The organism is Actinoplanes sp. NPDC051405 (assembly GCF_055586185.1).
The window spans coordinates 585,757-642,461 of record NZ_JBVJIR010000002.1 but is presented as its reverse complement, the minus strand read 5'-3'; the positions used below and the strand labels follow the sequence as shown (position 1 = coordinate 642,461).

Here is a 56,705-nt window from a genome sequence, read left to right as displayed (position 1 = left end):
ACGGCGATCCGGTGTCCCGCGATCAGTGGGTGCGGCATCGGCAGGTCCTCGGCCATCCGCTCGGCGCAGACCTCGATGCCCGGCGACGGCGGGCCGCTGACCACCGCGATCCGCGGCGAGCGGGCGCCGAGCAGGCCGTGCCGCAGCGGCGGGCGTTCGCGCAGCGAGCCGACCAGCGAGTCCGGCAGCCCCGGCTCGTCGAGCAGCAGGTCCACGGAGAGGCCGACGAAACCCGGGAGCCCGGGGGTGAAGGCGTGCTCGGCCACCAGGAGCTCGGCGGCCGGTTCGGTCAGCGATATCACGCGGCGCTCCCGGGTCGATGCGGAATCCCATCCTACTCACCCGACAGGAATTGTGGGCCTTAGGGCCGGCGGTGATCGAGGGCCACGAAGCGGTAACCGCGGGCTTTCAACGCCGGGATCACCGTGCGCAGGGCGGTGTAGGTCTGCGAGCGGTCGCCCCCGCCGTCGTGGCAGAGCAGGATCTGGCCCGGCCGGGCGGCCAGCAGGCGCCGGGTGATCGCCGCGACGCCCGGGCGGGACCAGTCGCGCGGGTCATCGCTCCAGTCGAGCGGGACCATCCGGGCCTTGGCCGCCGCCCGCAGCAGCGTCGGTGACCAGTCGCCGCCGGGGGAGCGGAACAGCGCCGGGGCGTACCCGGTGGTGTCGTAGATCTTCTCCTGGGCGCGGCTGAGCTCCCGGCGCAGGTGGCGCTCCGGCCGGCGGCCCATCTTGGTGGGATGGCTCCAGGTGTGGTTGGCCACCTGGTGGCCGTCGCGGACCACGCTGCGGGCCACCGCCTCGTGCCCGAGCACCTGGTTGCCGATCATGCAGAACAGTGCGGGCACGTGGTGCTTGTCGAGCAGCCGCAGGATCTTGGGCGTCCACACCGGGTGCGGCCCGTCGTCGATGGTCAGCGCGACCGCGTCGGACGGGAACGCCGGGCCGGGCAGCACGCGCCGGTAGTCCTTGAGGGTGAACACCGGCTCCTTCAGCGGCCGCAGGCCGGCTGCCGGCGGTTTCCCGGACGGTCGCGGTGCCGCCGGTCGCGGCGAGGTGGTGGCCCGCGGCGACGGTACGCGCGCAGCCGACGCCGACGCCGAGCCGGCCAGCACCAGTGCCCCGGCCAGTCCGGGCCCGGCCCGCAGCAGGCGCCGCCGCGAGATCGCCGGCTCCCGCGCACTCGCACCGTCACTGTCCGTTACGGGCGGAGGGGACGGTTCGCGCTTGAGGAAGGAGGGACGATGGATGATCATGTGACAGAAAGCTACCAAGGACGGACAAGGTCGCCCGTACGCTCGCTGAGGTGCTGATGCACCGACCTGATCACCGATGAGCCCTCGCCGACCGCCGCCGCCACCCGCTTCATCGAGCCCAGGCGCACGTCACCGGCGGCGAAGACCCCGTCCAGGGAGGTCTCGTACGGCAGCCGCGAACCGCCCAGCGCCACGTCGGTACGGATGAAGCCGTCGTCGTCGCGTTCCACCTCGGCCGGCAGCCACCCGGTCGCCGGCCGCGCGCCGATGAAACAGAACAGGCCCCGGGCCGGCGCCTGACTGACCTCACCGGTCGCCGCGTGCCGCAGCGTCACCGTCTCCAGGTGCTCGCCGCCGTCCACCCCCGCGATGACGGTGGACGAGGCCACCGTGATCACCGGATGTGCGTCGATCCGGTCGACCAGGTACTGCGACATCGACTCGGCCAGCGATTCGCGGCGGATCACGACGGTCACGCGCGTGCACCGCCGGGCCAGGAACAGGGCCGCCTGCCCGGCCGAGTTGCCGCCGCCGAGGACGAACACCGGGCCGCTCGCGCTGAGCCCGGCCTCCAGCTCGGTGGCGGCGAAGTAGATGCCCGCGCCCTCGAGCCGGGTCCAGTTGTCCAGCGGCAACCGCCGGTACTGCGCCCCGGTCGCGACCACGACCGTACGGGCCGCCAGCCGCGGGCCGGCCCCGAGCAGCAGGGTGAAGCCGTCCGGCTGCCGCTCGATCCCGGTGATCCGGCACGGGCTGTTGAGCCGGGCCCCGAAGCGCTGGGCCTGGATCGTCGCCCGGGTGGTCAGCTCGGCGCCGGAGATGCCGTCCGGGAAGCCGAGGTAGTTCTCGATCCGCGAGCTGGTGCCGGCCTGCCCGCCCGGCCCGGTCGCGTCGAAGACGGCCACCCGCAGCCCCTCGGACGCGCCGTAGACGGCCGCGGCCAGCCCGGCCGGACCGGCCCCGATCACCGCCACGTCGTAGAGCAGGTCGTCGCCGGGCAGCTGGGCCAGCCCGAGCACCTCGGCGAGCCGCCCGGGCGTGCAGCGCAGCAGCACCCCGCCAGGATGCACGACCACCGGAAGATCCGCGCGGCCCGCCCCGGCCGAGGCGAGCTCGTCCGGCCCGCCGTCGGCGTCCGCGTCGACCCACCGGTACGGGATGGTGTTGCGGTTCAGGAAGGTCCGCAGGGCCAGCGACGCCTCGGACCGCTCGGTGCCGATGATCTCGAAAGGCGCGTCCCGGGCCCCGGCCAGCCGCAACCGGCGCCGGGCGATCATGGCGGTGACCAGGAGATCGGCCAGATCGGTCTCGCGGTCCAGCAGCTCCCGCAGCCGGTCCAGCGGCACGGCGACCAGCTCGCTGTCGACGGCGGCCCGGGCCGTCACGTACGGCCGCTGCCCGGTGAGCAGGTTGAGCTCGCCGACGAAGCCCCGGGCCCCGAACCGCGCGAACTCCACCTCGTTGCCCGGCGACTCGTCGCCGACCACGATCTCGCCGGCGAGCACGACCAGCAGGTCGTTGCGCGCGTCGGCCGGGCTGTAGACGACGGCACCGGCCGGCACCCGGCGCGGCCCGCCGTAGGCCCGCAGCGCGGCGAGCTGCTCGTCGGAGAACCGGGGATCGGCGGGATCCGGGCCCGCTGCGGTGCTGGTCACCGGCCAAGCATGCCCGGCCGCCCCGGCCGCCACCAGAGCGCGTCCTGGAGTTCTCCCAGGGTGACGGCGAGGCGACGCAGCCGGGTGAGAGTCACTGCCGCCTCTTCGCTGCCGCCGTGGGCCGCCTGGTGATCCAGCCAGCCGCCCTGGGCAGCGACCCACCCGCCGAAAACCCACGGTTCGCGGGGCACGACCACGGCACGGCTCTTCTCGTACGCCCGCAGCGCTGCCCGGAAGGCATCCGGATCTCCGCCGCCGAAGTCGAGCGCGACCGCGACCGCCTCCCGCACCGCGCAGACCGGCCCGGCCGCGTCCCAGTCGATCGCGAGCAGCACACCGTCCCGGCGCCGCAGGGTGTTCTTCGGGTCGAGGTCACGGTGGCTGTCCACCACCGGCACCCGCTCCGGCGCCCGGGCCACGGACTCCGCGAGTGCGGCGATCTCGGCTCCCCACGCGCCCGCCTCCCAGGCCGGCTCCGGTGGCCGGTCCCAGCGCTCCTGCCCCGCGGCATGGATGCCGGCCAGCAGCGTGGCCGCCTCGACGGGAGAGCCCGCCTCGGCCGAGCTCTCCACCCAATGGTGCACGCGCACCAGCGAGCCCCCGATCGGCGCCAGAGCCCGGCCGGTGGCGGGATCCGGGACCGGCTCGGCATGGGCACTCCCTCCGCCCAGGCGCGCCGCTCGACGGCGTACGACGCCTCCACGTTGGCGGTGAAGTCCGGGTGGCCGGCGTTGGTGACCATCCGCTTGACCGCGTACGGCCCGCGCCCGGTGACCACGCGCCACAGCTCGTTCGACAGCCCGCCGGGCACCGGCACGGGAGGGATCGTGGGGGTACCCCGCCACGGGGTTTCAGCGGGTGCGGTGGCGCAGCTGCACCTGCATGGCCTCCATCAGCTCGGCGCTGGTGAACGGCTTCTCCAGCAGGTGCACGTCGGCGCTGAGCGTGCCGTGCGTGGTCAGCACCGGCTGGGCGTACCCGGACATGAACAGCACCCGGGTGTCCGGGCGTTCGGCCACCACCGCCGCGGCCACGTCCTTGCCCAGCATGCCCGGCATGATCACGTCGGTGAGCAGCAGGTCGATCCGGTGCGGGTACGCCTTGGCGCGCCGCAGCGCCTGCACGCCGTCGGCCGCGGTCAGCACGGTGTAGCCGGCCCTGCGCAGGATGCGTTCGGTCACCTCGCGCAGCGCGTCCTCGTCCTCGACGACCAGGACGGTGATCCCGTGACCGTCGACGACCACGGGTGGCGGCTGGCTGGACCCGGCCGCCACCGCCGCGTCGGTGACCGGCATCAGCACCGTGATCGTGGTGCCCAGGCCGGTCTCGGAGTAGATCTGCACCGTGCCGCCGGCCTGGGTGATGATGCCGTAGACGGTGGCCAGGCCCAGCCCGGTGCCCTGGCCGCTGGGCTTGGTGGTGAAGAACGGGTCGAAGGCCTTGTCGATGACGTCCTTTCCCATCCCCGTACCGGTGTCCGACACCCGCAGGCGCACGTAGCGGCCCGGGCTCAGGCCCGCGCGGCCGGCGGCGTGGTCGGCGTCGACCGACACAGCCGCCGTGTCGATGGTGAGGTGGCCACCGCCCGGCATCGCGTCGCGGGCGTTGACCGCGAGGTTGACCAGCACCTGTTCCAGCTGTCCCGGGTCGGCCATCACGGCGGGCAGGCCGTCCGCGGTCTGCACGGCCAGCGTGATGTGCTCGCCGATCGAGCGCTGCAGCATCTGGTGCACCTCGGTGACCACGGTGTTGACGTCCAGCGCCCGCGGGCGGATCACCTCGCGGCGGGCGAAGGACAGCAGCTGGTGGGTCAGGTCGCTGCCGCGCCGGGCGGCCCGGGCGATCTGCTCGGCGTCCTGGGCGAACGGCGTGCCGGCGCCGTCCTCGACGATGAACGCGGCGTAGTTGAGGATGACGGCGAGCAGGTTGTTGAAGTCGTGCGCGACCCCGCCGGCGAGCTGTCCCAGGCTCTCCAGCCGCTGGGTGCGCTGGAAGCGGGCCTCCATCTTCTGCTGCTCGGCCTCCGCGCGCAGGGCCTGCTGTTCGGCCTCGACGGCGAGCCGGTCGGTGATGTCGCGGACGGCGGCCACCACGATCAGCCCGTCGCCGGTGTCCAGGGCGCTGCAGGAGATGTCAACCGGCAGGTCGCCACCGTCGCGGCGACGGGCGATCCGGGTGGCCCAGCCCTGTGTGGTCGAGCCCTGGATGGCGCCGGTGAGCCGCTCGGTGTCCAGCGGGGTGGAGTCGCCCCCGGTACGCAGGAGGGTCGAGGCCGCGGGCAGGCCGTCGGGCAGCAGCCGCCGTACGGCCATGTGGGTGAGGTCGTGCCGGGGATAGCCGAACATCCGTTCCGCCTCGGCGTTGACCAGCACCACGTGACCGTCGGCGTCCACGCCCAGCAGCGCGTCCGGGGCCGCGTCGAGCACGGCCTGCACCCGCGCCTCGGCCTGTTCCCGGTCGCTGATGTCGCGGGCCGTGGTGGTCACGCCGACGATCGTGCCGGTGGCGTCGCGCAGCGGGGAGACCAGCAGCGACACCGCGATCGCCGATCCGTCGGCGTGCAGCCGGTAGGTGCGGTACCGGTCCAGCCGGCCGCCGAGGCGCACCAGCGCCAGCACCTCGTCCTCGTCGACGCGCCGGTCCGCGGGGATGATCCGGTGCACCGGGGAGCCGACCATCTCGGCGGCGGGATGGCCGTAGAGCAGTTCCGCCCCCGGGTTCCAGGTCAGCACCACGCCGTCCAGGTCGGTGGTGACGATGGCGTCGTGCGACGACTGGACGATCGAGGCCAGCAGCGCCCGGGCCTGCTCGGCCTCCCGGTGCGCGGTGTCGTCGCGGAGCACCGCGGTCACGTACATCTCGCCGCCGGGCGCGGCCACCGCCGCCAGCGACACCTCGACGGGGAAGACGCTGCCGTCGCACCGCCGGCCGCGCAGCGGCAGGCGGCGCAGCGGGGGATGGGCGCTGGCCAGGTAGCCGGTCCGGTGCTGCGGGTGCACGGCCCGGATCTCGTCCGGTACGAGCTCGTCCACCGACCGGCCCGGCAGGGTCCGCTCGGGATAGCCGAACATGCCGTGCGCCCGCCGGTTGGCCAGGGCGATCGTGCCGTCGGAGCGGACGATGATGACGGCGTCGGGCGCCTCCTGCACCAGCAGGCCGGTCAGGGACTCCAGCGGCTCCACAGTCCCCCCGTCCACCCGGCGCCCGGTTCACCACCCGCACGCGCGACACCCAACGTAAAATCATTTCCGGCAAAAGGGGCGATGTTTGTCGAATCGCTCGAACTTCGGGAGGCGACATGGTTGAGCCGGCGCCGCTTCCCGCCGGGATCGATCCGAACCGGCCCAGCCCGGCCCGGATGTACGACTACTTCCTCGGCGGCACCCACAACTTCGCCGCCGACCGGGTGGTCGCCGACCGCGCTGTCGAGCTGGTGCCCGAGGTCCCACTGATCGCCCGGGCGAACCGGGCCTTCCTCGGCCGGGCCGTCCGGTTCGCCGCGGGCCGTGGCATCCGGCAGTTCCTCGATCTCGGCGCGGGCATCCCGACGGCGGACCCCGTGCACGAGATCGCGCGGACGGTCCACCCGGACGCCCGGGTCGCCTACGTCGACCGGGAGCCGACCGCGGTGCTGCACGCCCGGGCGATCCTCGGCGACCATCCGGGTACGGCCGTGCTCCAGGCCGACCTGCGGCGCAGCCGGGAACTGCTCGGCGATCCGGCGCTGCGGGCCGTGCTCGACCTCACCGAGCCGGTGTGCGTGCTGATGGTGGCGGTGCTGCACTTCCTGCCGGACGGGCCGGAGCTGACCGGGGCGCTGCGGCACTACCACGACGCCGTGGCACCGGGCAGCGTCCTCGCGGTCACGCACGCCACCGCCGGCTCCCGCCACGAACAGCTCGAACGCTTCACGGATCTCTACCACCGCACCGGTACGCCGCTGGTCATGCGCGACCGGCCGGGTCTGGCCGCCCTGCTGGAGGGCTGGACCCCGGTCGCGCCGGGCATCGTGCACGGCCCCGAGTGGCACCCGGACCCCGGCACAGCGCCGGTGCCGGACCCGGCCTCGTACGCGACCCTGGCCGGCGTGTTCCTCCGGACCTGAGTGCCCGGGCGGGGTGTTCGTCCGGACCTGAGTGCCCGGGCGGGGTGTTCGTCCGGACCTGAGTGCCCGGGCGGGGTGTTCGTCCGGACCTGAGTGCCCGGCCGGCGGCCTCTCCGGGCCAGGGTAGTCTGCATCGGCGCCGTCACAGCCGGTTGATCAAGCCGCGCCGGCGCGCCTGTGCGGAGGGATCAGCCCGTGGCCGAGGATGTCGAGCCGCAGCGTCGAACCGGCAGCTTCTCCGGGCGGCGCCGGCTCGCTGCCGTGCTGGGCGCGGCCGCGGCGGTCCTGGCCGTCGGCGTACCGGTGGCCCTGGCCGGCCGGCACAGCTCCGGCCCACCGGCCGCCGGGAGCATCCCGCCGGCCGCCGGGAGCATCCCGCCGGCCGCCGAGGGCATTCTGCCGGCCGCCGAGGGCATCCTGCCGTCCTCGCCCGCCGGCTCGGCCGATGGCGTCCCGCCGCCTCCGCCGGCCGTCGAGCCGACCGGTGTGCCGGTCGGTACGCCAGTCCCCGGGCAGGTGAAGGGCCGCCCCGTCGACGACGGCTGCCCGGTGACCGCGCCGCTCCTGCTCGACGCCCTGCGCGCCAGCGACCGCCACCAGCATCTCGCCACCAGCATCGGCGCGCTGGCCGACGTCGACTGCTACGACAACTACGCCCTGGCCCGCACCCGGCCCCACGACGCCGACCCGGCGACGGTGGTCTTCCGCTACTCGCAGCTGACCGAGACCTGGCACACGATCGCCGGCGCCTGCGCCGAGGTGCCCGCAGACATCCGCGCCCACCTGCGTCGCTGCGCCTGAGCCGAGCTCAGGTCAGCACCACGTGCGGCTTGGCGAAGCCGTTGAAACGGGACGCGTACACGGTCGTGTAGGCACCGGCGGATCCGATGAACAGCTCGTCACCCTCACGCAGGTCCGCCGACAGGGGTACGTCGCGGGCGTACGTGTCCTGGCCGTCGCAGGTCGGGCCGGTGATGTGCCAGCTTCGCCGGGCCGCCGAGCCGCGCGCGTCCCAGATCGGGTAGCGCAGCTCCCCACTGGACTCGAGCACCTCCATCATCCCGTTGAAGACGCCCAGGTCGGTGTGCACCCACCAGCCCGACGGCCGGCGTGCGACCCCGATGACCCGGCAGCGGAAGGTCCCGGCCTCGGCGACCAGGCACCGGCCCGGTTCGGCGAAGACCTCCACCGGGTACGGCAGCTGCGCGATGCCGGCCGCGGCGGCGCGACCGAACGCCGCCAGTGCGGGCACCGGCTCGTCGTAGACAGCCGGGAACCCGCCGCCGATGTCGACCATCTGCAGCCGGATGCCGTGGCTGACGAGTCTGGCCAGGACGGTGTGCACGTCCTCCAGCGGCCCGGTGAGCGCGGCCGGGGTCAGCGACTGCGACCCGATGTGGAAGGTGATCCCGTACGGCACCAGCCCGAGCGTGCGCGCGCGGACCAGCAGCTCGATCGCCCCGGGCACGTCCACACCGAACTTGCCCTCGCTGGGCACCAGGCTGGCCCGGTCGCCGGTGGACAGCCGAGCGTAGACGCAGCTCCCGGGGGCTTCCTCGGCCACCCGCTCCAGTTCGTCGAGCGAGTCCACCGAGAACCGGTAGACGCCGGCGCGGGCGGCCCCGCGGGTCTGTTCGCGGGCTCGTACCGGATTGCTGAAGAGCAGATCCTGTCCGCGGACGCCCAGCGACCGCAGAATGCCCACTTCGTCCACCGAGGCGACCTCGAAACGGGCGCCCGCGGCGTGCAGCACGCGCAGCACCCCGGGGTCGGTATTGCATTTGGTCGCGAAGAATGGACGGACGTTCGGGAATGCGTTCTTGAATTCTTCGACGGCAGCGGCTATACGCGCGGATTTCATCTCGAGGACAGGCACGCCGGAAACGGAGGGAGGGCCTTGCAGACCGGCCGGCGGATCGGCTACCGCGGGGCCGGGAGGAAAAGTGCGCAACGGGGAACCCCTTCACGCTGGGTGACAGCTCCGCTGCTCAGCGTACACCTCGGGGGTGCTCCCGGTGAATACCGCGCTCGCCGCCGGATCTGTCCACAGCGGAGTTTGCGCAGGTCAAGGCCCATTACACAGATTCGGGGCGCCCCGTCTGGGGCGCCCCGATCCGGCGTTACCTCAAGGTCCCGATCGTGCGCAACGATTCAGCCGGCGCAGACGTTTCACTATCTTGAAACGGATCTTGCCGTTCGGGAAGTTGACATTGATTGACCACTTCCCATCGTCACGCACCTATCGGTAACCTCTCATCTGTTGTTATCGAACTCGCCGTCCTTTGCCGAGTGAACAAACTCGGTCCAGTCCGACGGGTTGAAGATGAGAGCTGGACCCGTAGGGTTCTTGCTGTCGCGTACGGCGACAACTGTGTCGAGGAATGCGACCTCGACACAGTTGTTGCCACCGTTTCCGTTGCTGCGACTGGACTTCTTCCACACAGCAGCGTCGAGATGGTGCGCAGGCATGCCAAGCACCTCCCTTCAATATGCGGTTGTAGTTCTCCCCTGCACGGGTTCGTGCAGGCATTCGGTCGTACCGGCCTATCCGCGAAGCAGGCCCTCGATCATCTTGATGGACAAGCGGGGATCGAGGGCTTTGGCGCTCAGTCGCTCGAACTCGTCACGGTAGCGGGCGACCTCTGAATGTTGCTCTTCGTAGTAGTCGCCCGCAAGACCCTCTAGGTAAACTACATCCAAATGAGTGGTCTCCCGGAACGCCAAAAGTGCTGCTGAGCCGCCCAGGAAGGGATGTTCGCCGGCATCGAACGGGAGAATCTTCAACGTCACCGTGGGTAATTGCGCGGTTTCAATCAGGTGCTGCAACTGCTCGTCCATGACATCCGGGCCGCCGATGACCCGTCGCACCACGGATTCGTCGACGAGGGCGAGGAGTTCCAGTGGATTCGTAGCCCGCAGCCGGCCCTGCCGCTTGAGCCGCAGCGCGACCCGCCGGTCCACCAGCTGCGGCGGGTCCTGTGCGCGGCCCGTACGCATCAGCGCGCGCATGTAGGCCTCCGTCTGCAGTAGACCCGGCAGAACGATGGGTTCCCAGGCCAGCAGGGTCGAGGCCTCCGCCTCCAGGCCCACGAAGTTGCCCGGCCGCATGATGTCGCGGTAGTCCGTCCACCACGTGCGCTCGCGCGACATCCGGGCCAGCGCCATGAGCGCCTCGCGGTAGTTCTCGTCCTGCACGCCGTAGAGGGTCAGCAGGTCCTTGACGTCGCGGGCGGTCACCGCCACGCGCGCGGTCTCGATCCTGGTCACCTTGGCCGCGTGCCACTCGAAATGGCGGCCGACGGTCTCCTGGGTCAGGCCGGCTTCCTCGCGGCAGCGCTTCAATTCCGCGCCCAATCGGCGCCGTCGCAGTGTCGGGCCCTCGTCAGTGGACACTGCCGCCCCCTCGGTCCTCGGGAATGGGATTACTTTGACATCCACGCCTCGCGCCGGATCCATCCTCCGGCAAAAACATCACGACGTGATTCCGAGTCTAGTACTTCTTGTGTTGACCTTAGCGCCGGGTACATGATGCACCGGACAGGGAGTTAGTGCGGTCTATACAGGCAGTTGTCCCTGACGAATCTCAGGTCGATGTTCTAGGGAGTGGCGGCGTGCTGGCTGACCAGTTCTATTTGATCGCTCACGAGGACCGGACCGGCCGTTCGCGGCTGCATCCACGGGCCACCGGCATCGGATTGGCCGCGTCGCTGCTGGGCGAGCTCATCCTCGACAACAAACTCCGGATCTTCGCGGGCGATCTGGAGATCGTGAGCAACCAACCTCCGCGCGACGGGCTCGACCACGCCGTCCTCGACCTCCTCATCGCCCAGCCGCAGCATCGCGACGTGCGGACGTGGCTTGCCTACCTGTCGCAGGACGCGGCGGTACGGGTCGGGGAGCGCCTCGAACGCTCCGGTGCGGTGGAGTCGGTGACCCGGCGGCGGATGCTGAGCACCCAGACCTTCTACATGCCCAACAACGAGCTGCAGCGCAACGCCGCGGCCTGGGCTCCCATGCGGCTGGCCAACATCCTGGTCCGTGGCCTGGACATGTCCATCACCGACCGGGTGCTGGCCGGCCTCATCGCCGCCACCGGTCTGACCCGCCACGTGCTCTGGGACTTCGAGGCGCACCGGTCCGCGTTCTCCGTCCTGCCGAACACAGTGGCTTCCCTGCCCGAGGACCTGCGCCAGCTCATCGAGCACACCGAGGCCAGCGTCGGGTCGGTTCTCGCCGTCGGCCGTCGGTGAGCTCTCGCGGGCGGCACCACCGCCGCCAGGACAACTTCGATCAATGGGCCGGGAGGCTGTTGATGGCGCGTAAGGACCCCGCTGAGCCGGACATCATCTCCAGCGCACTGGCGCGCAACCGGCTCGGTGTCCCGTCGGTGGTCTTCTTCGGGGTGGCCGGGGCTGCCCCGCTGACCGTCATCATCGGCGCGATCTCCGCCATCTACGCGATCATCGGCAACACCGCGGTGCCCGTGGTCTACCTGGTCACCGCCGGCATCCTGTCCATCTTCACGGTGGGCTTCGTGGCCATGAGCCGGCACATCGTGAACTCCGGCGCCTTCTACGCGTACATCAGCCATGGGCTGGGGCGGCTGGCCGGGGTCGGGGCGGCGTTCGTGGCGCTGCCGGCGTACTCGCTCATGCAGATCGGGCTGTTCGGGCTGTTCGGCTCGGCGGCTTCCGACATCCTGGCGGCGTTCGGGCTCAAGGTCGGCTGGTTCGCCTGCGCGCTGGCGGCCTGGGCGGTCGTGTCGGTGCTGGGCCTGCTCTGGGTCGACCTCAGCGGCAAGGTGCTGGCCGTCCTGCTGATCGCCGAGATCAGCGTCGTGCTGATCTACGACGTGGTGATGATCGCCAACCCGGCCGGCGGCAGCGTCAGCTTCGCCACCCTGAACCCGGGGCCGTTGTTCACCGCGGACGTCGGGCCGATGCTGGTGCTCGCCATCGCCGGCTTCGTCGGCTTCGAGGCCACCGTCGTGCTGTCCGAGGAGGCCAAGGACCCGAAGCGGACGATCGCCCGGGCCACCCACCTGGCCGTCATCCTCGCCGGCCTGCTCTGCGGCCTGTCGGCGTGGGCGATGTCGGTGACCACCGGGCCCAGCGGGGTGGTGGCGGCGGCCCAGGCCAACCGTACGGACATGGTCTTCGAGCTGGTGGCGCCGCATGTGCCGGGCATCCTGGTCGACATCGGCTACATCCTGTTCATGACCAGCGTCTTCGCCGCCCTGCTGGCGTTCCACGCCGCCGTGGCCCGCTACCAGTTCGCCCTCGGGCGTGAGGGTGTGCTGCCCGCGGCGTGGGGACGGACGCACCCGCGTACGGGTGCGCCTTTGCTCGGCTCGATCACCCAGAGCGTGCTGGCGGTCGCGGTGCTCTCGGCCTACGCCGTCGCCGGTCTGGAACCACTGTTCTATGTGTTCGCCTGGCTGACCACGATCGGCGGCCTCGGGGTGCTGTTCCTGATGTGGAGCGCGTCGTTCGCGGTGCTCGCGTTCTTCGTGCGCAACCGTGGCAAGGAGAACGTCTGGCGCTCGCAGATCGCCCCGCTGATCGCCTTCCTGCTGCTCAGCGCCGTGCTCGGGATCACCATCATCGGGTTCGGCGAGCTCCTGCAGGTCTCCGGCGACTCGCCGTTCCAGTGGCTGGTCCCGGTGCTCTACTGCGGGGTCGCGGCGATCGGCGTCGGCTGGGCGCTGGTCATGCGGGCCGCGCGGCCCGAGGCGTACGCGGCCATCGGCCGGGGCGTGGACGGCCGCACCATCGCGTTACCGGAAGGGCCTCCGTCGACCAAAGGGTCACATGAACCGGTGGGGGCCCGCGGATACCACTACTGAACCCAGGCACACGAAAGGAGACCAGGCGACGGAAGGAGATCGCTCAGATGACCGACGACGGCCGGGAGCCACGGACCGGTGACTCCGTGGCGCCCGGCCGGACGGTGGTAGCGGGCCGGCGGACGTTCCCTGCGGCGCACCTCGAAGTTGACAGCTCCGGGGTATCGGCAGCGCCGCGGCGGAGCGTCGGCCCGCCCGGCTCGTGCGAAGGAGATGCCTATGGCGTGATGTCGGGGGACCCTCAGGCCGCCGCGGCTTCCGCGCTGAAATCGTAGAGCCAGTAGGACTGCTGGTCGATCCGCTGGAAGCGCATGTTGTCGGTGAGCCGCTCCACCATGGACCGGAAGATGTGCGAGAAGTTCAGCACCTCGTCGTTGTAGGAGCAGATGTCGATGCCGACGAGCCCGTTCTGGGTGGCCGCGGTGACGTACAACTGCTCGACGAGCTGCCGGAACATGTGCCGGCCCTGGGACTTGGGGTGAACCGCGACGAACCCGATGTACCAGATCCGCTTGCCCGCATAGTGCTCGGGCCAATGGCGCTCGAAGTACTGCGGCGCGATCAGCGGTACCGCCTCGAGGTCTCTGGTGTACGTCGCCAGACCGCACAGGGTCCCGTCATCGGTCAGGCAGAGGTACTTCTGGACCCGCGTGTCGTTCATGACCTCGTCGAATTCGTGGCGGTACATCAGGTGCCGCTGCACCGCCATCGCGTTCAGCTCATTGAATGCGGCGTAGTACAACTGCCAGGCCGCTTCGGCGAGCTCGTCGTCGTTGATCTGATCGACAATTTTGATGACCATGCTGTGCTCCCCGCAATGCTGCCGGTCGGGTGACCATCGACGCCCTCACACCACTGAAGTTGATCGATGGCTATTTGACCAACAGAGTACGGAGGGTGACGCGGAAGCAACAGGCGGTGAGCATAGATTTCGGCCCTCCCGTGCCCGGATCGACGATTTTGGCACGTCAAGGTCATGTACTCGGTGCACGTTGCACAAAGGACACGCCCCGGGCGACCGGCCGGGCCGTCGTTGCCCCGCGCGCGGGTGACGGCGGCCCGCTCGCCGCTGTCCACCATGTCACGGGCGCGCCACAAGCGTTAGATTGTGGTGCCAACCATTGACGAGCCTGGATGGCTGCCATGTCGGACCAGTTCACGATCGTGACCGATCCCGCCGGCAATTCCCTGGCGCTCTCGGCCCTGTTCGCGGCCCTGCCGCTGCTCACCCTGTTCATTCTGCTCGGCGCTCTGCGCATGCGGGCCTGGCTCGCCGGGATCATCGCGCTCGTCGTCGCCCTCGTGGTCGCCGTCGCGGTCTATGCGATGCCGGTCGGGCAGGCGCTGCTGTCCGCCTCCGAGGGAGCCGCCTTCGGCTTCTTCCCCATCCTGTGGATCGTGCTGAACGCGATCTGGGTCTACAACCTCACCGTGGCCAGCGGACACTTCGACGTGCTGCGCCGCTCGATGGCCCGGCTCAGCCCGGACATGCGGATCCAGGCGGTCATCGTCGCCTTCTGCTTCGGCGCCCTGCTGGAGGCGCTGGCCGGATTCGGTACGCCGGTGGCGGTCACCGTGGTCATGCTGATGGCCCTGGGCTTCCCGCCGCTGCGCGCGGCCTCGGTAGCCCTGATCGCGAACACGGCCCCGGTGGCCTTCGGCGCGCTCGCCACCCCGATCGTCACCCTGGGCACGGTCACCTCGGGCGCCGTGGACGACCCCCGGCTCAACGCCGACACCCTGGGGGCCATGGTGGGCCGGCAGACCCCGCTGCTGGCTGTGGTCGTACCGCTGGTCCTGGTCGCGGTGATCGACGGCCGTCGCGGGGTCCGGCAGACCTGGCCGGCGGCCATGGTCGCCGGGGTGGTCTTCGCCGTCGGGCAGTTCGTGGCCTCGAACTACATCTCGGTGCCGCTGACCGACATCATCGCGTCGCTGCTGGCCGCGGCCGCGGTGGTGCTGCTGCTGCGGTTCTGGCGCCCGGCCGAGTCCCCGGACCTGCGCGCCCCGCAGCCCGCGGCCGAGCCGGCCGCCACCGAGCAGGCCGCCCGCGCCGGTGACGGGCCCGCCATGGCGGGCAACGAGCCGGCCCCCAATTCCGCGCATCCGGGGGCCGAGCCGGCCCGGGCCGCGGCGCCGCCAGGCACCGACCCGGGCCGCGGCGCGGCATCGCGGAGTGGTGTGCCCGTGCCGGCGACGGCCCGTGGCGGTGACGAGCCGGCATCAGCGGGTGCGGCGCCGGGAAGCAGGCCCGGCGGGGCGGACAGGGAGCCGGCCCGGGCCGGCGCCGACGCCGGTCTGGCCCGGCGCGACAGCGGGACCGAGATCGCCCGCGCGTACGCCCCGTACCTGATCATCATCGTGACCTTCTCGATCGCGAACATCGGGGCGGTCAAGTCGGCCCTGGCCGGGCGGCCGTGGACGGTCACCTTCGGCTGGCCGGGATTGCACATCATCGGCACCAACGGCAAACCGCTGGCCTCGACCACCTTCACCCTGGGCTGGCTCGGCGCCGCGGGCACCCTGATGATCCTGGCCGGCATCCTGACCGCGGTGGTGCTGCGGATCCGGCCCGGCCGGGCCCTGCGGGCCTACGCCGACACCTATGTGGAGCTCCGGCACGCCATCGTCACCGTGATGGCGGTGCTGGCACTGGCCTACGTGCTCAACCAGTCCGGCCAGACCAACACGCTCGGGGAGTTCCTGGCGCAGGCCGGTGGGCTGTTCATCTTCCTGTCCTCGATCCTGGGCTGGATCGGGGTGGCGGTGACCGGTTCCGACACCTCGGCGAACGCCCTCTTCGGCGCCCTGCAGGTGGAGACCGCGGCCCGCGCCGGGCTCGATCCGGTGCTGCTCGCCGCCGCGAACTCCTCCGGTGGTGTGCTGGGCAAGATGATCAGTCCGCAGAACCTGGCGATCGCCGCGTCCGCCGTCGGCATGGCCGGGCGGGAGGGTGACATCTTCCGCAAGGTGGTCGGCTGGAGCCTGGCGTTGCTGCTGGTCATGTGTGTCCTGGTCACGCTGCAGGGCACGCCCGTGCTCAGCTGGATGGTGCCGGGCGGCTGAGCAGCAGCTCCACCGCGGCCGTCAGCGTCGCCACGACCGGTACACCGGCGTCGGCGAAGTGGTCGCGGGCGTGCAGGGCGTCCTCGCCCGGGTGGTAGAGCACGCACCGGACGCCGCACTCGCGGGCCGCGCGGGCGTCGTCGAGGCTGTCCCCGACGACGACCGCCCGGTGTGCCGCGATGCCCTGCTCCTGCAGGTGCCGGCGCAGATGCGGGGCCTTGTGGGCCAGGTCCCGGCCGGCGCTGCCGTCGACGCGGGTGAAATGGTGGCCGATGCCCGCGGCGGCGATCAGCGGGACGAGCTGCTCATGCGGATACATCGAGAGCAGCGACTGCCGGCCGCCGGCGGCCGTCCACCGGGAGAACGCGTCGATCGCGTCGGCGGTGAGGGTCACGGCCGTGCGGTGCCGGGCGTACGCGGCGCGGAAGCACTCGTCGAGCCGTCGTTGCTCGTCGTCCGTCAGTGGCCGGCCGGCGAGCCGCTCGTAGAACGTGGTGATCGGCTGGGTGTGGTGTCGCTGGTAGGCCGCGCGGGTGACGGCGGGCAGGCCGCACGCGGCGAAGGCGTCGATGGTCGCGTCGATCAGCGCCCGGCTGTCACCGAAGACCGTGCCGTTCCAGTCCCACACGATGTGGCCGGTCACGCGCCGGCCGCCCGGGCCGGGGCCGAGCCGGCCCGGTACACGACGGTCAGCACCGCGACGCAGACCAGCGCGGCCAGGGGCGCGAGGGTGAAGCCGTACCGGATGCCGGTAGCGACCAGGGGACCGGCCGCCGCCGAACCGATCGCGCTGCCGACCGCGAAGGCCGTCGCCACCCAGGCGAACGCCTCGGCGACCGTGCCCGGCGGGGCGAGCCGGTCGGCCGCGAGGAACACCGCCGTGAGCAACGGGGGCAGGGCCAGGCCGCTGACGGCCAGCAGCACCGCCATCACCGCCGGTCGCGGCGTGACCAGCAACGGCAGGAAGCCGGCCGTCAGCGCGGCGGCGAGCAATGGCAGCCGGACCGGTCCACCGGGCCGGGCCCGGGTGTAGAGCAGGCCGCCGATCAGCGCCCCGGCCGCCTGGGCGGCGAGCAGCCAGCCGCTCAGCGACCGGGCCCCCGCGGCCTCGGCGTAGCCGGTCAGCGCCACCGGGATGCTGCCGAAGGCCAGGCCCACGCAGAGCACTCCGACCAGCATCAACGCCAGCCGGTGCGAGCGCAGCGGTCCGGCCCAGTGCCGTACGGCCGGGACCCCGCGCCACGAGCGCACTGCCGGCGTCAGCGCGAACACGGCGGTGCCCGCGAGTTGCAGCGCGGCCGCGGTGAGCAGGCCGGCGGTCGGGCCACCCAGCGCCACGGCCGCGACCGTGGTCAGCGGGCCGACCACGAAGATCACTTCCTGGACGGCGATGTCCAGGGCGTACGCCGCGGGGACCACGTCCGGGGCCAGCAGGTCCGGCCACAGCGCGCGCAGGCACGCCTCCAGCGGCGGGGTGCCGAGCCCGGCCAGCGCCGCCCCGACGGCGGCCACCGGAACGCGGTCCCCGCCCACCGCGACGAGGATGAAACCGGCGCCGGACACCAGCGCCGAGGCCCACAGCACCGGCGGCTGACGCCAGCGGTCGACCGTGCGGGCCAGCAGGGGGGCGCTCACCGCCATCGCCGCCGTGTACGCCGCCACCAGCAGCCCGGCGGCGGTCAGGCTCAGTGACTGGCGGGCGAACAGCAGCAGGGCGAGGGGGCCGGAGGCCAGAGGCAGGCGGCCGATCTGGCTGGCGAGCAGCACCCGGGAGACCTGCGGCGCGCGCAGCACCGCGCGGACCCGGGGCGGGGAGGAACTGACAGCGGACATGACACATCGCTCCCTGTGCGATGAGGAATGGTGCTGGACGCGCCGGTGCCGGGGCTGCGTCAGGGAGCGAAGTCGGCCCGCTCGTGGTCGTTGCCGTAGAGCGGCAGGGCGGGGGTGATCCAGTGGGCGTACGCCGCCGCGACTGCCTCCACCGGGATCACTGCCCGACCATAACCCAGTCGGCCGGGTCGGTGGGGGCCACCTCGGCGTGCCGGGGCACGACCGGCAGAGTGAACCAGAACCGGCTGCCGCCGCCCGGATTGTCGTCGATGCCGACCCGGCCGCCGTGGCGTTCGACGATCCGGGCCACGATGGCCAGGCCCAGGCCGGTGCCCGGATAACCCTCGCTGCCGGCCGCGCGGGCGAAGGCGGTGAAGACGCTGTCGCGCTGGTCCTCCGGGATGCCGATGCCGCGGTCGGCGACGTCGATCCGGACGGCGTCGCCCTCGGGCCGGCTGCTGATCCGCACGTACGGCTGATGGCCCTCGGCGGTGTACTTCACCGCGTTGCCGATCAGGTTGTCCAGCACCTGCCGCAGCAGCGTGGCATCCCCCGGTACGGCCGGCAGCGGGTCCACGACGATCAGGGTGTCCGACTGCTGTGCCCCGCTGAGCCGTTCGTGGGCGATGTCGTCGGCGAGCGCCTTCAGGTCGACCGTCGTGGTGTTCAGCGTCCGGTTCTCGGCGGTGGCGTAGTCGAGCAGGTCGTCGATGAGGGTCTGCATGCGCTGGGCGCCGCCGTACAGCCGTTCCAGGAAGTCGCGGTGCTGCGGGTCGAGCCGCGCCGCGGCCTCCTCGCGCAGGAAGTCCGCGTAGCCGGTGATCCGGGCCAGCGGGCTGCGCAGGTCGTGGGCCACGATGCCGGCGAAGCCGACCAGCTCCGTCTCGCGCTGCCGCAGCTGCTGTTCGACGGCCTCGCGCCGCTGGATGTCGTGCAGCAGCGCGGTGGTGGCCTGGTCGACCCGGCGCAGCGCGCGGTTGCGGGAGGTGAGCACCGTGCCGGTCAGCCCGGCGATCAGCGCGGTCAGCAGGGCGCCGATGATCCATGCGGCGACGTCCAGGTGCATGTCGGCGCCGGGCAGCAGCTGGTGGGTGGGCTGGACGACGAGCCGCCAGGTGCGTTGCGGCACGGACACCGGGACGTCGCTGGGGTCCGGGTGGTCGTGCAGCCGGGCCGGCGGCATCCAGCTGGCGACCGGGACCGGGGTGCCGGGGGCGGGGTCGAACAGAGTGACGGCCACGGCGTCGCCGGCCACCACGCTGATCGCCTGCCGCAGGAAGTCACCGCCGCGCAGCCCCATGGTCAGCCAGCCGCGGAACTGCCCGGTGTCGGGGGCGGCCGGCGAGGTCGCGTAGACCGGCGCGGCCAGCACGAACGACAACTGCTGCAGCGTGGCCGGCAGGGACTGGTCCTTCATCAGCCGGTAGGTGCTGCTCGTCGCGACCCGGTGACTCTGCCGGGCCTGCCGCATCGCCGCGACCGCCGCCGGCGACCCGGCCAGGTCGCGGCCCAGCAGCGACTCGCCCCGGTCGAGCGAGCGGTGCAGCACGATGAACAGGTGATCGCCCACGGCGGTCGGCGCCGGTCGCAGCCTCAGCCCGGCGTCACCGCGGTCCCGCCAGAAACGCTGCACCTGCGGGATCCGCGACGTGCTCGCCGGCACCACGAAGGCCACCCCGCTGGCCCCGGGCAGCCGCTGCTGATCGATCGCGGCGACGATGGCGGTGAACTCGGCGGACTCCAGCCGGGCCTGGGCGCCGACGGCGGCGGCCAGGTCGGTCAGGGAGGTGCTGTAGCGACGGACCTCGGCGGCCACCGTCTGCGCGACGATCATGGATCGCTGCTCCAGGGCCCGGTGCGCCCGATCGTCGTCGGCCCGCCGCAACGCCAGCGCGGCCAGCGTGGTGCCGAGCAGGCCGAGGGCGATGACCAGGGCGAGCACGCGTACCGAGCGACGCCCCGGCGACCGCGAGCCGGCGCCGGGGGAGGTGCTCGTACCCGAACCCCCGCCCACGGCCCGACGCTACGCCCGCGGCCGGGACCGGGGTGGCGATTCCGGCGAGTGCGGGGCTGTCCGGTGGCCTGGGTATGGTGATCTCATGTCAGGACCCGCCGTGCGGGCCGTCGAGGCGGCCGGGATCTCGCACCGCGTGCTGCGGCACGGGCCGGTCGGCAGCGTCGCCGAGGCGGCTGCCGCCCACGGCATGGAGGTCCGGGACCTGGTCAAGACCCTCGTGGTACGCCGCGCCGACGACCAGTACGTCTTCGTGCTGGTGCCCGGCGACCGGGTGATCTCGTGGCCGAAGCTGCGCGCCCTGCTCGGCGTCAACCGGCTGTCGATGCCGGACGCCGCGACGGCCAAGCAGGCCACCGGCTACGAGCGCGGCACCATCACCCCGTTCGGGTCCTCGACGGCCTGGCCGGTGATCGCCGACGAACGGCTGCGCGGCCGCACGATCGGCCTCGGCGCCGGCGAGCGCGGGGTGGGTCTGCAGGTGGCCGCGGACGAGGCTGTCGAAGCGCTCGACGCCACCTTCGCCGACGTCACGGATCCCGAGCCGGCCCGGTCCTAGCGCCCGATGAAACGGGCGGGTCAGACGGGCTGGGCGACGTGCCCGGGGATCTCCTCGATCCGGTGGTAGACCGGCAGGCCGCGCTCACGGGCGATGGCCACGTCCTGGTCCGCGCCGGTGGACTCGCCGGGCAGCCGCAGGACCGCGTCGCAGTGCTGCAGCAGCCGCTGGGCCGTCGGATAGAGCACGTCCTCGGCGGTGGCCGCGCCGTGCGCGTGGTCGAGCACCGGCAGGGCCACCCATTCGCCGATCATCGGCACGTGCCCGGCCTGGAAGATCGGCCACGCCGCCTCCTCGAGACGGGCCAGGTTGGCCGCGATCAGGTCGGGGTCGCCGCCGGTGCCGGAGCGGTAGGGGCCGGCAATGAGGATCATCATGGGCTTCATGGCGCCAGATTAGCGCTAGAATCGACAAAAACAAAGAAGAACGTGGAGAAACGTGCATGCTGGCTGCGCAACGTAAGGACTTCCTGCTCGCCCGGCTCGACCGCGACCGCCGGGTGGTGGCCAAGGATGTGGCCGCCGAGCTCGGTGTCTCCGAGGACAGCGTCCGGCGGGACCTGAGGGAGCTGGCCGCCGCCGGGCTCTGCCAGCGGGTCTACGGCGGTGCGCTGCCCGCCTCGCCGGCGGTGGCCGATTACGGCACCCGGCGCGCGGTCGAGGTGGACAGCAAACAGCGGGTCGCCACGGCCGCCGCGGCCCTGATCCGGCCGGGGAGCACCGTGATCCTCGACGGCGGCACGACCGCCCTGGCCGTGACCCGGGCGCTGCCGGCCGGCCTGGAGGCCACCGTGGTCACCCACAGCCCGACCGTCGTCGCCGCGCTCGCCGAGCATCCCTCGGTCGAGGTCTACATCCTCGGTGGCCGGCTCTTCCGGCACTCGATGGTCGCGTGCGGAGCGGCGGCGGTCGAGGCCGCCCAGGTGGTGCACGCGGACCTGTTCCTGCTCGGGGTCACCGGCGTGCATCCGGACGCCGGGCTGACCACCGGCGACGCCGACGAGGCGGCGATGAAACGGGCCCTGGCCAAGCGGGCCGCGGACACCTACGTGCTGGCCAGCACGGAGAAAATCGGGGCCGCGTCGCGTTTCGCGGTGCTGCCGCTGAGCGCCGTCGCGGGAGTTGTCACCGACGCGTCGTCACAGGACGAAACCGTACGGCGACTGAGTGCTGAAGGCGTACCGGTGCTTCCCGCTTAGCCCGCGGAGTATGACCGTTCGGCGCACGCCTGCGATCGATGGGCGGTTTATGCTTGCGCCGTTCCATCCGGCGTGGTTCCGCTCGAGCAAGGGATGTGCACGTGGCTGACGGCCAGCAGGAGATGCCCAAACTGGACACCAGCGTCCCGCAGACGGCCCGGATCTGGAACCACCTGCTGGGTGGTAAGGACAACTTCGCCGTCGACCGCGAGGTCGGCGACCAGATCATCGCGTCCCTGCCGCAGCTCGCCGAGAACGCCCGGCTCTCCCGGGCCTACCTGGCCCGCGCGGTGCGCTACCTGGCCGGCGAGGCGGGCGTGCGGCAGTTCCTGGACATCGGCACGGGCCTGCCCACTGCCGACAACACCCACGAGGTCGCGCAGCAGGTCGCCCCGGACGCCCGGATCGTCTACGTGGACAACGACCCGCTGGTGCTCGCGCACGCCCGGGCCCTGCTGACCACCAGCCCCGAGGGCGCCACCGACTACATCGACGCCGACCTGCGCGACTCCGACACCATCCTGAGCGAGGCCGCCCGTACGATCGACCTGGACCGGCCGGTGGCACTGTTTCTCATGGGCATTCTCGGTCACATCGAGGACGACGCCGAAGCCAAGTCGATCATCGACAAGATCATGGGACGGCTCGCCCCGGGCAGTTACCTGGCGATGTACGACGGCAGCGACACCAGCGAGGCCAACAACGAGGCCGTGCGGATCTGGAACATCTCCGCCAACCCGAAGTACCACCTGCGCAGCGCCGCCCGCATCGCCGGGCTGTTCGAGGGGTTGGAACTGGTCGAGCCCGGTGTCGTGTCGGTGACCCGCTGGAGGCCGGAGCCGGGTGCCGAGAACGCGCCGGAGATCGACCAGTACTGTGCCGTGGGCCGCAAACCGTAAACGACGACGGGAACACCAGTGACGACGGCGCAGAACGACGGGCCCACGGTCCGCCGCTTGCAGCTCGGCGCCCGCCTGCGCACTTTGCGGCTGGCCAAGGGGGTCACCCGCGACAAGGCCGGCTACGAGATCCGCGCCTCCGAGTCGAAGATCAGCCGGATGGAGCTCGGCCGCGTCAGCTTCAAGGAGCGCGACGTCGTCGACCTGCTCAAGTTGTACGGCGTCGAGGACCCGGCCGAGCAGGACCGCCTGCTCACCCTGGCCCGCGAGGCCAACACGCCGGGCTGGTGGCACTCGTACGGCGACGTGCTCAGCACCTGGTTCCAGAACTACCTGGACCTTGAGCAGGCCGCTGAGCTGATCCGCACGTACGAGATCCAGTTCGTGCCCGGTCTGCTGCAGACCGACGCGTACGCCCGGGCGGTCATCATGCTGGGGCACGGCGGCGCGACGCCCGAGGAGATCGACCGCCGCGCCGATCTGCGGATGGCGCGCAAGCAGATGCTGCAACGCCACGAGTCCCCGCGGCTCTGGGCAGTGCTCGACGAGGCGGTGCTGCGCCGCCCGATCGGCGGCAAGGAAGTGCTGCGTGAGCAGATCGAGTCGCTGCTGGCGATGTGCGAGCAGCCCAGCGTCCGGCTCCAGGTGATCCCGTTCGAGTCCGGCGGGCACGCGGCGGCCGGTGGGGCGTTCACCATCCTGCGCTTCCCGTACCCCGACATGCCCGACGTCGTCTACCTCGAGCACCTGACCAGCGGCCTGTACCTGGACAAGCGCGAGGACGTCGACCACTACGCCGCCGCGATGGGCCGGCTGACGATCGAGGCGGAGCCCCCGGCGCGCACCCCGGAGCTGCTGCACAAGGCGCTGCGCGACCTGGACGCCGCCGAGTAGGGAAAGGGAGCCACCGCGATGGCCGAGCTGACCGCCGCGCTCTCCGTGCCGCTGCCGGAGACGGACCGACCGCTGCTGACCTACTACGACGACGCGACCGGGGAACGCACCGAGCTCAGCGCCGCCGAGGTGGGCAGCTGGTCGGCCCGGACCGCGGCCCTGCTGCACGACGGTTGCGCCTGGAAGCGGGCGGCAGCGCGGCAGTGCTGCTGCCGCCGCACTGGCAGACCGCCGTGGTGCTGCTCGGGGCGTGGTCGGCGGGGGTGTCCGTGTCGTTCCGCTCGTGGGCCACCGCGGGGCTGTCCGCGCCGCCGCCCGAACGGCTCGACGCCGTCTTCGTCTCGCGCAAGCGGCTGGACAGCTGGCTGGAGGACGTGCCGGCCGCCCGGCACCGCTTCGTGCTGAGCCTCGCGCCCGGCCTGCAGCCGCTGGCCGAGGTCCCGGCGGACTATCGGGACTTCGCGGCCGAGGTGGTCCGGCATCCGGACGACGCGCCGGCCTATGCGGCCCTGCGGCCCGGCGACGCGGCAAGCCCGGACGGTACGACGTACGCGCAGTGGAACGGCATCGCGCACAGCATCGCGGCCTCGTTGCAGCTGCGCCCCGGTGACCGGGTGCTGGTCGATGCGACGAACCACGAGCAGCCCGTGCAATGGTTGCTGGCGCCCCTGGCAGCCGGGGCGTCCATTGTGCTCTGCGCCAACCTGGACCGCGACGCCCTGGACGCCCGGATCGCCGCCGAGGGCGTCACCCGGGTCCTGTGAGGAGCGCGACCCCCTTATTGATCGGCCTCCCGATCCGCCAGCTCGAGGGGCGATTTCTTGGACGGCTTCGCCTCAATGACAAGTGAGCCGCCACCCGGCTGCAGATCTATTATCGCCGGCAGGCCCGGGTCATACTCTTGATAGTGTCGAGGACAGACCCACAGGAATTCGCCGGACGTGGCCTGGACCCGGCGCAGACCGCCGAAATGCTGGCCAGGGTCGTATCGGAAGAGCAGCGCGCGGAAGGCTCGCAATGCAGCCCCTTCCGCCACGGTCAGCGCACCGCCGTTCGGCTCCGCTTCCCGTTCTGATCGGTCCACCTGCACAGGCAGTCTGTCCGCCACCGCCTTCATCAAGTCAAGCTGGGAGCTGATGTCTTCGATGTCAGGCTTGGGGAGCACCACGCCCGCTACGGCAGCAGCGACCGGCATCACCAGCCGAAGCGTCTTGAGGAGGAAGGTGATGTAAGGGGCCGCTTGCGCCAGCCACTCCTTCTCCTGCCTCAACTCGTACGACGCCTCGTGCCAGGGATGCCACTCTCCAGGATGTTCGCACCAAAGCGTCAGGTTGACCACGTCGGTAGTGAGACGCAGGCGGTCGAGCAACGATGCGTGTGGCGGAGGGCTGAGTGTGAAGATGCGTGGGCAATCGGTGACTTCGGCCGAGACTATCTTCGTCACCCGCCGGAGCGAATGGGTGCTCTCCGTGGCAAGAATCTCGATACGATCGACGCCCGTCTCCACTCGTTCAACAGCTTGCGACAGGTCGTCGATCCGGTAGACGAGACGGTTGATGGCACTGTGGATCTCCGGCTCGATGGCGGGAAATCCGGTCAGCAGTTCGAGGATGTCGAAGTCCTCGTCGCACTCCATGCAGTCTCGCCGGGCCCGCTGCTGACTCCTGCGTCGCAACAGACTGTCCATCGGGAATTCCCCGGCACATCCGGACGTCGGGCACGGGATGATCAATCGGTATTGCAGTCCCGGCCAGCGGAGCCGCAGGAGAAGCTCGACGCTGTCCACGATGACGTTGAAGAACATGCCCGGCGACGGCGCGCGGACCTCGATCACCAGTCGCCGGTCCGACTCCAGCTCGATCAGCGCCTCCGAGGCATAGGCGGAAATCGGATTACGCAGGAACACACCGCGTCGCCAGTGCATCCCGACCGAGGACGGATGATGTCTGACCGTGAGCCAGGAGACGAGTCCCAGCGCGGGCTCGTTCAATTTGCAGACCACACGAATACGCCGGAGCCCGGGGAACGTCGGTGTATCGAAGGACCAAGGTATTCTCGGGCGGGCATGCGGCACCAATTGAGCGACGAGGCTGAGCGGATCGCGGCCCTCGCCCAGCCGGTAGGAGATGTCGAACTGTTCCATGAGTCTCAAGAAGTAGGGGTAGTGCCGAACCTCGTACCCCTCGGGCATGTGTTCGTTCCAGATGTCGTAGAGACGCCGATGAGCCAGTACCCCTGCCGCGGCTCGCGTGGGTACGTCCTCCAGGACGAAACCAATGGCTTTGGTCAGCCACTCGGGATTCAGGACGACGATGTCGCGGAGGCCCTCGTACTCGCCGTAGTAGATGATGTGACCCAGATCGTGCATCAACTCCGCGAGCGTTGATGTCTCATCGGGGTCCAAGCCGTGGGCATCGCAGGTCTCGACGAACTGGTCATAGCGAATCTGCGGCCGTTCACGATACTGAGAGAGAATCTCGTCCCGCGCTGAGATCCAGCGGGAGCTGAGCATCTTACCCATCTGTGGGAGGCCGGCTGCCTCTCTGGCTATGGCGGCCTTGAGCTCCTTGATGCCGTGCCTGGTCCGGTTGTCCACCAGATAATGGCCGGCCAACATGCCTGGAAAGAGCCGCTTGAGGTGCTCGTAGTCGATCTCAGGACTGCGTTCGTCGCTGTGCGTGGATACCAGCATGGCCCGGGCATCCTGCCCCACCCGCAGTCGGATCCTGCGCAACCACGCCTCCACCTCGTTCTGCTCCTGACCGTCGCGTGGATTCCATACGGCGATGTACAGCGCGCGACGGCTGAAGAAGAACGGGTGCGTAATTCGATAGACCTCCTGGCCGCCGAAGTCCCAGGTGCGGACGGTGATGTCGACGTCGAGGTCTGGATGCTTCAAGGTGAGAGGCTGGATCTCCAAACCGTGCGTGGTGTTGCGGTTCGCTACGAAGGACTGCGATCGCAGAGACGCGATCAGTGAGGTCTTGCCGACGTTGCCCTCGCCCACCACCAGGACTTTGGCCTCATACTGCGGGATTGCATCCTCAAGGCTCTTGAGGTACGCGGAGACTGCCGTCCATCCCCGGGCGATCAGGTCCGGGAACGGTTCCTCGAGCGGGTTGCCGTCGATGGTGAAAGTGATCGGACGAGCAAGAATCTGTATCATCTCGCGCGGCAACGCGGAGATCTGATTGTTGTCGAACTCGAGCTTCTCCAGCCTGGTCAGCTGTCCGATCTCGGGCGGAATGCTCCTCAACTGGTTGTGACTGACGTAGAGGCGACGCAGGTTCGTCAATCTACCGATCTCAGCCGGCAACTCCGTCAGGTTGTTGTTGCGAAGATCCAGCTGCTCGAGCTTGCGCAAGCGGAACAGTGCGGATGGAAGTTCCCGCAGCTGATTACCCTCCAGGTCGAGGTTGCGCAATTCCCCCAACAGCCCGATTTCCGGAGGCAGGCTCGTGATGGCGTTGTCGTCGAGATAAAGCTCCTCGAGCGCCCCCAGTCTACCGATCTCGGCGGGCAGCGTGGTCAGGCGGTTGCTTCGCACGTCGAGTTCGGTGAGGTTGACGAGATGCCCGATCCCGGATGGCAACTCCGTCAGCTCATTGTGCACGAGATAGAGTCTTCCAAGATCGCCGAGCTGACTGATCTCGGGCGGCAACGACTTCAGTCCGGAGCCTGAGAAACGCACATACCCATCGCGTCGCGCGCGCTCCAGGTCTTCGGGCTTGAACACGCTCGGAGACAATGCGGTGGCACCGGGAAGTACGGTGGACCCATCAGGAATTCGTTGCCGCACGCCGTCCGGGCGGCTGATCTCAGACGCTGCGGTTTTGCGTGGCGCGACGAATCTTCTGAGTCTCGATCCTTTGCTGCGGCCGCCCATGGCAAAACCGTAGGCGTGGCAAAATGATCGAATCTACAGCACTTTTGATTGTGTCGGATCAATGACACTTGGTGGGTGGCCGGGCGCAAGAGGGGGACGCGGGGGAGCAGCCGGGCAGGCGGAGTCCGGGTTCGCGGCGACCACGAACAAGCGGTCCGCGGTACGGCGGCCGACCCCGTCCGCGATGTCCACGGTCCGCATGCCGTGCCGCCGCAGCGCCGCGGTCAGCTCACCTCTCGACCAGGGCCGCATGGTGAAGTCGTAGCTGGACTCTTCCTCGGTCCGGCCGTCCACGAGGAGCTCGTACCGCTCCTCAACGTGCAGCAGCCCGTGCCCCCACCGGCTGCGACTGGAGAATCTCAGCTCCCGGTGGCCGCCCAGCTCGGCGACGACCGATCGGCTCGTGCCGTCGGCCCGGAGCCGGGAGGCCTCCTCCTCGCGGACGTCGAGGAAGAGCAGGCCGCCCGGCCGCAGGCTTGCGGTCAGCGACGCGATCGCCGCTTCCCGGTCCGCGTCGGTGACCATGTCGTTGAGCACGCCCCGGCACGTCACGGCGTCGTACTCGGACACCAGGCCCAGTGCGCACAGGTCGGCCAGCAAGGTGCGGGAGCCGGGGCAGCGTTCGGCGGCGAGCGCGAGCAGCTCGGCGGAGGCGTCCGCGACGTCGACCCGGTGCCCCTTGGCGATGAGGGCTTCGGCGTGCCGGCCCGTGCCGCATCCGGCGTCCAGCACGGCGGCCGGCGAGCGGTGGGCCCGGACGAGGCGGTCGTGGACCGCGTCGACCCAGGGGGCGACCGGATCGGTGATCAGGAGGTCGTAGGCCTCGGCGTGCCGGCTGTAGAAGGGACGCTCGGCACTGACCCGCGCGGACGCTGACGTCACCCCGTCAGCTTAGGCGGGTCGCCTCACCCTGGCGGCCCCGCCTGCTCCGCGGTGCTCCACCAGTCCTCCGGCCCCGTGGTGTTGTCCGAGTGCCGCAGCAGGGCCTCGATCTGCGCCGAGCCGGCCGGCCGCGCGAACAGGTAGCCCTGGCCGTACGTGCAGCCCAGTGCGCTGAGCAGGGAGTGCTGGTCGACGTTCTCGATGCCCTCGGCCACCGTCTGCAACCGCAGCGCCCGGCCCAGCTGCACCACGGCCTCGGCCAGGGTGGCGTCGTCCGGATCGGTGGCGATGCCGTCGATGAACGCCTTGTCGATCTTCAGGATGTCGATCGGGAACCGTCGCAGGTACGACAGCGACGAGTAACCGGTGCCGAAGTCGTCGATGGCGATGTGCACGCCCAGGTCCCGCAGCTCGCGCAGGGTGCTGATGGTGGCGTCGGTGTCCCGCATCAGCAGCGACTCGGTGATCTCCAGAACCACCCGGCCCGGATCGATCCCGGAGTCGCGCAGCACGCCCGCCACGTCCGCGACCAGATCCATGTGCTGGAACTGCCGGGCGGAGAGGTTCACGCTGATCCGCAGCTGCTCGGCACCCGGGACGTCGCGGTGCCAGGCGGCCACCTGCCGGCACGACTCGGCCAGCACCCAGTGCCCGAGCGGCACGATCAGCCCGGTCTGCTCGGCCAGGCCGATGAAGGTGTCCGGGCCCAGCAGCCCGCGCTCCGGGTGCTGCCAGCGCACCAGCGCCTCGACACCGATCAGCCGGCCGGAGGGCAGGTCGACGATGGGCTGGTAGTGCACCACGAACTCGTCGTCGGTCAGGGCCTGCTCCAGCCGCAGGCGGGCCTCGGCCTCCTGCAGGGCGTCGGCGTACATCGACTCGTCGAAGACCACGTAACGGTCGCGGCCGGCGGTCTTGGCGGCGTACATGGCCAGGTCCGCGTCGCGCAGCAGCTCGTGGGTGTCGGCCTCGGTCATGGTGTGCGTGATCTTGGCCGAGGCGATGCCGATGCTGGCCGTGGTGACCAGGTCGCGGTGGCCGACCCGGACGGGCAGCCGGACGATCTCCAGCAGGCGTTCCGCCAGCGCGGCCAGCTCCAGATCATCGAGCCCTTCGACCAGCACGGCGAACTCGTCGCCGCCCAGCCGCGCCAGCGTGTCGGCGGGCCGGATGCAGCCGCTCATCCGCGAGGCCACTGCCTTGATCAACTCGTCCCCGGCGGAGTGCCCGAGCGTGTCGTTGACCTTCTTGAAATCGTCCAGGTCGACCAGCAGCAGCTCCACCCGGCCGCCGCTGCGCAGGTTCCGGGCCACCGCCTGGTTCATCCGGTCACCGAGCAGCGCCCGGTTGGGCAGCCCGGTGAGCGAGTCCTGGAACGCCTGCCGGGTGAGCTCACCCTCCAGCGCCTTCTGCTCACTCACGTCTCTTATGGTCAGCACGACCGCGTCGATGTGCGGGTCCGAGAGCCGGTTGGTCCCGGTCACCTGCACGTTGATCCACCGGCCGTCGGCGTGCTGGCACCGCGAGTCGATCCGCTCGGTGTGACCCGGGGCGGCCGCGCGCAGGTCGACCATCCACGCGGTGATCCGGGCCAGATCGTCCGGATGGGTCATCGCGACCATGGTCTCGTTGGTGAACTGCGCCGCGTCGCGGCCCAGCACCCGGCCCGACGACGAACTGGCGAAGACCACGCCGTTGTCGGAGATGGCGAGCACGGCGTCGGAGCCGTTCTCCAGCATGGCCTCGGTGCGCCGCTCGGCGACCGCGCGCTGGGTGTCCTGCTGCCGGCGGCTGTGCGCGGTCAGGGCACACAGCCCGGCCACCACGATCAGCACCATCGACAGCGACATCACCAGCACCGGGTTGGGCTGCGGCGTGGTCATGGCCAGCGTGAGATAGCCGGCCTGGGCGAACAGGCCCAGCCCGAGCAGGGTCCGCGGCAGGAACACGGCCGAGGCGGCCACCACGATCACGATGGCGCCGGCCGGGTAGATCGCCAGGCCGTCGTCGTCGAACTGGTTGAAGGCGTACAGGGCGATCAGGGCGGCCGCGTACCAGGCGGTGAGCCAGCCGCGTACGCCCGCATGGCGCAGGATCCGCGTCCACGGCAGCGCGCTGGCGGCGAGCACCACGGCCACGGCGAGCCCCAGCGGGACCAGCCACCACCGGTACTGCGGCGCCCAGGCCACTTCGACGCGTACCGCGCCCATGAGAGTCAGCGCGGCGATGATCCACAAGTCGAGCCGGATCTGCCGTGCACGATATTCCGCCAAGGTGGCGTCTGATCCGGCCCAAAGCTGCACGCCCCACTTGTCGGACGCCACGGGCCGGTCCGGAGACAAACCGCCGATTTTGTTTCCCGCCGGACCCGGTTCGAGCGGCCCGACACGCTGGCAGCGCTGCGGTCCTCCACGGCGGCGCGCGGACGGTGGAGCGGGCCTGACAAGATCGCGTTCGTCGATGCCGCTGATGCGAGGGACGCCCACCATGCCCCGCGACCGCCCGTACGTCCCGCGTGACCAGGCCACGCCCCGGGGCGCGGCCGGTGATCCGCTGCGCGACGCGCTCGACCTGCTGGGCACCCGGCGCGCGGCCCGCCACCCCGCCCCGCCGGCCCCTTCCGCCCCTTCCGCCGCGTCGGATCCGCCGGTCCCGCCCACGGCCGCTTCGCCGGACGTGGTTGACCGGCCTGCGGCCTGGCCGGTTCGGCGGGCCGGCGCTTCGCCGGACGTGGTTGACCGGCCTGCGGCCTGGCCGGTCCGCCGGTCCGGCGCTTCGCCGGGCCAGGGTGACCGGCGGAAGGCCCCGCCGGCAGCACTGACCCGGCGGACCGCTTCGCCGGCCGCCGTACCGGCATCGTCGGCGCGGCCGGCCGCCTCGCCGGACGATCGGCCGCTCGCTGTGCCTCCGCGGAAACAAGAGACCCGACGCCCCAGGACCCCCATCCTGTCCCGGCCGCCACGGTCACAGCTGCGGCTGGCCGGGAGCCGGCGCCGGATCCGGCTGGCCACCGTGTTCGCCCTCGCGCTGTTCACCGCCATCGGTGTGCGGCTGGTCGTGCTGCAGGTCGGCCAGTCGCCCGAGGCGCTGGGGCTGCTCCTCGCGCAGCAGCGCAGCCGGCTCGTGGAGATCGAGCTGCCCGCCGCCCGCGGCAGCATCGTCGACCGGTCCGGGAACGTGCTGGCCCGCAGCGTCGAGTCCCGCTTCGTGTACGCCGACCCCGAGCTGATCAACAATCCCCGGGCGGCCGCCGACCGGCTGTCCCCGCTGCTCGGCGTCGCCCCCTCCCGGCTCGCGCGGCTGATGGCCAAGGAGAAGCGGCCGGACGGCACCGAGTCCCGTTTCGCGTACCTGGCTCGCGGCGTCGGGATCCCGGCCGCGCACGCCGTCGCCGGGCTGGGGCTCGCCGGCATCGGCATCGGGCGCGACGAGCGCCGGGACGTGCCGGGCGCCGACCTGGCCGCCAACCTCATCGGTTTCACCGGCGAGGACCGCACCGGGCTCGAAGGCCTGGAGGCCCGCTACGACGAGGTGCTGCGGGGGCAGGACGGCCGGCTGATCTACGAGCGCGGCAATCCGGGGGTCGACGAGGGGCGGCTGGCCAAGGAGATCCCCAGCGGCTACCACCGGCTGACCCGGGCCCGCCCGGGCGCCACGCTGCACCTGACCATCGACCGGGACCTGCAGTTCCAGACCCAGCGGGAGCTGTGCCCGGCCCTGGCCGAGGCGGGTGCGACCTTCGGCGCCGCGGTGGTCCTGGACGTGCGGACCAGCGAGGTGCTGGCCCAGGCCAGCTGTCCGGGGTTCAACGCGGCGAAGCCGCTGCTGTCCGAGCCGGCCGAGCGGGCCGACGTCGCGAGCAGCGTCGCGGCCGAGCCGGGCTCCACCCACAAGGCCTTCGTCGTGGCCGCCGCACTGCAGGAGGGCCTGATCACCGCGGAGACGACCGTGCCGGCGGGCGGGCCGCTGGTCCGCGGCGGTACGCCGTTCGTCGACGATCACCCGCAGCCGGCCGGCACCCGGCTCACCATTCCGCAGGTGCTGGCGTTCTCGTCGAACGTCGGCACCATCGCGGTCGCCGACCGGCTCGGCCCGCAACGGATCTTCGAGTACCAGCAGCGGTTCGGGCTGGGCAGCGTCACCCGCGAGGGCATGCCGGGCGAGAGCGCCGGCCGGTTGCTGCCGCCGCGGCAGTGGAGTCCGTCGGCCTCGGGTTCGGTGCCGATCGGTACCAGCGTGGACGCGACGCTGCTCCAGATGGCCGCCGGGTACGCGGCCATCGCCAACGACGGCACGTACATCGCGCCGCGGCTGGTGCGCTCGACCGTCGACGCGGGCGGCACAGTGACGCTCGCCTCCCCGCCGGAGACCCGGCAGGTGCTCCGCCCCGAAGTTGCCGCCGAGGTGCGGCGCATGCTGGAGGCCGTGGTCGTGCTGCCCGACGCGACCGGGCGTCGTGCGGCTGTCCCCGGCTACCGGGTCGCGGGCAAGACCGGCACCGTGGACCGCCTGATCGACGGGCAGTACACCAGCGCGAACGCGGTCTCTTTCATCGGCATGGCGCCGGCCGAGGCACCCCGCTACGTCGTCGCCGTCTCCGCCGCGGTGCCCGAGGGCGCCGGGGGCGACGTGGCGGCACCGATCTTCAGCGACGTCATGGGACTGACCCTGAGCCGCTACCGGGTGCCGCCGTCCACGACCCGCCCTCCGGCGTTCGAGTGACCCCGCAAGGTAGGTTGTGGCTGGCGGGACAGGACGGGCCCGGCGCGACGGTGAAGGGCAGGGGAGGACCGATGACGACGGAGCGGTCCCGATCCACCGGACGCCCGACCCTCGACCAGGTCGCGGAACGGGCCGGCGTCGGGCGCGGCACCGTGTCCCGGGTGGTCAACGGCTCGGCGCAGGTCAGCCCGGGTGCCAAGGCCGCGGTCGAGGACGCGATCGCCGAGCTGGGGTACGTGCCCAACCGCGCCGCCCGTACCCTGGTGACCCAGCGCACCGACTCGATCGCCCTGGTCATCTTCGAGTCCGGGGAACGCTTCTTCGCCGAGCCGTTCTTCGGCCGCATCGTGCAGGCCATCGCGTCGGTGCTGGTGGAGCGCAACCTTCAGATGGTTCTGATGATCTCCCAGTCCCCGCAGGAGCGGGAACGGCTGGAGGGCTACCTGACCCGTCAGCACGTCGACGGCGCCCTGCTGCTGTCGCTGCACGGCACCGACAACCTGATGGACAAGCTGGAGCAGCGCGGCGTGGCCACGGTTCGGGCCGGGCGGCCGGGCGAGGGGGAGTCGGGCTGTTACGTGGACGCCGACAACCGCGGCGGTGCCCGCGAAGCGGTGGACTATCTGCGCCGTTCGGGCCGCCGGCGGATCGCCACGATCACCGGCACGATGGACATGGCCCCCGGCCAGGCCCGCCTCGACGGCTACCGCGACGTGGTCGGCGAGGGGATCGTCGCGCACGGCGACTTCAGTGAGGAAGGCGGTGCCGCCGCGATGCGGCAGCTGCTGGCCCGGCACCCGGACATCGACGCCGTCTTCGCCGCCTCGGACATGATGGCCGCGGGCGCCCTGCGCACGATGCGCGAGCAAGGGCTGTCGGCCCCGGGCGACATCGCGGTGATCGGCTTCGACGACTCGGTGATCGCCCGGCACACCGATCCGCCGCTGACCAGCGTGCACCAGCCGATCGAGGAGATGGGCCGGCAGATGGTCCGGCTGCTGCTCGCCAAGATCGACGGCGAGGACCCCGGCCCGGGCGGCCCGGTCCTCAGCACCCGCCTGGTCCTTCGCGGCTCAGCCTGACCCTTCCGCTCGTCCGCTTCAGCCTGCCCGCGCTTCCGCTGAGCTGGAGGCCAGCCGCTCAGCTGGAGCGCAGCGCCTCGTCGAGATCGGCCAGGCGGGCCCGCAGGATCTTGGCGCTCGCGGCGTCCACGCTGCCCTCGGCGATCCGGTCGTTGAGCTTGCGCCGCAGCTCGGCCACCTGGTCGTCGGCCCGGCGGCCGTCCCCGCGGTCCAGTGGCTGGAGCAGGTTGAGCAGGTCGACCGCGATGTCCGGCCGGATCTGCCCGTCGGCCCGCGCGTCCTCGACCGCGGTGCGGAACCGGGCCTGCGCGACGTCGGCGTCCAGTGGCGCGGCCGCGGTGGTGATCGCTGTTCGCGGCGTTGTCTTCGTCGACGGCGGGGCCGAGGGCTGCGGGGCCGCCGGCGGCGGAGCCGGGGGCCGCGGGCTCGCCGGTGGCGGGCTCGCCGCGGGTGAGCGTCCGGCCTCCACGGTCGACCGCGACGTGCCGAGCGCGGCGAAGAGCGCCAGCGCCGAAACGACGAGCGCGACCAGAGAGGACCAGAGCACCAGCCTGCGACGCCCAGACCCCGGGCGTCCACGGCCACCCGGCTCGGCGCGGTGCCCGGTCACGGTGGCCGCGGGCACGAGCTGTTCCGGCTCCTCGGGCTCGGCCAGCTCCGCGAGTCCTTTGCCGACCTCAGCGGCGCTCGGCCGGCGATCAGGCTCGTCGACCAGGCAGCGGGTCACCACCTCGCGGAACGCCGGCGGCAGATCGGACGGCAGCGCCGCCGCTCCCTGCGCCCGAGCCTGCGCCAGCTCTTCCCACGTGTCCACCGGGTACGGCGGCTGTCCCGTCACCATCTCGAACAGCAGCACGCCCAGCCCGTACACGTCGGTCGCCGGTTCCGCGGGTTTGCCGTCGAGCCGTTCCGGTGCCACGTACGCCGGGGTGCCGAACGTCGCCCCGGTCTCGTCGTCGTCCGGTTCGCCGGCGACCGCGCTGATGCCGAAGTCGAGGATCTTGACGCCGGTCGGGGTCAGCATCACGTTGCCCGGCTTGACGTCGCGGTGCACCACGCCGCTCGCATGGGCCGCGGTCAGGGCGTCGGCCACCGCGGCTCCGATCCCGGCCGCCTCCCGCCAGGGCAGCGGCGCGCGGGCCAGCCGGGCCGCCAGCGTCTCGCCGGCCAGCAGCTCCATCACCACGAACGGTGCCACCGAGCCTTCGGGGCGGACAGCCTCGTCGTAGTCGTGCACCGCGGCGATGTTGGGATGGGACAGCCGGGCGCCCATCCGGGCTTCTTTCCAGGCGAGCTGGAGCACGTTGCTGCGGGCCCGGTCGAGGCCGGTGGGCAGCTTCAGCGCGACCGGGCGGGCCAGCAGCTCGTCCTGGGCGTGCCAGATCTCGGCCATTCCGCCGGTCTCCAGCCGCGACACCAGGCGGTAGCGGAACGCCAGGAGGGTGCCCGCCGCCGGCCAGTCGTCGCTCATCTCGGAACACTCGCCCAGCGCACGCGACGTGTCAACTGGTGGGCAACGCCGTCGGGCGCCGGATGTCGTTCACCACCGGGTGGCCGTTACCGGGGCAGTAGCGGTTCGCTCACGGATCGGTGATGCTGTTGGCGTGCAAGCCATCAGCGTGACCACCTCGGACGTGGACGAGGCCCGTACGGTGCTCGGGGACCACTTCTACTCCAACACCGTCGACGTGCTCTCCCCGGGCGCCTGGAAGGCCGGCTTCGACATCGCGCACAGTGGCCTGGTGACCTTCGGTGACCTGCACTTCGGCATCGACGTGCGGATGTCGTTCGGCGAGCTCGGTTCGTACCACGTGGACGTACCCCTCAGCGGTGAGCTGGCCTGGCGCCAGGGCGGCGGCGCCCCGCTCGTCGCCACCACCGCCAGCGCCGCGGTGTTCCAGCCGGTCGGTGACACCGTTCTCGAGCGGTGGAGCGGCGACTGCCGGCTGCTGGCCGTGAAGATCGACCGGGCGGCTCTGGAGGAGGAGCTGAGCCGGATGATCGACGGGCCGGTCCGCAGCCCGGTGCGGCTGGTCCGGGAGCTCGACATCTCCGGTGGCCTCGGGGCCGCCTGGGCGCGGCTGGCCCGGATGCTGGCTGTCGACGCGGCCGAGCAGTACGGGCTGGTCCGGCATCCGCTGCTGGGCCGGCAGCTGCGGGAGAGCCTGATCGGCGGGCTGTTGCTGGCCGCGTCGCACAACTACCGCGACGCTCTGGAGAACCGGCGTCCCGGGATGGCCGCGCCGCGCGCGGTGCGGCGGGCGGCGGAGGCCATGCGGGCCGAGCCGGGCCGGTCCTTCACCGTCACCGACCTGGCCCGGATCGCCTCGGTCAGCCCACGGTCCCTGCAGGACGGTTTCCAGCGGTACCTCAGCACGTCACCGATGGCCTACCTGCGGGAGATCCGGCTCTCCCTGGTGCACGAGGAGCTGCGGCGCAGCGGACCTCGTGACAGCACGGTCACCGAGATCGCCTACCGGTGTGGCTTCGTGCACCTGGGCCGCTTCGCCGCCCTCTACCGCCGCCGCTACGGCGTCTCCCCGTCGGAGACGCTGCGCAGCTGAGCTTCGCTCAGGCGAGCAGCTCGCCCAGGGCGGCGGCGAAGACCTCATGGTGGCGGGCCACGTCGCCGGTCGCGGTCTGCGGGCACATCAGGGCCATGTTGTGGAACGGGGTCAGCAGCACCCCCCGGTTCATCAGGTACGTGTGCAGGAAGTCCTCCAGCTCGGGGTCGGCACCGGCGGCCGACTCGGTGCCGGTGCGCGGGGCCGGGGCGGTGAAGCGGTACTCCACCCGCGCCCCCACCTGAGCCACAGACCACGGCAGGGCGTACTCGGCGATGATCTTCCGGACGCCGTCGGCGAAGCGGGTCGCCACCTCGATCATCGTGGCGAAGGCGGCGTCGGTGAGTACCTCTTCCAGCGTCGCCCGGGTCGCCGCCATCGACACCGGGTTGCCGGCCAGGGTGCCACCGACCCCGCCCATGTCGATCAGGTCGAGGTCGGTGCGCCCGGTCAGCCGCGCGGCGAGCTCGGCGCTCAGCCCGTACGCGCCGACCGGCACGCCGCCGCCGATGGCCTTGCCGATGGTGACCACGTCGGGATCGAGGGCCCAGGCGGCGGTCGCGCCGCCGGGCCCGGCCGAGAAGGTGTGGGTCTCGTCGTTGATCAGGTACGTGCCGTGCTCACGGGTCAGCGCCCGCACCCCGGCCAGGTAGCCGGGCTCGGGCAGCACGATGCCGATGTTGGTCAGCGCGGGCTCCATCAGCACCGCCGCGACGTCGCCGTGGGCCAGCTCCCGGGCCAGCCCGTCCAGGTCGTTGAACTCGGCGACCCGGCTGGTCAGGGTCACGTCACCGGGGGCGCCGACGTTGCCCTCGCGGCTGCGGGGCCGCCCGTCCGGCCCGACCACGATCAGCGACTCGTCGACCGAGCCGTGGTAGCAGTAGCTGTTGACGAGGATGCGCGAGCGGCCCGTGACGGCGCGCAGCAGCCGGATGGCCCAGCGGTTCGCGTCGGTCGCGGTGAGCGCGAAACTCCAGGCCGGTACGCCGAAGCGGCGGCTCAGCTCCGCGCCGACCAGGGCCGCGTCCTCGGTGGGCACCATGGTGCTGGCGCCGCCCAGGTCGGCCAGGCGGCGGGTGACCGCGGCGACGACCGGGGCGGGGGAGTGCCCGGCCATCGCGGCGGTGTCACCGAGGCAGAAGTCCACATACTCGTGGTCGTCGATGTCGGTGAGCCGGGCCCCGCGGGCCCGGTCGAGGTAGACCGGGTAGCCGGCCGCGCTCTTGTTCATCCAGGTCATCGGCACCCGGCCGAAGAGGTGGTCGGCGCGGGCGTAGGCCGCCGCCGACCGCGGGTGCCGGTCGGCGAAGGCGGTCCGCTCACGCTCGGTCAGCGCCTGGAGGCGGGCGCGGTCGATGGAATCCGTCGGCATGGCGCGACGCTACCAACGATCCGCGCGGGCAACGACCCTCTGGACGACCGATTCCGCTCAGAACAGGGCGAGCTGGCCCGGCGTGGGGTCACGGCGGCTGGTCAGCCCGCCGCGCAGCCGCCACGGCTGCAGCTCCGGCATGGGCTCGGTGACCACGGCGGGCGGGCTCCCGCCGGTCAAGGCCCACAGCGAGGGCCCGAAGTTGATGCCGCGTCCGGAGAGGACGGACCGCATGGCGCTCAGGCGCAGCGGCAGCCGGGCCGCGTGCAACTCCGGTATCGGCAGGTCGGCCCGCATCCGCATGAGCCGGCGGTTGCGCTCGACGATCTCCCGGGTCTCCGGCCGGCCCAGCTCGTCGGTGCACTGGGCGCCCACGACGTCGCGCACCGACTGCGCGTCGCCCGCGTCGATGGCCGCCCAGGCGGCGTCCACGGTGTCGAAGGCGGCCAGCAGCCGGGCCGCGGTCGCCGACCCGAAGCGGCGGACCCCGTGCAGGTTGTCCGAGGGATCGCCGCGCAAGGCGGCGTAATCGCGATACTGCGTCGCGCGTACGCCGCAGAGCGCCAGCAGGCCCTCGGGGTCGACCAGCACGGCCTCGTCGAAGCCGCCGTTGCGGACCCGCAGCACCGACGTGGTGTCGTCGATCAGCGCGAACGCGTCCCGGTCGCTGGTCATCAGCACCGAGCGCCAGCCGTGCCGCCGGGCGTGCGCCGCCGAGCTGGCCAGCACGTCGTCCGCCTCGTACGCCGGCGGCACGACCGTGCACACACCGGCCGCGGCCAGCAGCTCAGGGGCACCGGCGATCTGCTCGCTCAGATCCGCCGGTTTGTCCGGCCTATGGGCTTTGTAGGCTGGATAGTCGGTGCGCCGCGCGGAGTCCCGCGGGCAGTCGAAGCCGACCACCACCGCGTCCGGACGCAGGTGCGCCGCGGCCCGGGCCAGGTATCCGACCAGTCCGCGCAGCGCCCATACGGGCCGGCCGGCCTGGTCCAGCAGCCCCTCCATCGCCGCGGCATGGTAGGCGCGGTGCAACAGACTGTTGCCGTCGAGAACGAGCAGCAGGGGGGCCGGGGGCGACACCCGGACAGCCTATGCCGGACCGTACCGGGCGACGAGTTCCGCACCCAGCCGGGCGAGCTCGGCCCGGACCGGCTCCGGTTCGAGCACCTCGACCGCGGCGCCCCAGCCGGCGAGTTTCTCCGCGATGGACAGCGCCATCGGGGCCGCGACCCGGACCCGGACCCGCCCGTCCGCGAGGGTCTCCAGCGGTTCGCAGTGCCGCCCGAAGTGGTCCTGCAGCACCGGCAGCACGCGCTCGGCGATCAGGACAGTCGCGGAGAGCAGGGACCGGCGCTGCTCGACCGCGCCGACCACCCGTTCCCACTCGCGGGGGAGGTCGAAGCCGGTCGGCCGCTCGGCGACCTGGTCGGTCACCTCGGCCCCGGTGATCCGGTCGACCCGAAAGGTCCGCTGCCCCTTCTCGGTGCCGGCCACCAGATACCAGACCTCGTCCTTGTCGACGAGGCCGAGCGGGTCGACCAGCCGCGGCGACTCGGCGGCGCCGCGGCTCGCATACCGGAAAGCGACCTTGCGCCGGCGCACCGCAGCGTCCTGGAGCAGGTCGACCAGCTCGGGACGGTCCCGGTCGCGCTCGCCCCAGCGGGCCGCGTCGATGACCACCACATCGGCGGCAGCCTCGGCGTCGGCCCGGAAGGTGTCCGGCAGCGCCCGGACCAGCTTGCGCAACGCCGAGCGGATCGGCGGCGCCACGGCGGCGGCCGGCCCGGCCAGCAGGAACAAGGCCCGGGCCTCGGCCGAGGTGAGCCCGCTCAGATCGGTACGGGCGCCGCCCACCAGGGACCAGCCGCCACCCCGCCCGGGCTGCGGATACACCGGGACTCCGGCGGTGGACAGGGCCTCCAGGTCGCGGCGGGCGGTGGCCACCGACACCTCCAGCTCGGCGGCCAGCTCGGCGGCGGTCACCCGGCCACGGGCCTGCAGCACCAACAGGGTCGCCACCAACCGGTCCGCTCGCATGTCGTGATCCTGTCAGGAAAAGTGCTCACTCCGTGAGCACTTATACCCCGCATGATGAGGGCGTTCATCTAGCGCAGGGGAGAACACGATGTTCCGAGGATTCGCCACCATCAGCTTCTACGCCGACGACGTCAGCGCCGCGGCGGACTGGTACGCCGAGCTGTTCGGCGCGAAGCCGTACTACGCCTTCCCGCCCGCGCCCGCGGCCCCCGCCTACATCGAGTTCCGGATCGGCGACGACGAGGACGAACTCGGCCTGATCGACCGCCGGTACGCCCCGGCCGGCGCGGCGACCACTCCCGGCGGCGCGGTGATGCACTGGCACGTCGACGACCTCGAGGCCACCGTGGCCCGACTGCTCGAGCTGGGCGCGACGGAGTATCAGCCGATCACCCACCACGGGGCGGGGGAGGGCTTCGCCACGGCCTCGGTGGTGGACCCGTTCGGCAACGTGCTCGGGGTGATGAACAACCCGCACTACCGGGAGATGCTCGCTGCGCGGGCGGGTGCGGCCTGAGTCACCGCGGGAAGCCCTCAGCTCCGGTGGCGGCCGTCCGATTGTCGGGGCCCACCGCCGGAGCAGAGGAGCCGCAATGCACTGCACTTGTGTCAGCGCCGGAGGCGCTCGATGACCGCCGCCGCTGACGTCGTGGCCGCGGTGGCCGGCCTCGGCGTGCCGTGGTGGGGCTGGACCGCGCTGGTCGTCATGATCTTCTGGGGGCTGCTCGTGCCTGGTGACCAGCGGCAGGACGAGGACGGCCCGACACCGGAGGAGCAACTCGCCCTCGCCCGGCGGCGCTGAGGCAGCTCGTCGGTTGAAGCTCACCCCGATCGTCGATCAGGCGAAGGGTGGCGATCGGCCGGCTGCTGGTGCGTGGCGGACCAGCTGTGTCGTGTCGGGCTTCGACGGTGCCCCAGACTGGGAGGTGTCGTCGAGGGGAGGGGCACGGGTGTCGAACCTGGAGTTGGTGATCGTGGCGTTGGCGGCTGATGTGGTGGCGTCCGGCGCGGCCGGGGACAAGCAGGCCGGCGATCTCGCGCAGACGAACAACTTCGGCTGATCATGCGGCTACAGCCAGCTGGTGCATCCGGACAACCCGCGTTCCCGGAGTCGGAACCGTCGGGTGCTGGTCCGCGTGGTGTACAGATCGGCGACCACAACACGCAGTACAACGTGTTCCATCCGCAACAGCCGCGATATCGCCTCGATCCGCTGACCACCACGACATCGGTCGATCATCAGTGGTTACGAGAGGCACCGAGTCGTCTGCTGGACGCGCGCGCCGAAGTCATTCCCTTCATCGGTCGAGAAGGGGAGCTGCACGACTTGGCGCGGTGGCGGGACAGTCCTGACGGGCGGCTCTCGGTGCGGCTGATGCACGGGGTCGGCGGTCAAGGCAAGACCCGCTTGGCGCATCAATTCGCGGCGCAGAGTGCCGTCAAGGGCTGGTCGGTGTTCACTGCACGCTACGGAGCGGCTCCCGGGCACCCGCCTCGGTTCGGTCGAACCCCTCTCCTCCTCATCGTCGACTACGCCGATCGCTGGCCGCACAGTCAGTTGGTGCAGCTTTTCACGGACGCGGCGCTGCACGACGCCGATCGGGTACGGGTGCTCCTGGTCGGCCGGAGCGTTCAGTGGTGGCCGGCCGTTCGAGGTGAGCTTGCCGATCTGGATGCCGAGGCTGATGAACGGCGGCTCACCAGCCTCGTCGCCACCGCCGCCGAACGTGAACGGTTGTTCGGCATCTCCCGGGATCGTTTTGCGCAGGTCCTCGGCATGGGCTCGCGGGTGCGGCCCACACCGTCAACGGCACCTCCACCTCAGCTCGGCCCCGCATCCACGCCGAGCCCGCTGACCGAGTCGGCCGGTTCGGCGTACGACACGGTCCTGACTGTGCACATGGCGGCGCTGGTTGCTGTCTTCGCCGGACAGCAAGCCGACCTGTTCCCAGAACGCCCGGAGGCGCTCGCGGCGTATCTGCTGGACCGTGAACACATGGCGTGGCGGCGGTTGTTCGACGGCGGGCCCTCGTTCCGGACCCGCCCGCGCGAGCTGGCCCGTGCCGTTTTCGTGGCGACTCTCACCGGTGCACTTTCCCAGCGGGAAGGACTGGCGACGTTGGCTGCCACCGGATTCGGCCGAGCTCAGGAGCTCCTCGACGATCATCGGCTGTGCTATCCGCCCGTGGACACCGGTACGGTTCTGGAGCCGCTCTACCCGGATCGGCTCGCCGAGGATTTCCTGGCGCTCAGCCTGCCCGGACACGAGGTCGAGGGATACGACCCTGATCCGTGGGCTCCGGAGGCTCTCACCGCGTTGCTGGCTCGCGACGATGCCGGGGATGCCCCGGCATACACGCCCCGATCAGTGACGTTCCTGGCCGCCGCTGCGACCCGATGGCCGCATGCGGCACGCCAGGTCAATGCGCTCCTACGCGCCGATCCCGGCCTCGCGGTCGACGCCAGTGGCGCCGGGCTGACCGCGGTGGCCGAGGTGCCCGGCCTCGACATCGACGTTCTCGACGCCGTCGTGGCGCGGTTCCCCGACATCGGGCAGGTCGACCTGGACACCGGAATGGCCGGCGTCGTCGACCGTCGTACTCGCGACCTGCTCGCCGCGGCGCAGGACGAGCCGTCTCGATTGGTTGTTCTGCTGGATCCCGATGTTCCGTTTCGGTTGCTGAATGCGGCACGGTCCGAAGAGGCGCTCGACATCCTGCAGCGCAGCGTTCCCTGGTGGCGCAAGCTGGCCGACGACGGAAGCGACAGCGACGTCAAGTTCTATGCGGGCGCGCTGAACATGCTGTGCGCTGCCCTGCTGTCCTGTGGCCGGCCGCTGGAGGCGGAAGAGGCGGGACGCGAAAGTGTCTCGGTCTATCGCCGGTTGACCACTGACAAGTCGAACCTCGCCGATGCGCTGGTCAACTACGGCAATGCGTTGGGCGTTGCCGGCAAGCCGTCCGCAGCTCTCGACGCAGCCACCGAGGCGGCAAACCTGTATCGGTCAGTGCCGCTGCGCGATGAACACGCCAACGCCGCGTTGGCGATAACTCTGTCGAATCAGAGCGATGGCCTGGCCAAGGTCGGCCGAACCGGCGAGGCGCTGGAGACCCTTGCTGTGGCGCTCCAGCTCTGGCGAGCGCTGTCCGCTGCCCGTCCCATGAGGTGGGAATCCGGGCTCGCGGCCACCTTGAACAGAGCTGCCCTGATCTGGGCTGAATCGGGCAGACGGCAAGCCGCGGTCGACGCGAGCTCGGAGGCCGTGGCCATCTACCGCCGCCTGACGATGAGTAACCCGGCCGCCTATCGCCCGGCGCTCGCAGGCGCGCTTCACAACGCCGGGCGTGACCTCGCGGCCGTGGGCCGGAACACCGAGGCCTTCGACGCCAGCCTCGAGGCAGTGGCACTACGCCGTGCCCTTGCAGCTCAGCACCCAGCTCCTCATGAGGTTGAGCTCGCTGCGGCGCTCACCGGTCTTGCTACCCGGCTGGAACAGCAAGGCCGTGAGGACGAGTCACTTGCTGTAGGCGGCGAAGCCGTGAACATGCTGCGCCGGCTCGCCCTCGCGACGCCGGAAACGGCCGACTCGCGGCTCGCCAACGCGCTTACCAACATGGGTGGCCACCTTCAGCGCGGCGGCCGCCCCGCCGAGGCTCTCCCGCTGCTGCGAGAAGCGGTCGGCATCCGCCGGCGCCTCGCCACAGCCGGAGTCGCTGAGCAACGAGCCCATCTCGCTAGCAGCCTCGACCGGCTCGCTTCCGCCTGCCATGACGTAGGAGAGACGACCGAAGGGATCGCCGCCGCGACCGAGGCGGTCGCGGGCTACCAGGCGCTGACAGGCAACGGGTCGATCAAAGAGCAACCACCGGCTGCTCACCGTCAGGCCAATGTGCATGTGCCTGCCCTGGCCGCCGCGCTCATGACGCTCGACCGGTGTCTGGCCGCCGCGGACCGGCACGGTGAGGCACTGCGCGCCGCTGAGCGAGGGGTCCGTGTCCTGCTGACGCTGGCCGGCGCCGACCCGCGTCGGTTCGAACCCGACCTCGCCGCCGCGTTCACGAATTTGGCGAGCTCACTGCAAGCCGTCGGACGACACATCGAAGCCGCCGGCCCGGCACAGCAGGCAGCGATGATCTTCAGACGGCTCGCAGCCGAGGACCCGGCCCGATACAACCGGCGGCTGGCCGCTGCGCACTACAACCTCGGCATCGTCCTGACGGAGACACGGAACCCCGGCCACCTGGCGCACGCCGGCTTCGAAGCGGTCAAGGACCTGCGCCGGCTTGCTGACGCCGATCCCGAGTACGCCCCCGACCTGGCGATGGCACTGAGCAAGCTGAGCGTGGCGCTCGCCGCAACCGGGCGCTGGCCCGAAGCGCTGACGACTGGCAATGAGGCGGTCAACCTGCGCCGCCGGCTGGCGAAGGCCGATCCGAATACGCAGGAGCCCGACCTGGCTCGATTGCTGTACGGCTTCGCGCTGACCCTGGACGCCGGAGGCGCTGAGGGTGCGCGGGCCACGGCGATGGCTCGAGAGGCGTTGGCCGTCTATCAGCGGCTCGCGGAACGTGAGCCCGCGAGGTTCGAGTCAGAGCGCGCCGGCGCCGCCGCCGCGTTGTCAAAGCTGTTGGGGAGTTAGCTGTCAGATCGGGATGAGCGGACGGGGAAGGCGATCGGCCAACGACCTCAGCCGGCCACGGTGAACGCCGCCACCGAACCCGTCGCACAAGCCTCGTGCGGCGCGCGGACAAATACCGTACTGCTGTCCTCGGGCGCCGCGACCTGGTAGCCGGGCACCCGTACCGTTGTCTTGCAGGTTTTGGTGGCCGGCCGGACCGCGGCCCGGACTTGGTCGCCCGGCGCGAGCAGCATGGCCGGCGCCGCCGCGCCGGCGGGGGTGAACGCGCCGCCCGTGGTCTTGACGCCGGGGTGTCCTCGCAGCGAGCAGGCGTGTCCGGTGATGTTCTCGAAGACCAGGGAACCGGCATCGCCGGTGATGCGAAGCTCGCCGGTGCGGCACCGCGAGGGCGCCTCGCCCGTGGCGGGATCCACGTGGTCCGCGCCGGATTCGGGCAGCACCAGCGTGTACGCCGTGGCGGAGACCGCCGCGAGGTCCAGCAGCCCGGCGTTGCCCGCCGCGAAGGTGCCGGCCGTGGCCCCGGAGGGCGCCGCCGCGAGTGTGAGCCCCAGCGCGCCGGCCGCCAGCAGTGTTACCCGCCCGATGTTGCGCATCCGTTGCTCCCCCGAGGCCGTGCTTCCGTGTCCCGGTAGACGCTAGGGGGATCGGCGATGGCCTTGCTCCCCCTTCCGTGCCACATGGGCCGGCCTCGTCCTCATCGGACAGGATCGAGGAGCTCGAGGTCACGGACGCAGAAGCTGTGGTGCGCCCACTCCTCGTTCAGCACCACCTGAACGCACTTCAGCACCGACCTTTCCGCGGCATACGGCGGCCACCCCGGGCCCGCCGGCACCGGCGCGGGCGCCGAGAGCTGATCGGCCGTCACCGTCGACAGCCAACGCTCCAGCTCAGCGCCTTGCACCTCGCGCACGGCCAGCACCTCGTCGAGGCTGGGGGCCGCCGCTGGATCCAGACCTTGCTCCTCCTGGTCGGGGACGAAATCGGACGCCAGCCCGATCGCGGTGAACGGCTCGGTGGATCCCAGGCAGCAGCGCCGGAACCATGAGTCGTGCACGAACACCAGATGACGCTGGGTCTCCACCGCCGACCACTCGCCGCCGACGCGCTGGTGCTCCGAACCCGTGGGCATCGCTCGCAGTCGCTCGATCGTCTCCGCCCAGCCGGCCCGCAGCTGCCGGACGGCCTGCAGCAGGTCGGCCGGGTCGGCTGAGCGCGACAGCAGCCGCACCGGATACCGGCGGTCGAGCTCGGCTTCCACGTACGACGTCACCTCGACTCCGTTGACCACGAGATTGGTGACCAGTCCGTCGATCACCGCGTCCTGCATCACCACCCCGATCAGACGGGCGCGGGTCAGATCACACTCGCGGAACTCGGCATCGGTCAGGTCCTGGTCCTTGAAGCTCGCCATGCCGGGCAGTATGCACCGGGGTACCGACACTTTGCGGTCACCGCTGGTCCCAGCCTTCCTGCGGGGTGGCGCACGTGCCGCGGAAGACGTACTGCGAGGGCAACCTGCGCTGCTCGCTGGTCCAGTCGATGGGTGGTCGTCGTTGCTGCACGGGTAGGTAGCCCAGGCGGTAGACGGCCATCAGCTCGAGATCGTCCGGCACCCGCAGCAGGCGCACGATCTCGTCCCAGCGCCCGGGGACCTCCATCGGGAAGGAGATGAACTGGATGCCCATGCCGATTTCGACGGTGGTGAGCCAGAGGTTCTCCATCGCCGCGCCCATGCTGAACACGGAGTAGAAGGAGGACAACTCTCCGGGCCGGTACTCGGACCGGTCGAGCATCACGCCGAGCAGCAGCGGGGAGCCGGCGACGAGTTTGCGGTTCTCCTCGCCCAGGCTCTGGGGCACCCGCATGGCGTTCATGAGCTTCTGCCCCCGGGCGGTGAACACCTGACCGGTGAACGGGCGCAGCGGCGCCGGCAGGCGGTCGAACAGCATCCCGTCGCGTCGGCGTTCCATCTCCTCTTTGCTGAATCGGAAGTACGGCTTGTAGCGCTCGAAGAAAGTGCCGTTGGACATCGCCTCGGTCATGCTGTCGCCGCTGATCCGGGCGATGGCTTCGATCGTCGGGCGTTCCTCCACGATCACGAACCGCCACGGCTGGCTGTTCAGCTGCGACGGGGCTCGGCCGGCGACCTCCATGAGGAGCCGCTGGTGCTCCTCGGAGACCGGGTCGGGCAGGAACGCACCGTTGGTGGTCCGGCGCCGGCGCACCACATCGAGAAATTCCATCAGCGACTCCTCCAGGCCAGAACGAGGGCGGTGGCGTATGCGGGCGCCGCGGACCCGGCGAACGCGGCATGCCGGCGAAGCTGCCCGCCGGCGTAGGGCAGCACGAGGAGCGGGCCGACCGCGGGCAGCAGTGCGAGACCGGCAGCTCGGCGCTCGATCGCGCTGGCAGCGAGCGCGACCGTGGTCAGTGATGAAGTCACGACGTACAGGGCATGGTGCACCCAGCGGATGCGCCCGTTGTCGACCGCACCCACCGCGACGGCCGCGCCGAAGGCGGCGTTGCCCGCGTAGCTCACGGCTGCCGCGGTGATCAGGGCCAAGGCCACCGGTGAGCGCTTCTGACGGCCGCTCATCGGTGCGCTCCTTCGTGGGTGAGCAGCAGACGTTGCGGGAACATCGACCTGACCTGCCAGCCCGGCGGAACGACCGCCTGCAGCTCCGGACGTCGGTAGCTGCGGCGGATGGAGAGCAGCCCGTCCTGATGGATGAAGGACCGGCGGGCGAACGGCAGTGTGGCGACGGCGTAGAGGCCATAGCCCGCGGGTGCCCTCGACAGGTCGTTGTGGATGACCAGCTGCTGCGACAGCGCCTGACTGTCGGCCAGCAGGGCGGCGAGCCCCACCGTGTCCAGGTGGTGCAGGAGGTGGTTGGAGATCACCAGGTCGTACCGTTCACCGCGGGCGACCAGGTCCGCACTCGACGTCTGCTCGAACCGAACTCCGGCATGCGGCAGCCCGTGCACATGGCGGAGCGCGCGCTCGTCCGGGTCGATGGCTGTCGTACGGAGCACCAGCCTGTCCTGAGCAGCCCATCCGGAGAGGGCGCGAGGGATGTCTCCGCCGCCGAAGCCTATGTCGAGCAGCGTTGTGAGTCGGCGGGCGTCCAGGCGCGGCCGGATCCGTTGCCGGTAGAGACGCCGCCAGCCCGAGACAAGCCGGTTGATGGTGTTGAACTGCTGGTAGGTACGTTCCAGCCGGCCGGGGTCACAGCCGGGGGCGTCCATGAACTCCTGTGCCTCGGTGTCTCGCCGGGCGAGTCCTGCGCGCGTCATGCCACCAGCCGCCTCACCGGGCGGAAGCGTCGAAGACCGATCGGAAGGTCGTTTCGCCGACACCACGCGTTCCGCCATCGCACGGTGGTCAGTCCCGGGCGGCATACCCGCAATGTCAATGCGCTAACGCAGAGATCGACGTACAGCTGTAGCCGCCGCGACGGCGGTGACAAGGCGACGGCAAAGCGATGACAAATGGCCTGGCCCGGGCGGCTACCGGCCGCCTACGATCGCCTCATGACCTGGCGACATTGATCCACCCGTAGAGGCCAATCCCGTGGGCCGCCGCGGCCGCCGTGTGACCGGCGTCCGCTCCGACTTCACGGGAAGGCCTCATGACCCTCGACTCCGCACGCGTGCGCCGGCTGGCTGCCACGCTCTATGCGTACGCGTTCCTCGCCGACCTCGTCCTGCTCTACCCGGTGTACGCACTGCTGTTCAGTGACACCGGCCTGTCGGTATGGCAGATCTCCTCATTGTTCGTGATCTGGTCAGCCGGCAGCACGTTGCTGGAGGTGCCCTCCGGTGCCTGGGCTGACGCGGTCTCCCGGCGATTGCTGCTGTGCCTGGCCCCGCTGGCCGGCGCCGCCGCGTTCGCGCTCTGGGTGCTCGCGCCCTCGTATCCGGCCTTCGCCGTCGGGTTCCTGCTCTGGGGCGCCGGTGGGGCGCTCGCCTCCGGATCGCTGGAGGCGCTCGTCTACAGCGAGCTGGCCCGCCTCGGCGCGGCGCACCGCTATGCCCGCACGATGGGCCGGGCCCGCACGGCGGAGACGGTCGGCGTGCTGCTGGCCACCGTGCTGGCCGGTCCGGTGCTCGCCGCGGGCGGCTATCCGGCGGTCGGCGCGGCCAGCGTGCTCGCCGGGATTCTCGCCGCCCTGGTCGCCACCCGCTTCCCCGAGCACCGCACGGCCACGACCGCCCTGACGGACGAGGGCAAGGGCGAGGGCGAGGGCGATGGCGAGGGCGAGGGCGACGACCTGGGCTGGTGGGCGAGCCTCCGCGCCGGCCTGGCCGAGGTCCGCACCGACCGCACGGTCCGGACAGCGGTGCTCCTGCTCGCCGTCGTGACCGCGGTGTGGGGCGCCCTGGACGAGTACACCCCGCTGCTGGCCGCCAGCACCGGCGTCACCCGCGAGACAGTTCCGATGCTGCTCCTGCTCGTCTGGCTCGGCGTGACCGCAGGCGGTCTGCTCACCCCGCTGGGCGAGCGCCTCGACACCCGAGGCTACGCCGTCCTCCTCGCCGGCTCAGGCGTGGCACTCGCCGCCGGAGCCCTGTCCGGCCACCCGGCCGGGTTCGTCCTGGTAGCGGTCGCGTTCTGCGGCTTCCAGCTGGCCACCGTCCTCGCCGACGCCCGGCTCCAGGACCGGATCACCGGAACGAGCCGAGCCACCGTCACGTCCCTCGCCGGCACAGCCACCGACGTGGCCACGATCGGCGTCTACGGCGCCTACGCGGTGGTCGCCGCCGGCGCCGGCAACGGAGTCGCGTTCGCGGTCCTCTCGGTGCCGTACCTGATCGTCGCCCTCGCGGCGACGGTCCGCCGGACCGCGCGCGTTCCCGTCGGCACGCGGGGAAAGATGGGGTGATGAGCGCACCGCAGTTGTTGTCCGCCTGGGCCGGCCACTGGACCGGGGCGGACACCGGCGTGACCGTCATCCTGCCGCCGGCCGGGACCATCGGTTCCGGGGAGGTCCGCGGCGGGGCGCCGGCCACCCGCGAGTTCGCGCTGCTGGAGCCGACCCGGCTGGTGGACCGGGTGGACGCCGTGGTGCTCTCCGGCGGGTCCGCGTTCGGGCTCGCCGCGGCCGAGGGCGTGATGGCGCTGCTGCGTGAGCGGGGGAGTGGCTTCCCGACGCCCGCCGGGCCGGTGCCGATCGTCATCGGGATGTCGATCTTCGACGGCTCGGTGCGGACCGGGCCGCCGGATGCGGCGAGCGGCCGGGCCGCCGCGCTGGCCGCGTACGCCGGCACTGAACTGACCGTTGGCCGAGCCGGCGCGGGCACGGGTGCAACGACGGGCTCGTGGCGCGGCCGGCGCGACCCGGGCGGCCTGGGTCTGGCCGAAAGGCAGGCGGGCGCTGCCCGGGTGGCCGCGGTGGTCGTGGTCAACGCCTGGGGCGACGTGCTGGCCCCTGACGGCGAACCCCTCTTCGGCGGCACACCCCAGGCGGTGCAGCCACAAGCCCCTTACGGCATGCAGAACACCACCGTGGCCGTCGTACTGACCGACGCCCGGCTCTCCAAGAACGACTGCTACCTGCTCGCCCAGAGCGGCCACACCGGTTTCGCCCGGTCCATCCACCCCGCCCACTCCCGCTACGACGGCGACGCCGTGGTCGCTCTGGCCACCGGCGAGTCCGAGGTCGACGCCGATCTCGACCTGCTCCGCGCGGTCACCGTCGACACGGTCGCCGCCGCGGTCCGGGCCGCCGTCGCCCCACCGGAGTAAGTCCGCCAGGGCAGCAGGGCCACCAGCGCCAGCAGCATCAGCGTGAAGGCGTTGCGCAGGATCAGGGCCCGCGCGCCGCCGCTGTCGTCCGGGACGAGCCAGATCGGGGAGACGACGCTGAGGGCGTAGACGGTGACCGCGGCCAGCGCCGGCCGGGGATCGCGGCGCTGGGCGGCGATGTCGGCCAGCACGAGCACCGCGACCGGCAGGAACACCAGGTGGTGGGTCCAGGACATGGGGCTGACCAGGTTGGCGGTGAGGCCGGTCAGGGTCAGCGCCGTCACGGTGTCGCCGGCCGCGTACGCCTGCCGGGCCCGGCGCAGCCCCACCACCAGGACCAGCACGCACAGCGGGACCCACCAGCCGGCCGGCGCCGCCGGTGTCCCGGCCAGGCGGGCCAGCAGGCCGGTCAGCGACTGGTTGGTCAGCGCCGCCGCGGTGCCCACCCGGTCGGTCTGCCACAGCAGGTCGCCGAAGTAGCGCAACGACTCCGCCGGGGCCAGCAGGAACGCGCCCCCGGTCAGCGCCGCCGTCGTCACCGCCGCCGTGCGGGCCGCCCGCCACTGCCCGGTGACCAGCAGATACACGATGAACAGGCCGGGCGTCAGCTTGATCGCGGTGGCGATGCCGACGCCGGCGCCGGCCCAGCGCGAGCCGGTGCGGCCCAGCACCACCAGGTCGAGCAGCACGAGGGCGAACAGCCACAGGTTGACCTGCCCGAAGCCGAGCGTCTGCCGGACCGGTTCGGTGCACAGCGCGAGCGGCACGGCTGCCACCACTATGAGCCGCAGCGCCCGGCCGTGCCGGGCCGCGATCGGGGCGGCGAGCACGGCCAGCACCACAGCCAGGGCGAGCACGCTGCCGGCCGCGTTCAGCCAGCCCGCCGTCGCCGCCGGGACCCGGGCCACCGGCATCAGCACGAACGCCGCGAACGGCGGGTAGGTGAAGCCCAGGTCACCCCGCACCGGGGCGACGTAGTCGTACAGCTCGCCGCCGTTGCTCCACCACCGGATCGCGTCGTGGTAGATGACCATGTCGAAGAAGCGGTAGTGCGCGTCGAAGACCCGTACGACCAGGACCAGGAGCGCGGCCAGGCCGCAGCCCGCGACGGTACGGACCCCGCGGCTCAAGGCTTGTCGCTCCACGTGACCGCGGTGACGGCGGTGCTGTACTGCACGGCACCGGCGGGCAGACCGGCGTTGGCAGCACCCGGCTGCCGGACCACCGCCTGGGTGTACGTGATCCGGTCGGAGTCCGGCCCGAGATACACCTGCCACTCGACGAGTCCGTGGCGCGGCGTCGTTGCCGTGTAGGCCAGCGCCCGCGCCGGCCGGCCGAGCGGGTCCGCGCCCGCCTCCAGCGTCCGCACCCCGGTCAGCCCGGCCAGCATCCGGTAGATCTTGGCCCGGTCGGCCCCGCCCGCCACCGCGGTGAACGTGTCGAGCAGCTTCGTGCCCGTCCGGAACAGCCAGCCCTGGGGGTCCGGGGGCAGGTCCTGCCCGGCCTCGGCCAGCCAGGCGAGCATCGCGGGCCCGGTCCGCGCCGGATCGTCCGGCAGGTCGCCCAGCTCGCCCGCGTACGCTTCGTCACCCGCCAGGTCCGGATACAGGGTCTGCTCGCTGTCGGTGGGCAGCTCCGCCGGCCCCGGCGAGCCGTCCGCGGCGTACGCACTCGCGTCGGCGGCGGTCAGCGGGCGCACACTCGATCCGCGCTCGCCGATTGTCAGCCAGCCCTCACCGGGCAGCCCGGCCGCCGGCTGGACACTTTGGACGGTGTCGACGCGGATGACGTCGTAGCCGGCGCCGGGCCCGAGGTGCACGATCCGCGCAACGGTGCCGGTGGCGTGCACGAACTGCCCGCGCGGGCCTTCGCGTTCGGCCTGCGTGGCGGCCGCGGCCAGGATGCTCTGCGGCGTGGCCGTGCTCGCCCCGGCCTGCACCGGCGGCCGCGGCGGCGGGGACGTCCGGTGCACGACGGCGAACGTGGCCGCTGCCACGGCGGCCAGCGCGGCCGGCACGACGGCGTAACGCCACTTCGGGCCCGGGAGCAAGAGGCGCCGGCCGCGCGGCTGCGCCAGCACGGCCCGCTGCAGGAAGAGCGCACGGGTCGAGGTCGCGGAATCGTGCACGTCGGCATCCGGTACGGGATTGGCGGCGGCCAGCCGGGTCATGGCGTCCTGCTCGGTCATGCGGACTTTCCCCTCTGGCTCGCGGCACTGTGCAACTCGTACGGTCGGGGCAGCGGTGGTGCCTGTTCCTGATCGGCCGCCTCCAGCAGCCGGGCGAGCCGGCGTCTGGCCCGGTGCACCCGTACCTTGAACGCCACGGCCGTGCAGCCCAGCACGTGCGCGGCGGCGTCGTGGTCCAGGCCCTCCCAGCCGATCAGCAGCAGCGCCTCGCGGTCGGGGCGCGACAACCGGCTCAAGGCCTCCCGCAGACCGGCATCCGCGACGACCGAGACGGCATGGTCCGGTGTGGACGGCACGCCGCCGCCGGCCATCCGCTCGAAGAGCCGGGCCCGGCGGCGTGCGGCCCGTTCCTCGTTGGCCAGGCTGTTGCGGGCGACCCGGTAGAGCCACGGCAGCGGCTCCGCCGGCAGCCGCGCGAAGTGCCGCCAGGCGGTGGCGAAGGTCTCGGCCACCACGTCATGGGCCCGCGCCTGATCGGTACGGCGGGACACGAACGCCAGCACACGGGGATAGTGCCGGCGGAACAACGCCGTGAACTCCTCCTCGTCGCTCACGCCGGCCTTCTCCCCTCGTCGCGCGGCCTCGTCGAAACGTTCAGGTCCGGCACCGCCCGCCCGGTTACCGGATCGGCCGACTTCTTTTCCTGAGCCGGCGCCGACGCCGGTCCGGCCGACTTCGGCGATCCGCCTCGCCGCGCTGCCCCAGGCCGGATGATGGTGCCATGACCACGCTCGCGTCCCGGCTGCCGCGCGGCGCCCGGCTGTCCCCGGAGTCCTGGGCCGCGCGCCACCGCATCGTCACCACCCTGCTCTGGCTGCACCTGCCGGCGCTGGTCCTGCTCGGACTGCTCGGGCCGATGCCCGGGTGGGAAGCGCTGGCCCTCCCGGCTGGCATCGGCGCCCTCGCCGTCACCGCCGCCGTGCTGCGCGAGCCCCGGGCCCGGGCGTCGGTCACCAGCATCGGGCTGATCGCCTGCACGTTCGCGGCCATCGAGCTGTCCGGCGGCGAGATGGCCATGCACATCCACCTGTACGCCGTCCTGGTCTTCGTCGCCCTCTACCAGCAGTGGACGCCGTTGCTGTGGGCCGTGGTCATCGTGGTGCTGCATCACGGCACGCTGGGCCTGATGAACCCGGAGCGGGTGTTCGGCATGCACCACATGTCGGTGCTCGACGGGCTGGGCCAGGTCGCCCTGCACGCGGGCCTGGCGACCCTCGAAGTGATCGGCATCATCGTCCTCTGGCACTTCGCCGAGCAGGCCGAACGGGAGAACGAGGCGCTGGCCGAGGCCGCCGAGGCGCAACGCTCCGCCACCGCGTACGCCGAGCAGCAGGCCACGACCCGCTCGGCCGAGGCGGAACGGGTCCGCGCCGCCGAGACGGCGGTCCGCGCCGAGCGGCTCTCGGCCGACGCCCTGGCCATCGGCCACCAGGCCCGGGCCGCCCTGGCCGCCGTCACCGCGGTCGACGCCGCCCTCGGCGCGCTCGCCGGCGCGGTCCACGACATCGCCGGGCAGTCGCGCGACGCGGCCGGGAGTGCCGCCGCGGGCAAGGACACCGCCGCGGCCGCGGCCGACAAGGTACGGGCCCTGGAGTCGTCGGTCGGCGAGATCGCCACGGTCAACGCGCTGATCGCCCAGCTGGCCGGGCAGACCAACCTGCTCTCGCTGAACGCGACCATCGAGGCAGCCCGGGCCGGGGAGGCCGGCCGGGGCTTCGGCGTGGTGGCCAACGAGGTCAAGCAGCTCGCCCAACAGACGGCGGAGTCGGTGGAACGGGTCAACGGCGTGATCCAGGCGATCGTCGCGCAAACCGGCGACGTGGCCAGCACCTTCGGCTCGACCACGTCGGCGGTGGCCGGCCTGTACGAGGTCCAGACCGACATCGCGGCGGCGATGCAGGAGCAGGCCGCCGTGCTGGCCGAGGTCACCCGCCAGCTGGCCACGGCGACGTCGGCCGCCGAGCAGGTCCTCACCGGCCTGGAAGAACTCGCCGTCCCGGCCTGAGCCGTCCCGGCCTGAGCCGGCGGCCAGGCCGTCGGCCGTCAGATGGTGCGGAGGTCCAGGGCGTGCCAGACGACCGCGTCCAGGTTGCCGGTCGACCACCACAGCATGCCGTCCCGGTACGACACCGAGCCGGCGTCCGGGCTGATCTCCACTGTCCGGCGGGTGGCGATCTCCACCGCGATCAGCTCGTTGTTGCCGGTCAGCTCCGAGTTCGGGCCGATCCGGGAGAGCACCTCGAAGCGGTCCAGCGGCGCCACGTCGACGATCACGGTCGCGGCGGTGTCGCCGGCGATGCGGTGCCGGTCGCTGCCGTCGGGGCGCATCAGCTCGATGCGACTGAGCCCGTCCCCGGTCAGTGACGCCACCCGGCACCAGGCCGGGCTGCAGGCCGTGATGGCCCGGTCCCGGGCGTGGCCGACCGGGCTGTCCCGGCCGGTGCTCAGGTTGCGCAGCAGGGTGCTGCCCGAGCTGTCGTTGACCCCGTTGACCAGCCACGGCCACGCCGACAGCTTCCACGTGCCGGGCTCCCGGCGGACGGCCACCGGCCCTCCGGTCAGCGCGACCGAGCGGAGCTGGGTGACGTCACCGGTGTCCGCGGCCACCCAGTGCACCCGGCCGTCGGCGATCACCAGGTCGTACTGCGACTGGTAGAACTCGGCCCGGCCCAGGTCGGCGGTCAGCTCGCGGGGTGGCCGGGCGTCGCGCAGACCGGCCGTGAGGAGCCGCAGCTTGCCGCCGTCGGTGCTCTCCACCCAGGCCAGCACGTCGCCGGCGACGGTCAGCGCCTGGAAGGACGGGTGCTCCGCCCGGGGCAGCCGCCGGAGCTGACGGACCGTACCGTCCGCGCCGACGCGGACCAGGCGCAGGTAGCGGTCGTCGGTGCTCGCCGCGGTGCCCAGGGAGGTACGGGCGTCGAGGAAGAGGGCCGGGCGGTACTCCGCGCCGTCCGGCAGGGTCGCCTGCACGGTGCCGCGCTGCGCCTGCGGCCAGGCGACCGCCGCCGTGACCGGCGCTGCGGGCTGCGCGTTGCCGCCGGCCGGCAACGCCAGCAGGGCTGCGCTCGCCACGAGCGCGGCAGCCAGGCCGAGCCGCGTGCGCGGGGTGCTCATGCCATCGCCGCCGCCGGCGCTCCGGCGATGACATCCGTCGGGCGCAGCGTCGACGATGCGCTCGCAAGCTCGCTCATGTCGCGTCGACCTCCACCGGCGTCCTCGGCTGCCGATGATAGCCACGGTGCCGGGCCCGCCGATTCTCGCCGTCTGCTGCAGGATGCAGACGGCATCCGCGTCGGACCGGTTAAAGAGCCAAAAGGCGCCTGGGCTGATACCCGAGACATTTCCGCATTTCGATCTCTTGTCGGCCGCCGAACCCCATCGCAGGCTGTACCCGGCCGACGTGTTCCGGCGGCCTCATCGACGGGGGAAACGATGTTCACGAGGACTCGTGCCGCGGCCGTGCTCGCCGCGCTCACTCTGACCGGGCCGGCGGTGCTGACGCCCACACCGGCCCTGGCCGCCACCACACCCAACGCCGTGATCACCTGGAACGTCCACGCGCAGACAGCCATCTATGAAGTCGCCCGGCAGTCGCCCAACGTGACCGGGCGCAGCTTCGCGATGGTGCAGGGAGCCGTGTACGACGCCGTGAACGCGGTGGCCGGGAAGCCGTACCAGCCGTACCTGATCGCTCCGCGCAGCCGGCGCGGCGACTCGGCCGACGCCGCTGTGGCCGGCGCGGCCTACCGGGTTCTGCTCTCGCTCTTCCCCGGCCAGGCGGCCGCCCTGACCGCCCAGTACGACCAGGCGCTCGCGGCGATCCCCGACGGGCGCGCGAAGCGCGGCGGTCTCGCCGTGGGCGAGCAGGCCGCCGCCGCGATGATCGAGGCCCGCCGCGACGACGGCGCGTTCGGCACCGGCACCTGGAACGTCAGCACCGCGCCCGGGCAGTGGCGGCCCACCCCGCCCGCGTTCGCCCAGGACGGCGCCTGGCTCGCGGACCTGCGGCCGTTCGTCGTCGCCGATGCCACCGCCTACCGCACGGCCGGGCCGCCCGCCCTGACCAGCGCCGCCTGGGCCCGGGAGCTCAACGAAGTCAAGGCCCTCGGCTCGGCCGCCAGCACCGAGCGCACCGCGGACCAGACGCAGGCCGCGCTGTGGTGGCACGACCGGCGCCTGGGGGAGTGGCAGATCAAGCGGGACCTCGCGCAGAGCCGGCGGCTCAGCCCGCTGCACACAGCCCGGATGTTCGCGATGGCCGACA

General features: G+C 71.8%; 48 protein-coding genes and 2 pseudogenes (2 of these 50 only partly in view). 21 read left to right on the top strand and 29 right to left on the bottom strand.

What is annotated here, in order from left to right:
• From ACZ6S4_RS07400 to ACZ6S4_RS07380, 5 genes are all read right to left on the bottom strand, one after another.
• Positions 1-302, bottom strand: the start of a protein-coding gene (locus ACZ6S4_RS07400; protein ID WP_465474073.1) for a glutamate-cysteine ligase family protein. Its footprint begins 784 nt before the window's first position; the window shows 302 of its 1,086 coding nt (coding positions 1-302); it begins with the start codon at positions 300-302; the stop codon falls past the left edge of the window.
• A gap of 59 nt (positions 303-361) precedes the next feature.
• A complete protein-coding gene (locus ACZ6S4_RS07395; RefSeq protein ID WP_465474072.1) occupies positions 362-1,255 on the bottom strand; it encodes a polysaccharide deacetylase family protein in 894 nt (297 codons plus the stop codon).
• An 11-nt stretch (positions 1,256-1,266) separates the two neighbouring features.
• Positions 1,267-2,910 (bottom strand): FAD-dependent oxidoreductase, encoded by a 1,644-nt coding sequence (locus ACZ6S4_RS07390; protein WP_465474071.1) that lies wholly within the window; start codon positions 2,908-2,910, stop codon positions 1,267-1,269.
• Positions 2,907-3,500, bottom strand: coding sequence for an aminoglycoside phosphotransferase/kinase family protein (locus tag ACZ6S4_RS07385; RefSeq protein ID WP_465474070.1), 594 nt, complete (start codon positions 3,498-3,500; stop codon positions 2,907-2,909). Before ACZ6S4_RS07385 ends, ACZ6S4_RS07390 begins: the two co-directional genes overlap by 4 nt.
• 261 nt (positions 3,501-3,761) lie before the next feature.
• Positions 3,762-6,092 carry a PAS domain S-box protein gene (locus tag ACZ6S4_RS07380; protein ID WP_465474069.1) on the bottom strand — a complete coding sequence of 777 codons (2,331 nt, stop codon included), beginning with the start codon at positions 6,090-6,092 and terminating at the stop codon, positions 3,762-3,764.
• 116 nt (positions 6,093-6,208) lie between these two features.
• Between ACZ6S4_RS07380 and ACZ6S4_RS07375 the strand changes: the two genes are divergently transcribed.
• A complete protein-coding gene (locus tag ACZ6S4_RS07375) occupies positions 6,209-7,015 on the top strand; it encodes an SAM-dependent methyltransferase (protein ID WP_465474068.1) in 807 nt (268 codons plus the stop codon).
• A gap of 195 nt (positions 7,016-7,210) precedes the next feature.
• A complete protein-coding gene (locus tag ACZ6S4_RS07370; RefSeq protein WP_465474067.1) occupies positions 7,211-7,816 on the top strand; it encodes a hypothetical protein in 606 nt (201 codons plus the stop codon).
• A gap of 7 nt (positions 7,817-7,823) precedes the next feature.
• On the opposite strand, the gene ACZ6S4_RS07365 is transcribed toward ACZ6S4_RS07370, so the two are convergent.
• The 3 genes from ACZ6S4_RS07365 to ACZ6S4_RS07355 all read right to left on the bottom strand — a co-directional run bounded on the left by ACZ6S4_RS07365 (position 7,824) and on the right by ACZ6S4_RS07355 (position 10,408).
• A complete protein-coding gene (locus ACZ6S4_RS07365) occupies positions 7,824-8,876 on the bottom strand; it encodes a type III PLP-dependent enzyme domain-containing protein (RefSeq protein WP_465474148.1) in 1,053 nt (350 codons plus the stop codon).
• Positions 8,877-9,268: 392 nt separating this feature from the next.
• Positions 9,269-9,484 carry a DUF397 domain-containing protein gene (locus ACZ6S4_RS07360; RefSeq protein WP_360543243.1) on the bottom strand — a complete coding sequence of 72 codons (216 nt, stop codon included), beginning with the start codon at positions 9,482-9,484 and terminating at the stop codon, positions 9,269-9,271.
• A gap of 75 nt (positions 9,485-9,559) precedes the next feature.
• Positions 9,560-10,408, bottom strand: coding sequence for a helix-turn-helix domain-containing protein (locus tag ACZ6S4_RS07355; RefSeq protein WP_465474066.1), 849 nt, complete (start codon positions 10,406-10,408; stop codon positions 9,560-9,562).
• Positions 10,409-10,626: 218 nt separating this feature from the next.
• Here ACZ6S4_RS07355 and ACZ6S4_RS07350 point away from each other — a divergent pair, with 218 nt between their 5' ends.
• Both ACZ6S4_RS07350 and ACZ6S4_RS07345 read left to right on the top strand, forming a co-directional pair.
• Positions 10,627-11,265, top strand: coding sequence for a GOLPH3/VPS74 family protein (locus ACZ6S4_RS07350; RefSeq protein WP_465474065.1), 639 nt, complete (start codon positions 10,627-10,629; stop codon positions 11,263-11,265).
• Positions 11,266-11,327: 62 nt separating this feature from the next.
• Entirely contained in the window at positions 11,328-12,860 is a 1,533-nt protein-coding gene (locus ACZ6S4_RS07345; RefSeq protein ID WP_465474064.1) for an APC family permease, read from the top strand.
• Positions 12,861-13,101: 241 nt separating this feature from the next.
• Here the strand turns inward: ACZ6S4_RS07345 and ACZ6S4_RS07340 are convergent, their stop codons facing one another.
• The gene (locus tag ACZ6S4_RS07340) at positions 13,102-13,662 is read right to left on the bottom strand and encodes a GNAT family N-acetyltransferase (RefSeq protein WP_360543235.1); all 561 of its coding nucleotides are present in this window, start codon (positions 13,660-13,662) and stop codon (positions 13,102-13,104) included.
• Between the two features lie 332 nt (positions 13,663-13,994).
• On the opposite strand from ACZ6S4_RS07340, the gene ACZ6S4_RS07335 reads away from it, so the two are divergent.
• Entirely contained in the window at positions 13,995-15,926 is a 1,932-nt protein-coding gene (locus tag ACZ6S4_RS07335) for an L-lactate permease (protein ID WP_465474063.1), read from the top strand.
• Here ACZ6S4_RS07335 and ACZ6S4_RS07330 read toward each other — a convergent pair.
• The 3 genes from ACZ6S4_RS07330 to ACZ6S4_RS07320 form a co-directional block, all read right to left on the bottom strand.
• On the bottom strand, positions 15,901-16,569 hold the full coding sequence (locus ACZ6S4_RS07330; protein WP_465474062.1) for an HAD family hydrolase: 669 nt from the start codon (positions 16,567-16,569) through the stop codon (positions 15,901-15,903). The two genes, ACZ6S4_RS07335 and ACZ6S4_RS07330, sit on opposite strands and share 26 nt — an antisense overlap.
• The gene (locus ACZ6S4_RS07325) at positions 16,566-17,759 is read right to left on the bottom strand and encodes an MFS transporter (protein WP_465474061.1); all 1,194 of its coding nucleotides are present in this window, start codon (positions 17,757-17,759) and stop codon (positions 16,566-16,568) included. Before ACZ6S4_RS07325 ends, ACZ6S4_RS07330 begins: the two co-directional genes overlap by 4 nt.
• Positions 17,760-17,916: 157 nt before the next feature.
• Positions 17,917-19,773, bottom strand: coding sequence for a sensor histidine kinase (locus ACZ6S4_RS07320; RefSeq protein WP_465474060.1), 1,857 nt, complete (start codon positions 19,771-19,773; stop codon positions 17,917-17,919).
• Positions 19,774-19,858: 85 nt separating this feature from the next.
• On the opposite strand from ACZ6S4_RS07320, the gene ACZ6S4_RS07315 reads away from it, so the two are divergent.
• The gene (locus ACZ6S4_RS07315) at positions 19,859-20,332 is read left to right on the top strand and encodes an aminoacyl-tRNA deacylase (RefSeq protein ID WP_465474059.1); all 474 of its coding nucleotides are present in this window, start codon (positions 19,859-19,861) and stop codon (positions 20,330-20,332) included.
• Between the two features lie 20 nt (positions 20,333-20,352).
• Here ACZ6S4_RS07315 and ACZ6S4_RS07310 read toward each other — a convergent pair whose 3' ends face one another.
• Positions 20,353-20,718 carry a DUF4406 domain-containing protein gene (locus ACZ6S4_RS07310; protein ID WP_465474058.1) on the bottom strand — a complete coding sequence of 122 codons (366 nt, stop codon included), beginning with the start codon at positions 20,716-20,718 and terminating at the stop codon, positions 20,353-20,355.
• A 56-nt stretch (positions 20,719-20,774) separates the two neighbouring features.
• On the opposite strand from ACZ6S4_RS07310, the gene ACZ6S4_RS07305 reads away from it, so the two are divergent.
• From ACZ6S4_RS07305 to ACZ6S4_RS07290, 4 genes and pseudogenes are all read left to right on the top strand, one after another.
• A complete protein-coding gene (locus ACZ6S4_RS07305) occupies positions 20,775-21,530 on the top strand; it encodes a DeoR/GlpR family DNA-binding transcription regulator (RefSeq protein WP_465474057.1) in 756 nt (251 codons plus the stop codon).
• Between the two features lie 122 nt (positions 21,531-21,652).
• A complete protein-coding gene (locus ACZ6S4_RS07300; RefSeq protein WP_465474147.1) occupies positions 21,653-22,429 on the top strand; it encodes an SAM-dependent methyltransferase in 777 nt (258 codons plus the stop codon).
• Positions 22,430-22,447: 18 nt separating this feature from the next.
• Positions 22,448-23,323: a helix-turn-helix domain-containing protein gene (locus ACZ6S4_RS07295; protein ID WP_465474056.1), complete on the top strand. Its 876-nt coding sequence runs from the start codon at positions 22,448-22,450 to the stop codon at positions 23,321-23,323.
• Positions 23,324-23,341: 18 nt separating this feature from the next.
• Positions 23,342-24,087, top strand: a pseudogene (locus tag ACZ6S4_RS07290) (TIGR03089 family protein).
• A gap of 14 nt (positions 24,088-24,101) precedes the next feature.
• Here the strand turns inward: ACZ6S4_RS07290 and ACZ6S4_RS07285 are convergent.
• From ACZ6S4_RS07285 to ACZ6S4_RS07275, 3 genes are read right to left on the bottom strand one after another with little or no spacing between them, the layout of a single operon-like run.
• Entirely contained in the window at positions 24,102-27,209 is a 3,108-nt protein-coding gene (locus tag ACZ6S4_RS07285; protein WP_465474055.1) for a COR domain-containing protein, read from the bottom strand.
• Positions 27,210-27,242: 33 nt separating this feature from the next.
• Positions 27,243-28,091 carry a class I SAM-dependent methyltransferase gene (locus ACZ6S4_RS07280; RefSeq protein WP_465474054.1) on the bottom strand — a complete coding sequence of 283 codons (849 nt, stop codon included), beginning with the start codon at positions 28,089-28,091 and terminating at the stop codon, positions 27,243-27,245.
• A 23-nt stretch (positions 28,092-28,114) separates the two neighbouring features.
• Positions 28,115-30,364 (bottom strand): putative bifunctional diguanylate cyclase/phosphodiesterase, encoded by a 2,250-nt coding sequence (locus tag ACZ6S4_RS07275; RefSeq protein ID WP_465474053.1) that lies wholly within the window; start codon positions 30,362-30,364, stop codon positions 28,115-28,117.
• Positions 30,365-30,578: 214 nt separating this feature from the next.
• Between ACZ6S4_RS07275 and ACZ6S4_RS07270 the strand changes: the two genes are divergently transcribed.
• Together ACZ6S4_RS07270 and ACZ6S4_RS07265 are read left to right on the top strand one after the other, a co-directional pair.
• A complete protein-coding gene (locus ACZ6S4_RS07270) occupies positions 30,579-32,813 on the top strand; it encodes a peptidoglycan D,D-transpeptidase FtsI family protein (RefSeq protein ID WP_465474052.1) in 2,235 nt (744 codons plus the stop codon).
• 71 nt (positions 32,814-32,884) lie between these two features.
• Complete coding sequence (locus ACZ6S4_RS07265) at positions 32,885-33,895, top strand: LacI family DNA-binding transcriptional regulator (protein ID WP_465474051.1); 1,011 nt, start codon at positions 32,885-32,887, stop codon at positions 33,893-33,895.
• A 58-nt stretch (positions 33,896-33,953) separates the two neighbouring features.
• Here ACZ6S4_RS07265 and ACZ6S4_RS07260 read toward each other — a convergent pair whose 3' ends face one another.
• Entirely contained in the window at positions 33,954-35,366 is a 1,413-nt protein-coding gene (locus tag ACZ6S4_RS07260; protein ID WP_465474050.1) for a serine/threonine-protein kinase, read from the bottom strand.
• Positions 35,367-35,499: 133 nt separating this feature from the next.
• Between ACZ6S4_RS07260 and ACZ6S4_RS07255 the strand changes: the two genes are divergently transcribed.
• On the top strand, positions 35,500-36,459 hold the full coding sequence (locus ACZ6S4_RS07255; protein ID WP_465474049.1) for an AraC family transcriptional regulator: 960 nt from the start codon (positions 35,500-35,502) through the stop codon (positions 36,457-36,459).
• 7 nt (positions 36,460-36,466) lie between these two features.
• Here ACZ6S4_RS07255 and ACZ6S4_RS07250 read toward each other — a convergent pair whose 3' ends face one another.
• From ACZ6S4_RS07250 to ACZ6S4_RS07240, 3 genes are read right to left on the bottom strand one after another with little or no spacing between them, the layout of a single operon-like run.
• Positions 36,467-37,831: a transaminase gene (locus tag ACZ6S4_RS07250; RefSeq protein ID WP_465474048.1), complete on the bottom strand. Its 1,365-nt coding sequence runs from the start codon at positions 37,829-37,831 to the stop codon at positions 36,467-36,469.
• Between the two features lie 57 nt (positions 37,832-37,888).
• Positions 37,889-38,911 carry a 5'-3' exonuclease gene (locus ACZ6S4_RS07245; RefSeq protein WP_465474047.1) on the bottom strand — a complete coding sequence of 341 codons (1,023 nt, stop codon included), beginning with the start codon at positions 38,909-38,911 and terminating at the stop codon, positions 37,889-37,891.
• 9 nt (positions 38,912-38,920) lie between these two features.
• Complete coding sequence (locus ACZ6S4_RS07240) at positions 38,921-39,868, bottom strand: helix-turn-helix transcriptional regulator (protein WP_465474046.1); 948 nt, start codon at positions 39,866-39,868, stop codon at positions 38,921-38,923.
• Between the two features lie 88 nt (positions 39,869-39,956).
• Between ACZ6S4_RS07240 and ACZ6S4_RS07235 the strand changes: the two genes are divergently transcribed.
• The 4 genes from ACZ6S4_RS07235 (at position 39,957) to ACZ6S4_RS07220 (ending at position 44,507) form a co-directional block, all read left to right on the top strand.
• The gene (locus tag ACZ6S4_RS07235; RefSeq protein WP_465474045.1) at positions 39,957-40,385 is read left to right on the top strand and encodes a VOC family protein; all 429 of its coding nucleotides are present in this window, start codon (positions 39,957-39,959) and stop codon (positions 40,383-40,385) included.
• Between the two features lie 111 nt (positions 40,386-40,496).
• Complete coding sequence (locus ACZ6S4_RS07230) at positions 40,497-40,670, top strand: hypothetical protein (protein WP_465474044.1); 174 nt, start codon at positions 40,497-40,499, stop codon at positions 40,668-40,670.
• Between the two features lie 13 nt (positions 40,671-40,683).
• The gene (locus ACZ6S4_RS07225; RefSeq protein WP_465474043.1) at positions 40,684-40,929 is read left to right on the top strand and encodes a hypothetical protein; all 246 of its coding nucleotides are present in this window, start codon (positions 40,684-40,686) and stop codon (positions 40,927-40,929) included.
• Between the two features lie 113 nt (positions 40,930-41,042).
• Complete coding sequence (locus tag ACZ6S4_RS07220) at positions 41,043-44,507, top strand: tetratricopeptide repeat protein (protein WP_465474042.1); 3,465 nt, start codon at positions 41,043-41,045, stop codon at positions 44,505-44,507.
• A gap of 47 nt (positions 44,508-44,554) precedes the next feature.
• Here ACZ6S4_RS07220 and ACZ6S4_RS07215 read toward each other — a convergent pair whose 3' ends face one another.
• From ACZ6S4_RS07215 to ACZ6S4_RS07195, 5 genes are all read right to left on the bottom strand, one after another.
• Complete coding sequence (locus tag ACZ6S4_RS07215; protein ID WP_465474041.1) at positions 44,555-45,100, bottom strand: DUF4232 domain-containing protein; 546 nt, start codon at positions 45,098-45,100, stop codon at positions 44,555-44,557.
• 101 nt (positions 45,101-45,201) lie between these two features.
• Positions 45,202-45,918: a DinB family protein gene (locus tag ACZ6S4_RS07210; protein ID WP_465474040.1), complete on the bottom strand. Its 717-nt coding sequence runs from the start codon at positions 45,916-45,918 to the stop codon at positions 45,202-45,204.
• Positions 45,919-45,955: 37 nt separating this feature from the next.
• A complete protein-coding gene (locus tag ACZ6S4_RS07205) occupies positions 45,956-46,750 on the bottom strand; it encodes a nitroreductase family protein (protein ID WP_465474039.1) in 795 nt (264 codons plus the stop codon).
• Positions 46,750-47,103 (bottom strand): hypothetical protein, encoded by a 354-nt coding sequence (locus tag ACZ6S4_RS07200; protein ID WP_465474038.1) that lies wholly within the window; start codon positions 47,101-47,103, stop codon positions 46,750-46,752. The genes ACZ6S4_RS07205 and ACZ6S4_RS07200 overlap by 1 nt, the downstream gene beginning before the upstream one ends.
• Positions 47,100-47,801, bottom strand: coding sequence for a class I SAM-dependent methyltransferase (locus tag ACZ6S4_RS07195; RefSeq protein WP_465474037.1), 702 nt, complete (start codon positions 47,799-47,801; stop codon positions 47,100-47,102). Before ACZ6S4_RS07195 ends, ACZ6S4_RS07200 begins: the two co-directional genes overlap by 4 nt.
• 335 nt (positions 47,802-48,136) lie before the next feature.
• Here ACZ6S4_RS07195 and ACZ6S4_RS07190 point away from each other — a divergent pair, with 335 nt between their 5' ends.
• Both ACZ6S4_RS07190 and ACZ6S4_RS07185 read left to right on the top strand, forming a co-directional pair.
• Positions 48,137-49,390, top strand: a complete 1,254-nt coding sequence (locus ACZ6S4_RS07190) for an MFS transporter (protein ID WP_465474036.1) — start codon at positions 48,137-48,139, stop codon at positions 49,388-49,390.
• Positions 49,390-50,178: pseudogene (locus ACZ6S4_RS07185) on the top strand (P1 family peptidase); the annotation flags it as partial. The gene ACZ6S4_RS07190 and the pseudogene ACZ6S4_RS07185, both read left to right, overlap by 1 nt.
• Here ACZ6S4_RS07185 and ACZ6S4_RS07180 read toward each other — a convergent pair.
• From ACZ6S4_RS07180 to ACZ6S4_RS07170, 3 genes are read right to left on the bottom strand one after another with little or no spacing between them, the layout of a single operon-like run.
• Positions 50,121-51,398, bottom strand: a complete 1,278-nt coding sequence (locus ACZ6S4_RS07180; protein ID WP_465474035.1) for a glycosyltransferase 87 family protein — start codon at positions 51,396-51,398, stop codon at positions 50,121-50,123. The pseudogene ACZ6S4_RS07185 and the gene ACZ6S4_RS07180 sit on opposite strands and share 58 nt — an antisense overlap.
• Positions 51,380-52,441 carry a hypothetical protein gene (locus ACZ6S4_RS07175; RefSeq protein WP_465474034.1) on the bottom strand — a complete coding sequence of 354 codons (1,062 nt, stop codon included), beginning with the start codon at positions 52,439-52,441 and terminating at the stop codon, positions 51,380-51,382. The genes ACZ6S4_RS07180 and ACZ6S4_RS07175 overlap by 19 nt, the downstream gene beginning before the upstream one ends.
• A complete protein-coding gene (locus tag ACZ6S4_RS07170) occupies positions 52,438-52,995 on the bottom strand; it encodes an RNA polymerase sigma factor (protein WP_465474033.1) in 558 nt (185 codons plus the stop codon). Before ACZ6S4_RS07170 ends, ACZ6S4_RS07175 begins: the two co-directional genes overlap by 4 nt.
• A gap of 167 nt (positions 52,996-53,162) precedes the next feature.
• Here ACZ6S4_RS07170 and ACZ6S4_RS07165 point away from each other — a divergent pair, with 167 nt between their 5' ends.
• Positions 53,163-54,446 (top strand): methyl-accepting chemotaxis protein, encoded by a 1,284-nt coding sequence (locus ACZ6S4_RS07165; RefSeq protein WP_465474032.1) that lies wholly within the window; start codon positions 53,163-53,165, stop codon positions 54,444-54,446.
• A 38-nt stretch (positions 54,447-54,484) separates the two neighbouring features.
• On the opposite strand, the gene ACZ6S4_RS07160 is transcribed toward ACZ6S4_RS07165, so the two are convergent.
• Positions 54,485-55,555 (bottom strand): hypothetical protein, encoded by a 1,071-nt coding sequence (locus tag ACZ6S4_RS07160; protein WP_465474031.1) that lies wholly within the window; start codon positions 55,553-55,555, stop codon positions 54,485-54,487.
• A 318-nt stretch (positions 55,556-55,873) separates the two neighbouring features.
• Between ACZ6S4_RS07160 and ACZ6S4_RS07155 the strand changes: the two genes are divergently transcribed.
• Positions 55,874-56,705: the 5' portion of a vanadium-dependent haloperoxidase gene (locus ACZ6S4_RS07155; RefSeq protein WP_465474030.1), read on the top strand. It continues 428 nt past the right edge of the window; the window shows 832 of its 1,260 coding nt (coding positions 1-832); its start codon is at positions 55,874-55,876; its stop codon lies beyond the right edge, outside the window.

Excerpts from the sequence above, each read along its gene's own strand:
- ACZ6S4_RS07215 (WP_465474041.1), bottom strand. The coding sequence starts at position 45,100 with ATGCGCAACATCGGGCGGGTAACACTGCTGGCGGCCGGCGCGCTGGGG.
- ACZ6S4_RS07235 (WP_465474045.1), top strand. The coding sequence starts at position 39,957 with ATGTTCCGAGGATTCGCCACCATCAGCTTCTACGCCGACGACGTCAGC.
- ACZ6S4_RS07365 (WP_465474148.1), bottom strand. The coding sequence starts at position 8,876 with ATGAAATCCGCGCGTATAGCCGCTGCCGTCGAAGAATTCAAGAACGCA.
- ACZ6S4_RS07195 (WP_465474037.1), bottom strand. The coding sequence starts at position 47,801 with ATGACGCGCGCAGGACTCGCCCGGCGAGACACCGAGGCACAGGAGTTC.
- ACZ6S4_RS07240 (WP_465474046.1), bottom strand. The coding sequence starts at position 39,868 with ATGCGAGCGGACCGGTTGGTGGCGACCCTGTTGGTGCTGCAGGCCCGT.
- ACZ6S4_RS07305 (WP_465474057.1), top strand. The coding sequence starts at position 20,775 with ATGCTGGCTGCGCAACGTAAGGACTTCCTGCTCGCCCGGCTCGACCGC.
- ACZ6S4_RS07310 (WP_465474058.1), bottom strand. The coding sequence starts at position 20,718 with ATGAAGCCCATGATGATCCTCATTGCCGGCCCCTACCGCTCCGGCACC.
- ACZ6S4_RS07340 (WP_360543235.1), bottom strand. The coding sequence starts at position 13,662 with ATGGTCATCAAAATTGTCGATCAGATCAACGACGACGAGCTCGCCGAA.
- ACZ6S4_RS07210 (WP_465474040.1), bottom strand. The coding sequence starts at position 45,918 with ATGGCGAGCTTCAAGGACCAGGACCTGACCGATGCCGAGTTCCGCGAG.
- ACZ6S4_RS07175 (WP_465474034.1), bottom strand. The coding sequence starts at position 52,441 with ATGACCGAGCAGGACGCCATGACCCGGCTGGCCGCCGCCAATCCCGTA.
- ACZ6S4_RS07200 (WP_465474038.1), bottom strand. The coding sequence starts at position 47,103 with ATGAGCGGCCGTCAGAAGCGCTCACCGGTGGCCTTGGCCCTGATCACC.
- ACZ6S4_RS07335 (WP_465474063.1), top strand. The coding sequence starts at position 13,995 with ATGGCTGCCATGTCGGACCAGTTCACGATCGTGACCGATCCCGCCGGC.
- ACZ6S4_RS07205 (WP_465474039.1), bottom strand. The coding sequence starts at position 46,750 with ATGGAATTTCTCGATGTGGTGCGCCGGCGCCGGACCACCAACGGTGCG.
- ACZ6S4_RS07285 (WP_465474055.1), bottom strand. The coding sequence starts at position 27,209 with ATGGGCGGCCGCAGCAAAGGATCGAGACTCAGAAGATTCGTCGCGCCA.
- ACZ6S4_RS07395 (WP_465474072.1), bottom strand. The coding sequence starts at position 1,255 with ATGATCATCCATCGTCCCTCCTTCCTCAAGCGCGAACCGTCCCCTCCG.
- ACZ6S4_RS07165 (WP_465474032.1), top strand. The coding sequence starts at position 53,163 with ATGACCACGCTCGCGTCCCGGCTGCCGCGCGGCGCCCGGCTGTCCCCG.
- ACZ6S4_RS07300 (WP_465474147.1), top strand. The coding sequence starts at position 21,653 with ATGCCCAAACTGGACACCAGCGTCCCGCAGACGGCCCGGATCTGGAAC.
- ACZ6S4_RS07315 (WP_465474059.1), top strand. The coding sequence starts at position 19,859 with ATGTCAGGACCCGCCGTGCGGGCCGTCGAGGCGGCCGGGATCTCGCAC.
- ACZ6S4_RS07265 (WP_465474051.1), top strand. The coding sequence starts at position 32,885 with ATGACGACGGAGCGGTCCCGATCCACCGGACGCCCGACCCTCGACCAG.
- ACZ6S4_RS07190 (WP_465474036.1), top strand. The coding sequence starts at position 48,137 with ATGACCCTCGACTCCGCACGCGTGCGCCGGCTGGCTGCCACGCTCTAT.
- ACZ6S4_RS07360 (WP_360543243.1), bottom strand. The coding sequence starts at position 9,484 with ATGCCTGCGCACCATCTCGACGCTGCTGTGTGGAAGAAGTCCAGTCGC.
- ACZ6S4_RS07345 (WP_465474064.1), top strand. The coding sequence starts at position 11,328 with ATGGCGCGTAAGGACCCCGCTGAGCCGGACATCATCTCCAGCGCACTG.
- ACZ6S4_RS07270 (WP_465474052.1), top strand. The coding sequence starts at position 30,579 with ATGCCCCGCGACCGCCCGTACGTCCCGCGTGACCAGGCCACGCCCCGG.
- ACZ6S4_RS07325 (WP_465474061.1), bottom strand. The coding sequence starts at position 17,759 with ATGTCCGCTGTCAGTTCCTCCCCGCCCCGGGTCCGCGCGGTGCTGCGC.
- ACZ6S4_RS07260 (WP_465474050.1), bottom strand. The coding sequence starts at position 35,366 with ATGAGCGACGACTGGCCGGCGGCGGGCACCCTCCTGGCGTTCCGCTAC.
- ACZ6S4_RS07375 (WP_465474068.1), top strand. The coding sequence starts at position 6,209 with ATGGTTGAGCCGGCGCCGCTTCCCGCCGGGATCGATCCGAACCGGCCC.
- ACZ6S4_RS07250 (WP_465474048.1), bottom strand. The coding sequence starts at position 37,831 with ATGCCGACGGATTCCATCGACCGCGCCCGCCTCCAGGCGCTGACCGAG.
- ACZ6S4_RS07160 (WP_465474031.1), bottom strand. The coding sequence starts at position 55,555 with ATGAGCACCCCGCGCACGCGGCTCGGCCTGGCTGCCGCGCTCGTGGCG.
- ACZ6S4_RS07230 (WP_465474044.1), top strand. The coding sequence starts at position 40,497 with ATGACCGCCGCCGCTGACGTCGTGGCCGCGGTGGCCGGCCTCGGCGTG.